General features: G+C 72.1%; 43 protein-coding genes, 5 pseudogenes and 1 riboswitch (2 of these 49 cut by a window edge). Of the genes and pseudogenes, 25 read left to right on the top strand and 23 right to left on the bottom strand.

Features of this window, described 5'->3' with window-relative positions; translation table 11 throughout:
• Positions 1-959: the 3' portion of a hypothetical protein gene (locus ACWGR4_RS03645; protein ID WP_452128145.1), read on the top strand. The gene continues 3,016 nt to the left of window position 1, outside the view; the window shows 959 of its 3,975 coding nt (coding positions 3,017-3,975); the start codon falls outside the window, past its left edge; it ends in the stop codon at positions 957-959.
• Positions 952-2,808, top strand: a complete 1,857-nt coding sequence (locus tag ACWGR4_RS03640) for a hypothetical protein (RefSeq protein ID WP_452128146.1) — start codon at positions 952-954, stop codon at positions 2,806-2,808. Before ACWGR4_RS03645 ends, ACWGR4_RS03640 begins: the two co-directional genes overlap by 8 nt.
• 58 nt (positions 2,809-2,866) lie before the next feature.
• Here the strand turns inward: ACWGR4_RS03640 and ACWGR4_RS03635 are convergent.
• Positions 2,867-3,043, bottom strand: a pseudogene (locus ACWGR4_RS03635) (IS481 family transposase); the annotation flags it as partial.
• Between the two features lie 408 nt (positions 3,044-3,451).
• Between ACWGR4_RS03635 and ACWGR4_RS03630 the strand changes: the two are divergent.
• Positions 3,452-3,844: a hypothetical protein gene (locus ACWGR4_RS03630; RefSeq protein ID WP_452128147.1), complete on the top strand. Its 393-nt coding sequence runs from the start codon at positions 3,452-3,454 to the stop codon at positions 3,842-3,844.
• Between the two features lie 285 nt (positions 3,845-4,129).
• On the opposite strand, the gene ACWGR4_RS03625 is transcribed toward ACWGR4_RS03630, so the two are convergent.
• On the bottom strand, positions 4,130-4,756 hold the full coding sequence (locus tag ACWGR4_RS03625; protein ID WP_452128148.1) for a TetR/AcrR family transcriptional regulator: 627 nt from the start codon (positions 4,754-4,756) through the stop codon (positions 4,130-4,132).
• Positions 4,757-4,903: 147 nt separating this feature from the next.
• On the opposite strand from ACWGR4_RS03625, the gene ACWGR4_RS03620 reads away from it, so the two are divergent.
• Positions 4,904-5,998: a Gfo/Idh/MocA family protein gene (locus tag ACWGR4_RS03620; protein WP_452128149.1), complete on the top strand. Its 1,095-nt coding sequence runs from the start codon at positions 4,904-4,906 to the stop codon at positions 5,996-5,998.
• A gap of 353 nt (positions 5,999-6,351) precedes the next feature.
• Here the strand turns inward: ACWGR4_RS03620 and ACWGR4_RS03615 are convergent, their stop codons facing one another.
• The 5 genes from ACWGR4_RS03615 to ACWGR4_RS03595 form a co-directional block, all read right to left on the bottom strand.
• Positions 6,352-6,429 carry a hypothetical protein gene (locus tag ACWGR4_RS03615; RefSeq protein ID WP_452128219.1) on the bottom strand — a complete coding sequence of 26 codons (78 nt, stop codon included), beginning with the start codon at positions 6,427-6,429 and terminating at the stop codon, positions 6,352-6,354.
• Between the two features lie 30 nt (positions 6,430-6,459).
• Positions 6,460-6,702, bottom strand: coding sequence for a hypothetical protein (locus ACWGR4_RS03610; protein ID WP_452128150.1), 243 nt, complete (start codon positions 6,700-6,702; stop codon positions 6,460-6,462).
• Between the two features lie 38 nt (positions 6,703-6,740).
• Positions 6,741-8,375, bottom strand: a complete 1,635-nt coding sequence (locus ACWGR4_RS03605; RefSeq protein ID WP_452128151.1) for a S41 family peptidase — start codon at positions 8,373-8,375, stop codon at positions 6,741-6,743.
• A gap of 97 nt (positions 8,376-8,472) precedes the next feature.
• On the bottom strand, positions 8,473-9,744 hold the full coding sequence (locus tag ACWGR4_RS03600) for a sensor histidine kinase (RefSeq protein WP_452128152.1): 1,272 nt from the start codon (positions 9,742-9,744) through the stop codon (positions 8,473-8,475).
• Between the two features lie 77 nt (positions 9,745-9,821).
• Entirely contained in the window at positions 9,822-10,499 is a 678-nt protein-coding gene (locus ACWGR4_RS03595) for a response regulator transcription factor (RefSeq protein WP_452128153.1), read from the bottom strand.
• A gap of 100 nt (positions 10,500-10,599) precedes the next feature.
• Here ACWGR4_RS03595 and ACWGR4_RS03590 point away from each other — a divergent pair.
• From ACWGR4_RS03590 to ACWGR4_RS03580, 3 genes and pseudogenes are all read left to right on the top strand, one after another.
• A pseudogene (locus tag ACWGR4_RS03590) lies at positions 10,600-10,719 on the top strand (transposase); the annotation flags it as partial.
• Positions 10,720-10,825: 106 nt separating this feature from the next.
• Positions 10,826-11,028: pseudogene (locus ACWGR4_RS03585) on the top strand (CGNR zinc finger domain-containing protein); the annotation flags it as partial.
• 16 nt (positions 11,029-11,044) lie between these two features.
• Complete coding sequence (locus ACWGR4_RS03580; protein WP_452128223.1) at positions 11,045-11,299, top strand: hypothetical protein; 255 nt, start codon at positions 11,045-11,047, stop codon at positions 11,297-11,299.
• Positions 11,300-11,458: 159 nt separating this feature from the next.
• On the opposite strand, the gene ACWGR4_RS03575 is transcribed toward ACWGR4_RS03580, so the two are convergent.
• Positions 11,459-12,448, bottom strand: a complete 990-nt coding sequence (locus tag ACWGR4_RS03575) for a helix-turn-helix transcriptional regulator (RefSeq protein ID WP_452128154.1) — start codon at positions 12,446-12,448, stop codon at positions 11,459-11,461.
• Between the two features lie 113 nt (positions 12,449-12,561).
• On the opposite strand from ACWGR4_RS03575, the gene ACWGR4_RS03570 reads away from it, so the two are divergent.
• The 6 genes from ACWGR4_RS03570 (at position 12,562) to ACWGR4_RS03545 (ending at position 19,212) form a co-directional block, all read left to right on the top strand.
• On the top strand, positions 12,562-13,029 hold the full coding sequence (locus ACWGR4_RS03570) for a VOC family protein (protein WP_452128155.1): 468 nt from the start codon (positions 12,562-12,564) through the stop codon (positions 13,027-13,029).
• A gap of 58 nt (positions 13,030-13,087) precedes the next feature.
• Positions 13,088-14,140, top strand: a complete 1,053-nt coding sequence (locus tag ACWGR4_RS03565; protein WP_452128156.1) for an aldo/keto reductase — start codon at positions 13,088-13,090, stop codon at positions 14,138-14,140.
• Between the two features lie 417 nt (positions 14,141-14,557).
• The gene (locus tag ACWGR4_RS03560) at positions 14,558-15,319 is read left to right on the top strand and encodes a serine/threonine protein kinase (protein WP_380006837.1); all 762 of its coding nucleotides are present in this window, start codon (positions 14,558-14,560) and stop codon (positions 15,317-15,319) included.
• Between the two features lie 69 nt (positions 15,320-15,388).
• Entirely contained in the window at positions 15,389-16,984 is a 1,596-nt protein-coding gene (locus ACWGR4_RS03555; protein ID WP_452128157.1) for a protein kinase domain-containing protein, read from the top strand.
• 291 nt (positions 16,985-17,275) lie between these two features.
• Positions 17,276-18,013, top strand: a complete 738-nt coding sequence (locus tag ACWGR4_RS03550) for a hypothetical protein (RefSeq protein ID WP_452128158.1) — start codon at positions 17,276-17,278, stop codon at positions 18,011-18,013.
• A gap of 77 nt (positions 18,014-18,090) precedes the next feature.
• Positions 18,091-19,212: a hypothetical protein gene (locus ACWGR4_RS03545; protein WP_452134177.1), complete on the top strand. Its 1,122-nt coding sequence runs from the start codon at positions 18,091-18,093 to the stop codon at positions 19,210-19,212.
• Between the two features lie 445 nt (positions 19,213-19,657).
• On the opposite strand, the gene ACWGR4_RS03540 is transcribed toward ACWGR4_RS03545, so the two are convergent.
• Positions 19,658-19,960: a helix-turn-helix domain-containing protein gene (locus tag ACWGR4_RS03540; protein WP_452128160.1), complete on the bottom strand. Its 303-nt coding sequence runs from the start codon at positions 19,958-19,960 to the stop codon at positions 19,658-19,660.
• Positions 19,961-20,438: 478 nt separating this feature from the next.
• Between ACWGR4_RS03540 and ACWGR4_RS03535 the strand changes: the two genes are divergently transcribed.
• The gene (locus tag ACWGR4_RS03535; protein ID WP_452128161.1) at positions 20,439-20,744 is read left to right on the top strand and encodes a cupin domain-containing protein; all 306 of its coding nucleotides are present in this window, start codon (positions 20,439-20,441) and stop codon (positions 20,742-20,744) included.
• Positions 20,745-20,793: 49 nt separating this feature from the next.
• Here ACWGR4_RS03535 and ACWGR4_RS03530 read toward each other — a convergent pair whose 3' ends face one another.
• Both ACWGR4_RS03530 and ACWGR4_RS03525 read right to left on the bottom strand, forming a co-directional pair.
• Positions 20,794-21,003: a DUF1737 domain-containing protein gene (locus ACWGR4_RS03530; protein ID WP_380006819.1), complete on the bottom strand. Its 210-nt coding sequence runs from the start codon at positions 21,001-21,003 to the stop codon at positions 20,794-20,796.
• A 1,084-nt stretch (positions 21,004-22,087) separates the two neighbouring features.
• Positions 22,088-23,014, bottom strand: a complete 927-nt coding sequence (locus ACWGR4_RS03525) for an endonuclease/exonuclease/phosphatase family protein (RefSeq protein WP_452128162.1) — start codon at positions 23,012-23,014, stop codon at positions 22,088-22,090.
• Positions 23,015-23,608: 594 nt separating this feature from the next.
• Here ACWGR4_RS03525 and ACWGR4_RS03520 point away from each other — a divergent pair.
• Positions 23,609-24,406, top strand: coding sequence for an SIR2 family NAD-dependent protein deacylase (locus ACWGR4_RS03520; protein ID WP_452128163.1), 798 nt, complete (start codon positions 23,609-23,611; stop codon positions 24,404-24,406).
• Between the two features lie 140 nt (positions 24,407-24,546).
• Here the strand turns inward: ACWGR4_RS03520 and ACWGR4_RS03515 are convergent, their stop codons facing one another.
• Positions 24,547-24,963: a hypothetical protein gene (locus ACWGR4_RS03515; protein ID WP_452128164.1), complete on the bottom strand. Its 417-nt coding sequence runs from the start codon at positions 24,961-24,963 to the stop codon at positions 24,547-24,549.
• A 173-nt stretch (positions 24,964-25,136) separates the two neighbouring features.
• On the opposite strand from ACWGR4_RS03515, the gene ACWGR4_RS03510 reads away from it, so the two are divergent.
• Positions 25,137-25,892 carry a hypothetical protein gene (locus ACWGR4_RS03510; RefSeq protein WP_452128165.1) on the top strand — a complete coding sequence of 252 codons (756 nt, stop codon included), beginning with the start codon at positions 25,137-25,139 and terminating at the stop codon, positions 25,890-25,892.
• Positions 25,801-26,118 (top strand): annotated as a pseudogene (locus tag ACWGR4_RS03505) (MmcQ/YjbR family DNA-binding protein); the annotation flags it as partial. The gene ACWGR4_RS03510 and the pseudogene ACWGR4_RS03505, both read left to right, overlap by 92 nt.
• A gap of 118 nt (positions 26,119-26,236) precedes the next feature.
• Here ACWGR4_RS03505 and ACWGR4_RS03500 read toward each other — a convergent pair.
• Positions 26,237-26,407, bottom strand: a pseudogene (locus ACWGR4_RS03500) (dihydrofolate reductase family protein); the annotation flags it as partial.
• Between the two features lie 69 nt (positions 26,408-26,476).
• Between ACWGR4_RS03500 and ACWGR4_RS03495 the strand changes: the two are divergent.
• The 3 genes from ACWGR4_RS03495 (at position 26,477) to ACWGR4_RS03485 (ending at position 28,589) form a co-directional block, all read left to right on the top strand.
• Positions 26,477-27,124, top strand: coding sequence for a TetR/AcrR family transcriptional regulator (locus tag ACWGR4_RS03495; protein ID WP_452128166.1), 648 nt, complete (start codon positions 26,477-26,479; stop codon positions 27,122-27,124).
• The gene (locus tag ACWGR4_RS03490; RefSeq protein ID WP_380006794.1) at positions 27,121-27,534 is read left to right on the top strand and encodes a Dabb family protein; all 414 of its coding nucleotides are present in this window, start codon (positions 27,121-27,123) and stop codon (positions 27,532-27,534) included. The genes ACWGR4_RS03495 and ACWGR4_RS03490 overlap by 4 nt, the downstream gene beginning before the upstream one ends.
• Before the next feature lie 143 nt (positions 27,535-27,677).
• Positions 27,678-28,589, top strand: a complete 912-nt coding sequence (locus ACWGR4_RS03485) for a phenylalanine 4-monooxygenase (RefSeq protein ID WP_452128167.1) — start codon at positions 27,678-27,680, stop codon at positions 28,587-28,589.
• Between the two features lie 188 nt (positions 28,590-28,777).
• On the opposite strand, the gene ACWGR4_RS03480 is transcribed toward ACWGR4_RS03485, so the two are convergent.
• The 6 genes from ACWGR4_RS03480 to ACWGR4_RS03455 form a co-directional block, all read right to left on the bottom strand.
• Positions 28,778-29,242, bottom strand: a complete 465-nt coding sequence (locus tag ACWGR4_RS03480) for a GNAT family N-acetyltransferase (RefSeq protein ID WP_380006788.1) — start codon at positions 29,240-29,242, stop codon at positions 28,778-28,780.
• A gap of 349 nt (positions 29,243-29,591) precedes the next feature.
• The gene (locus tag ACWGR4_RS03475) at positions 29,592-30,161 is read right to left on the bottom strand and encodes a GNAT family N-acetyltransferase (protein ID WP_452128168.1); all 570 of its coding nucleotides are present in this window, start codon (positions 30,159-30,161) and stop codon (positions 29,592-29,594) included.
• 172 nt (positions 30,162-30,333) lie between these two features.
• Positions 30,334-31,086 (bottom strand): (2Fe-2S) ferredoxin domain-containing protein, encoded by a 753-nt coding sequence (locus ACWGR4_RS03470; RefSeq protein WP_452128169.1) that lies wholly within the window; start codon positions 31,084-31,086, stop codon positions 30,334-30,336.
• On the bottom strand, positions 31,083-31,898 hold the full coding sequence (locus tag ACWGR4_RS03465; protein WP_452128170.1) for an ABC transporter ATP-binding protein: 816 nt from the start codon (positions 31,896-31,898) through the stop codon (positions 31,083-31,085). Before ACWGR4_RS03465 ends, ACWGR4_RS03470 begins: the two co-directional genes overlap by 4 nt.
• Positions 31,895-32,980 carry a FecCD family ABC transporter permease gene (locus ACWGR4_RS03460; protein WP_452128171.1) on the bottom strand — a complete coding sequence of 362 codons (1,086 nt, stop codon included), beginning with the start codon at positions 32,978-32,980 and terminating at the stop codon, positions 31,895-31,897. Before ACWGR4_RS03460 ends, ACWGR4_RS03465 begins: the two co-directional genes overlap by 4 nt.
• Positions 32,977-34,047 (bottom strand): ABC transporter substrate-binding protein, encoded by a 1,071-nt coding sequence (locus tag ACWGR4_RS03455; RefSeq protein ID WP_452128172.1) that lies wholly within the window; start codon positions 34,045-34,047, stop codon positions 32,977-32,979. Before ACWGR4_RS03455 ends, ACWGR4_RS03460 begins: the two co-directional genes overlap by 4 nt.
• 18 nt (positions 34,048-34,065) lie before the next feature.
• Positions 34,066-34,269: riboswitch (cobalamin riboswitch) on the bottom strand.
• Between the two features lie 132 nt (positions 34,270-34,401).
• Here ACWGR4_RS03455 and ACWGR4_RS03450 point away from each other — a divergent pair.
• Together ACWGR4_RS03450 and ACWGR4_RS03445 are read left to right on the top strand one after the other, a co-directional pair.
• The gene (locus ACWGR4_RS03450; protein WP_452128173.1) at positions 34,402-36,996 is read left to right on the top strand and encodes a hypothetical protein; all 2,595 of its coding nucleotides are present in this window, start codon (positions 34,402-34,404) and stop codon (positions 36,994-36,996) included.
• Positions 36,997-37,114: 118 nt separating this feature from the next.
• Positions 37,115-38,764, top strand: a complete 1,650-nt coding sequence (locus ACWGR4_RS03445) for an alpha/beta hydrolase (protein WP_452128174.1) — start codon at positions 37,115-37,117, stop codon at positions 38,762-38,764.
• Positions 38,765-38,888: 124 nt separating this feature from the next.
• Here ACWGR4_RS03445 and ACWGR4_RS03440 read toward each other — a convergent pair whose 3' ends face one another.
• Together ACWGR4_RS03440 and ACWGR4_RS03435 are read right to left on the bottom strand one after the other, a co-directional pair.
• Positions 38,889-39,116 carry an MbtH family protein gene (locus ACWGR4_RS03440; RefSeq protein ID WP_380006767.1) on the bottom strand — a complete coding sequence of 76 codons (228 nt, stop codon included), beginning with the start codon at positions 39,114-39,116 and terminating at the stop codon, positions 38,889-38,891.
• Complete coding sequence (locus ACWGR4_RS03435) at positions 39,113-49,528, bottom strand: amino acid adenylation domain-containing protein (protein WP_452128175.1); 10,416 nt, start codon at positions 49,526-49,528, stop codon at positions 39,113-39,115. The genes ACWGR4_RS03440 and ACWGR4_RS03435 overlap by 4 nt, the downstream gene beginning before the upstream one ends.
• A 736-nt stretch (positions 49,529-50,264) precedes the next feature.
• On the opposite strand from ACWGR4_RS03435, the gene ACWGR4_RS03430 reads away from it, so the two are divergent.
• The 3 genes from ACWGR4_RS03430 to ACWGR4_RS03420 all read left to right on the top strand — a co-directional run bounded on the left by ACWGR4_RS03430 (position 50,265) and on the right by ACWGR4_RS03420 (position 54,342).
• A complete protein-coding gene (locus ACWGR4_RS03430) occupies positions 50,265-52,568 on the top strand; it encodes a LuxR C-terminal-related transcriptional regulator (RefSeq protein WP_452128176.1) in 2,304 nt (767 codons plus the stop codon).
• A 117-nt stretch (positions 52,569-52,685) separates the two neighbouring features.
• Positions 52,686-53,195 (top strand): hypothetical protein, encoded by a 510-nt coding sequence (locus tag ACWGR4_RS03425; protein ID WP_380006755.1) that lies wholly within the window; start codon positions 52,686-52,688, stop codon positions 53,193-53,195.
• Between the two features lie 94 nt (positions 53,196-53,289).
• On the top strand, positions 53,290-54,342 hold the full coding sequence (locus ACWGR4_RS03420; RefSeq protein ID WP_452128177.1) for an AraC family transcriptional regulator ligand-binding domain-containing protein: 1,053 nt from the start codon (positions 53,290-53,292) through the stop codon (positions 54,340-54,342).
• Positions 54,343-54,360: 18 nt separating this feature from the next.
• Here the strand turns inward: ACWGR4_RS03420 and ACWGR4_RS03415 are convergent, their stop codons facing one another.
• Together ACWGR4_RS03415 and ACWGR4_RS03410 are read right to left on the bottom strand one after the other, a co-directional pair.
• Entirely contained in the window at positions 54,361-55,209 is an 849-nt protein-coding gene (locus tag ACWGR4_RS03415) for an MBL fold metallo-hydrolase (RefSeq protein WP_452128178.1), read from the bottom strand.
• Positions 55,210-55,457: 248 nt separating this feature from the next.
• A protein-coding gene (locus ACWGR4_RS03410; RefSeq protein WP_452128179.1) for an amino acid adenylation domain-containing protein crosses the window boundary here: on the bottom strand, positions 55,458-57,671 show its final stretch. 10,749 nt of this gene lie beyond the right edge of the window; only the last 2,214 of its 12,963 coding nucleotides appear in the window; its start codon lies beyond the right edge, outside the window; it ends in the stop codon at positions 55,458-55,460.

Here is a 57,671-nt window from a genome sequence, read left to right as displayed (position 1 = left end):
CGCTGAGCGCCTTCGACGCGGTCGGGCTGGACCTGACGCCGCTGGAGGACCGCATCGTCACGCTGGGGCGGGATCTGCTCGGCCGGGCCCAGGCGTTGCAGGTCGACGTCACCGGCCGGCTCACCGCCGGCGACAAGGCGCTCGCCGCGTACGACCAGGCCGCGACCGACCCGGATCGGGTCCGGGCCGCGACCGAGGCGCTGGTGGCGATGCTCGGCGAGGACGTCCTGGTGGTACCCGAGTTCACCCCTTCGGACCAGTTGGCCCAGGACTGGAAGAAGGCCCGCACCGACAGCACCGCTCTGGTCCGGCACCTCGTCGACGACTTCGGCCGGGACTTCCCCGTCGACGACTGGGTGCACGGCGTCGCCCGGGTGCGGGACAAGCCCCGCCTGTGGGAGAAGGCCGTCGCGCTCGGGGACGCGCTGCGCGGACCGGGCGGGCTGCTGAGCAACGTGGTGGGTTGGCAGGAACCGCAGTTGACCCCGATCCAGTTCCCCTATCGCGCCGGTGACCACTGGCTGGCGATGGAGTTCAAGGCGGGTACCACGATCGTCGAGGATCGCCTGCTGTTCACCGCGCAGTACATGCCCGAGCCCCTGCTCGCCGGCCCTCGACGCTGCGGCCTGCTGTTCGACGAGTGGACCGAGGTGATCCCCGCCGAGCGGGAGACCACCGGGATCGCCGTGCACTTCGACGCGCCGGACTCCGAGCCCCCGCAGGCGATGCTCCTGGTCGTACCGCCCGTCGCGACCGACCCCTTGGCCTGGGAGGACCTGGTCGCCGCCGTCGAGGAGACGTTCGAGCTGGCCCGGATCCGCGCGGTGGAGCCGCAACACCTGGACGACACCGCCTACGCGCAACTGCTCCCGGCCACGGTCATGTCGGCGACTCGACAACCGATCACGATCAGCACCGATCTCGCGATCGCCAACCTGCGCTGGAAGGCCCGTGACTGAGCTCCGTATCGAAAACCTCCGCGAGGCACTGGAACAGCGCTCCGCACCCACGGTCGGCCTGTGGAACCGTCTCGAGGGACGACCCCGCACCACCGACTTCGATCGCGCGCTGCGCGCGGAGGTGCGCGATCCGCTGTGGATGCTCACCCGGCAGTGGCAGATGGGCGAGTTCCGCGGCGCGGACGCCGGCTCGCCGGTGACCGCCACGTATTCGGTCGTCGCCTCACCCCCCACCCGGTTCCGACCCACCGACGGCGCGGTGGAGCCGCTGCCCGCCGACCGCCCACTGGAGACGATCGCCGAACGGCGCGCGCTGCCGTTCGCGTTCGGCGCGGACCGGATCTCCTTCGACCTGAGGTTGGCCATCGGCCGCCGGTGGATGAAGCTCGTCGGACGCAACCTGCTGCTCAACCTGATCAGCCTCAACGTGCGGCAGAAGTACATCGCGCGCTACCCGATCGCGCTGCCCGATCCCGCCGTCGACGCCGACACCCCCCGGGTGGCGCATCCCGAGGTCTGGTCCACGATGCAGGCGATCGCCGGGCGCCGGATGGACGGGTACGAGTTCTACCTGGACCTCAAGCGGGGTCGCCCCGCCTACGAGGGCATCTCCGGGCTGTTGGGTCTGCATCGGGACGAACTCACCAAGCTGGGCCGGCGGTTGGTGGACTGGTTCGACACCCTGATCGATCAGCCGACCGAGAACCCCACCACCCACACCGGCAACACCACCTGGGACCCGGCACGCCTCGAACACCGATTCTCGGTGGCCGCCGGCACCCCCGGCGGCGCGGAGAAGGTACTCACCGCGCGGGAGTATCCGGGCGGCACCCTCGACTGGCACGCGTTCTCCGTCGATCCGACCGGTCCGCTCGGCGGGACCGCCACGCCGCCGGCGGCGCTCAACCGCACCGTCTTCCCCGCGCCGGTGCGGTTCTCCGGCATGCCGCTGCCGCGCTGGTGGGCCGTCGAGGACGGTCGTACCAACTTCGCCGCCGTGCGACCGGACAGCACGGACCTGGCGCGGCTGATCTTCCTGGAGTTCGCGCTCGTCTACAGCAACGACTGGTTCCGGCTGCCGTGCGATCTGCCCGTCGGCACGCTGGCCTCGATCCGCGGCCTCGCGGTGACCGACGTCTTCGGCCGGAAGTTGTGGATCACGCCGGCGGGTTCGGGTGACGACGCCGACTGGCAGCGCTGGTCGATGTTCACCCTGGACACCATCGGCGACGCTTCCGTCGCGGCGGACACCGACCTGCTGCTGCCGCCGAGCGTGCCCAAGATCGCCGAGGGGCCGGTCCTGGAGGAGGTGGCACTGGTTCGCGACGAGAGCGCGAACATGGTGTGGGGCGTCGAGCAGACCGTGCGCCTGGCGACCGGCGAGCCCCGGCGCGGCAGCGAGGTGGCGGCGGAGATCCTCGCGCACCGGCTGCGCCTGCACCCGCCCGCCGACCCGCCGCCGGCCGTCGCGCCGGTGGCCTACGAGGCGATGAACTCGGTGCCGGAGAACTGGATTCCGTTCATTCCGGTACACGTGCCCGGCCAGAACCGGAAGATCCGGCTGCAACGCGCGGCCATGCCCGGGGTGGTCGACGGTCTGCCGGTGCGCGCTCGTACGTCGTTGCTGCGAGAGGGGTTCGACCAGGGCCGGCCGTACTTCGTCCACGAGGAGGAGGTCTCGCAGACGGGCACCGGGGTGACGGTGGCCTACAACCGCACGCGTTGGCGCAACGGCCGGGTCTCGGTCTGGCTCGCCGCGCACCGCACCCCCGGCCGCGGCGAGGCTTCCAGCGGGCTGGCCTTCGACTTCCTCACCGACACCGCACCGCCGTCCGGCGGAGGCGGGTAGGCGCGAGCGCGATCGCGCCGACAACTCCGTTGCCTCGCGCTCGGCTTGCGTCCTCGGTGTATCCACCCGTGCGATCGGTGACGCGGCCGGCGGGTGGGTGGCCGCCGAGCGCGGTGTGTCCGTGGTGGTGATCGTAGGTGTGGAGCCACGCGGGGAAGGCTTCGCGCCGCTCCGTGTCGGCTCCACAGGGCTTGGCGTAGGCCCATTTGGCGTGCAGGCTCTGCCGGTGGTCTCGTCCCGGGTGGGCCGGGGACGTGAACGGCAGATCGTCCAGGCACGTGGTGAACCGAACACGGCCGATCTCGACCTGTTGGCTGTGGCCCCTGCGGAAACCGCTGCGGCGTAGCGGCAGGAGCACGGTGAGGACGCGCTCTCGGGCCCGGGGGTGGCCGACCCTTCCCAGAACACTGCGGCGGCCGGGGCCGGCAAGTGGTTCACCCGGCCGCCTTTTCGGTGCCCGTCGCGTGGCCGTGGTGTCAGTTCGCCGGGACGAACCGTGTTCCGAGTTGGTCGTCGAGGCGGTGGATGAGGTATTCGAGTTGGCAAGGATCCCCGTCTGGTTCAGGCCCTGGCCGTCGGCGGGCAGGAGGGGCTCGTCACCCAATTCCTCGCGGGCGCGCCCGCGTTGCTCCGACGCTACGAGATGGCGGGGGACGGTGCCCGGGCGGTGATCGAGGCCGCGATGGACGCCCGACGCCTCGGCCACGGACCCGCGCTGCGGGAGGCGTTCCTCGAGGACGCCGCCGATGCCTATCTCACCGACGCGCAGCACAATGCCCTGGACGACGACTGGTTCGCTCGGGCCCTCGCCTACGTCACCACGCGTGTCCACGGCGCGAACGCGCCCCTGACCCGCATGCGACCCCGCCGACGACACCTCGATCCGAGCGAGGGACCGACGTACCACCTCGCCGACTTTGTTCCGGGCGCGAGAGCGTCGGGGGTCTCGTGGGCCGCATGGGCGCGGGTGGCGGTGTCGGTGGCGTTCGGTTCGCGGCCCGGGCATCGGCGGGGGCGTACGCGGGCGTTCGTGTGAGGTCCGTGGGCATCTGTCCGGGTGGGGGGTCGCTCCCCGGCGGGCGGCTGACGTGGTCGCGGCGTGCGCTCACGAGAACGGTTTCCGGTCGACCGCCGGTAGTGTCACGGGGGTTGATGTTCCTCGGTTTCGAGACGGTGGCCCAAGGGTGTGCATGTGACCGTGTGGGACGACCGGGAGCGGGTGGTGGGCGGTTCGGCCGCGGTGGCTTCGGTCCTGCCGGTGACGCCGGCGGTCACCGCGCCCGCCCTGTTCGGGGCGACCGACGCCCCGGGCGACGGTCACTTACCCCGTGCCGCGGGGCTCGGCGTCGGTCGGTGCGCGCAGGCCGGTCAGGATGATGCGCAGGTTTCGGCGCCATTGGTCGGCGCTCGGTTCGAGGCCGATGGTGTGATCGGTGGGGATGGCCGTGGCGAGTACGAAGGGGACGTCGCGCCAGTCGATGTCGTCGCGGATGACGCGGGTTCGTTGGCCCCGTCGGACCAGGTGACGGACCGCCGCTCCGAGGCGGGCGATGTGCGGCTCCAGGTCCAGGCGGTCCTCGCCGCGGCCGGACAACACGTCGTGCAGGCCGCAGCTCGACGTGCGTAGTCGTACGTACGCCTCGGCGAACTCGACGAACCCCTGCCACGCGTCGGGGGCGTCGAGCGCGGTCCGGGCCCGTTCGGTCATCTCGTCGATGGTGTCGGTGAGGATGGCGGCGAGCAGGGCGTCCAATGACGGGATCCGGCGATACAGCGTGCCCAGGCCCACGCCCGCGCGTTGCGCGATGTCGCGGGTGGTGATGGCGAGTCCCTGTTCGTCCAAGGCCAGGCGGGTCGCGGCGACAAGGCGCTCGACATTGCGTCGTGCGTCCGCGCGCGGGCGGGTCTCGCCCTCTGCGAGCAGCGCGGTGACTGCGGATTCGTGCACGACCGCAGCTTAGGCCGTATGCCGTGGATCGGTCCGATCCGATTCGGTCCGATCCGGCTCGGGCGAGGCAGGCAAGCGGGTCATCATGTTCCGGTTCTGCTATCGTGAGTAAACGGAACATCATGACCCGGTTATGGAGGTACGAGCATGCGCGAGCCGATCGGCGTCGGAATCCTCGGCGCGAACCCGGATCGAGGGTGGGCCGCCCGCGCGCACATCCCCGCGATCACCGCGTCGGCGCACTTCACACTCGCGGCCGTCGCCACCACCCGCGAGGACAGCGCGGAGGCCGCGCGCGTGCGATTCGGCGCCCGCCACGCGTTCACCGACGCGCGCCGGCTCGCCGCGCATCCCGACGTCGACCTCGTGGTGGTCGCGGTGAAGGTGCCGGCACACGTCGAGCTGGTCACCGCCGCGCTCGACGCCGGCAAACACGTGTACTGCGAATGGCCCCTGGCCACCACGGCCGACGAGGCCGCCACCCTCGCCGCCGCCGCGCGGCGGGCGGGCGTCCACGCCACCGTCGGCCTGCAGGCCCGGTTCTCGCCGGCCGCACTCAGGGCGCGGGCGACGATCGCCGAAGGCCGGCTCGGCACCGTGCAGTCGGCGACCGTGTACAGCTCCCGCGCCAAGGGCAACACGCGCGACGTCCCCGACTGGACGGCCTACACCTACGACCACCGCAACGGCGCCGGTCTGGTCGAGGTCCTCGGCGGACACGCCCTCGATCTCGTGCGGTTCCTGCTCGGACCGATCCGCGACCCGTCGATGCGTACGGCCATACGTACCGAAGGGCATCGTGTCGCCGAAACCGGCGCGCCGATCACCGTCACCGCGCCCGACCAGTTCCTCGCCCACGCCGAAGTCGACGGCGGCGCGGTCGTGTCCGTCCACCTGCGGGACGGCGCCACGGCCATTCCGGGGACGCGTGTCGAGATCGCCGGCACCGCGTCGAACCTTCTCCTGACCTCCGCGCCCGAGCGCGACCCGTGGGCCGCGCAGATCCAGATCGGCCGACTCGACCTGTACGAATCCCGAGCCGAACGGCCGGAGTGGACGCCCGTCGCGCTCGACCCGGACCCCGCCGACGCGTTGCCGATCGAGGCGGCCAACGTCGCACGGGTGTACGAGCGGCTCGCCGCCGACCTTCGCGAAGGCACGCACACCACACCCGACTTCCACGCCGCCCGGGAACTGCACACGCTCCTCGAGCAGGCACCCCGACCCCGCCTCCGGGCCTGATCCCGGCCGCTGATTCCGCCCCCGGATTCGGTTCGGCCGCCACCCGCTCGACGCCCCCTCGATGCTCGAAGGCGTGTCCCGGTCGAGGGCCCGACAACGGCGAACCCTCCGCACCGAGGCATCCCGGGATCGGCCACGCGGCACCCCGGCTGCGATGGGGCCGGGCCCTGTTCGGCCACGCGCGCGGCGGCCGGCGTTGTCGAGTGTGTGCGGCCCGTCTCGCGGACGCCGTGTGGTGCGGGCTTCGGCTGGCCGGCACCTGACCCTGTACAAACGGTGCCAACAACGGACAACCCACACATCACGCCACGGCCCGCCCCGACGGACTCGGCACCGGCGCGGGCACGGGTCGCTCACGCCGACAGGGCCGGCGCGATGTCGCCGATCATGTCCTCCCGGCCGCCGACCGGACCTCGCCGGCCGCATTCCATGAGGAGGTCGCGCACACCCCCGGGCCCAGGTCACGCGGTGGCCTCGCGCGCCTCGGTGAGGACGGCGAGGAGTTCCGCACGGGCGGCCTGCCAGGCGGGGCCGTGGCGTTGCAGGGTTTGCAGGGTTTGTTCGGCCGTGTGGCGGCGGGTGAGGAGGTCGGGGCGGCGTTCGACTTCCACCTCGCCTGCCCATACCGTCAGCCGGCCCTGGATCAGGCCCAACTGGGCGGTCTGGGCGGCGAGTCGGAAGGCTTCGTTCGTTGGGCGTTCCATCTCGGGCAGGCGGTGGGGGCTACGCGCGGCCCAGGTGACTAGTGTTTGAGGAGCGCTATCGCCTGGGCGAGGGCCGGGTCCTTGCCGGTGGAGCGGTCCGCGGCGGTCAGCGGCGCGTAGATGTCGGGGGGTACGCCGATGCCGTCGACGATCTCGCCGTTGGCGCCGATGGCGCGCTGCGAGGGGAAGCGGATCGCGCTCGTGTTGTCGGCGAGCGCGTACAACCGGGCGGGACCGGAGTTCACGCCCGCGGTGCGGGTGCCGATCAGGGTGCCCAGGCGCAGGTCCTTGACGCCGGTCGCGAACGCCTCGCAGGCGGAGGCGCAGCCGTCGTCGGTGAGGGTGACCATCGGCAGGTGCAGCAGCGGGGTGTTGTCGTCGACGCGCTGGGCGTCGCAGCGGCCGTTGGCGTCGCAGAAGGAGAGGACCGTCGCGTCGTGGATGAAGGCACCCAGCAGTATGTTGCCTTCGTCGGCGACGCCGCCGCGGTTGCCGCGTACGTCGAAGATCACGCCGGTGAGCGTCGTCGTCGCCCGGAGGTCGGCGATGGTCTTGAGGATCTCTTGGGCGACGCCCGGGTAGAAGGCGTCGAAGCGGATCCGAGCTATGCCGCCGTCCAACACCGCGGCGTCCACGCGCGGTTGCGGTGGTGGGGGCAACTCGCCAGGGGTGACCGTCAGTTGCCGCGTCTCGCCGGTCGCGGGACGGCTTATTGCCGGCGTCACCGGGGTGCGTTGCGGAGCGGGCGGGCGCAGCAGGTCCAAGACTCCCGGGTTGAGTTTGCCGCTGGTGAAGGCCGGGACGCCGTTCACCGACTCGATGATGTCGCCGGGCGCGAGTCCGGCCACGGCGGCGGGGCTGCCCGCGGCGACCGCGGTGGCGAACAGCGGTCCGGTGAAGTCCGGCGCGGTCTCGGCGCGTGGCAGTGCGTAGTTCAGGCTGACGCCGAGGCCCCATCGGGGAACGCCCGGGCCCGGGACGGCGCCGGACGCCTGGTAACCCGCGTGATTGTCGTGGAGGGCGGCGAGCATGCCCTGGATCGCGACGACGGCGAGGGACGAGCGCAGCGCCTGGTCGTTCGGCACCGCGTCCAGTATCTCTTGGAGGCGCTTGCCGAAGCGCGCCCAGTCCTTGTCGCGGTGACCGGTCAGGGCGGGCAGCACGGCGTTCGGCTGGTCCCAACCGCGCTTGCGTAGTTCGCGGACGACGGCCTGGAAGGCGTACTGGAGCAGTATGCGGTCGTCGAGTCGCGAGCCGCCGTAGTAGTTGTCGAACAGGCAGTAGTACGCCTGCTGCACGGTAGCGACGGACGTCGGGATCGGTGCCTGCGCGGGCGGTTGGGGTCGGGTCGGATCCTGTGCGACGCAGGCGGCGGGCCGGCCCGCCGAGTCGGCCGAGGCGGTGAAGTCCGGAACGAGAATGCCCCCGGCGACCAGGCCGGCGGCCAGTACGGTCACGCCCGTGGCTGCCGGCAGGCGCCGCTTTCGGGTCAGCGCCCGGCGCCGGTCCCCGCGCCCTCGGCCGACCGGCCCGGCGTCGGGCGCCGGGTCCTGGCGGCGCCCGCCCTCGGCTTCCGCGGGTGCACATTCGTCGACCCCGGTCGGCGCTGCCGGAGCGGATTCGGCCGCAACGGCTCGGGCGGTTGTGTCGATGGTGGGCATGTCGTTGCTCATCTGGGCTGCTCCCGAACTCGCGTCAGTCCTGCGGACGCGGCGGCACCGCTGTCGGTGCGCCTGCCGCGCTGACGGAAGTTCTACCGAGCGGCCGGTTTCACGGCGGTTTCGTCGCCGCCGCGGGGAAGGCGATGGTGACCGCCAAGCCGCCGTCGGGGCGCGCGGCGGCGGTGAACGCGGCGTCGTGGGCGGACGCGATTGCCGCGACGATGGACAAGCCCAGGCCGAGGCCCGCGGCGTCGGCGGTGCGCACGTTGCGGGCCGGGCGGGTCGCGTCGAGGCGTTGGAACGGCCGGATGATCCGTTCGACGGCGTCCGCGGGTACGACAGGCCCGGTGTTGGCGACGGTGACCACGGCGCGGCCGTTCTCCGTGGCGGTGCCGATGTCGACGTGTCCGCCGGGCGTGTTGTAACGGATCGCGTTGTCGAGCAGATTGGCGACCAGCCGTTCGACGAGCGCCCGATGACCTGCGGTGACGGCCACGTCGAGCGACGGGCGCAGCGTGACGAGCCGGGCCGCGGCGTCCGTGCCGCATCCGACCACGCTCTCGGCGACGAGCCGGGCCAGGTCGACCGGGCGGCGAACGTCGACGCCCGCTTGGCCGCGGGCGAGGGTGAGCAGCGCTTCGATGAGCCGCTCCTGCTGCTCCCCCGCAACGAGTATGCGCTCGTGGGCGGTACGCAGCGACGCGATGCTCGGCTCGGGGTCGGCCAGCGCGACCTGGCCCAGCGCACGCTGCCGGGCCAGCGGCGTACGCAGCTCGTGGGAGGCGTTGGCGACGAACTGCCGCTGCGCCTGGAATGATCCCTCGAGCCGGGCCAGCAACGCGTCGAACGTGTCGCCCAGCTCCCGGAGTTCGTCCCGCGGTCCGTCCAGGGCAAGACGCCGTTGCAGGCTGGTGGCGGAGATGTCCCGCGCGGTGGAGGTGATGGTCCGCAGCGGTCGCAAAATGCGACCGGCCACCACCCATCCCAGCAGCACGGATGTCACCACCATCAGCCCCAGTGCGAATCCGGACTGGACGATCAGGGTGTGCAGCATGGCCGACTTTTGGTGGTCGACGGTCCGCCGGACCTCCTGCTGAAGGGAGTCCGCGGCGGCCGGGTCACCGGGCCCTGCGTTCGGCCGCGCTCCGTCGCCGGGCGCCGGGATGTCCGCGCCGGGAGCCGCAGCGTTGACAGTCGGAGCGCCGACAGTCGGAGCGCCGACACTCACCTCACGCTTGACCACCGCGGGCGGACGTTCCAGGGCGCCGGCCACCAGCGCGTAGGTGATCGCCAACAGCGCCGCACCGCAAACCAGGAACAGCCCGCCGTACAGGGCGGTCAACCGCAACCGCACGGTACCGCGGGGCCGACCGGAGCGCACGATCCCGACGGTGAGGCGACCGGGCCCACGGAGGAACGTCCGCGGGATCGGCCGGCCGGCCCGGCCCGCCATCCCGCTCAGGCGACTTCTCCCAGCATCCGATAGCCCCGGCCGGCGACCGTTTCGATGACCGGCGGCGCCCCGAGCTTGGCCCGCAACCGGCTCACGGTGATCTTCACCGCGCTGGTGAAGGGGTCGGCCGTCTCATCCCAGACACGCTCGAGCAGTTCCTCGGCGGAGACCGCGCGACCCCTTGCGGCCAGGAGCAGTTCGAGCACGCCGAACTCCTTCGGCGTAAGCACCAGCGGCCGACCGCCCCGGACGGCGGTGCGCCGGCCGGTGTCGACGACCAGATCGCCGCACCGGACCACAGGCGGCACGGCCGGATGGGAGCGGCGCGCCAACGCGGCGATCCGGGCGACGAGCACCGGAAAATCGAAGGGCTTCGGCAGGTAGTCATCGGCCCCGAGCCCCAACCCGTCCACAATGTCGTCCGCCGTGGCCGCGGCCGTCAGCATCAGCACGCGACTGCGGCCACCGGCGGCGATCAGCGCCGCACAGACGTCGTCGCCGTGCGTGCCGGGCAAGTCCCGGTCCAAGAACACCACATCGTACGCGTCGCGATCGGGCCCCAACACCCGCTCCAACGCCGCCTCGCCGTCGTACGCGAGATCGACGGCCATCTGCGCACGCCGCAGACCCACCGCCACGACCTGCGCCATCTCCTCGTCATCCTCGACCACAAGCACCCGCAACGCCCCGCCTCCACCCACACTCGGCGACCCAGCGTCCCGCAGCCTAACCCGGGCCATCGGGTCGACCGGGCCGATCACGGAGCCCTCCTGCTCGCACCAACTGCCGGTGCGGCGGCGGATCGCCGAGCGGCTGCTCCCCCTGGTGCGTCCGTACGCGTGGGCAATGGACGACGTGCCCTTTCCCAAGGACGGTCGCATGTTCGCGGGCGTGGCTCCACAGGGCAGAGAGGGTGTACACGGCGCTGCCGTCGGCCTGGAGGCGGATCACGGGACGGTCCGGGCGGGACGATCGCGGCGCCCGTGGCCGACGGCAGTCCCAGGTCGAGACGCTGCCGCATGTCCGGCCGGCCGTCGAGGCGGTTCTCGCCTGGGCCGCCACCAAGCGCAACTGCCCGGCCGGCTACGCCCCTGCGCCAACGACGAGTGCCGGCTGTTCCCGCTCGACCGCAGCCGCGCCCACCGCGCCCGCTGGTGCTCGATGGCCGTCTGCGGCAACCACCCAAAGGCACGCCGCCATCGCCGTACTCGGACTCCACGACGACGCGTTGCGCGCCCGGCTCGCCAAACCGAACGCCTGGACGGTCCGCGCGTTCGCCGACACCCTCCAGGGCGACGCCGCTTCGGACGAACATCCACTGCCGGATCCCGAACGCCTGCGCTTCATTGGCGAGTTCGTCTACGCGGCCGTCGACGGCATCGAGCTCCACCACGCACTCGGCGACTGCACGTACCCCCTGCCGGACCTGCTCGCCGTCCTCGACGACGTGGTTACCCGGCTGCTCGCCCAGGACAGCCCCTGACCTGCGCAAACACCTGAGGCGCGGCGACGGGTGGGGGCGGCGTGAGGCGGCGGGAGGAGAGAGGAAGGCCGACCCGTCTCCGGGGTCGTGGTCCGGCCGAACGTCCCGAGGCCGGCCGTCCTCGCGGCCGTGGAGTGCGCCGGCATGTGGGCTGCCGCGCTATCCGGTCCCTGCGGCGCGGCCGGCGCGACGGGACAACTCCGCGAACGCCGCGCGCAGTTCCGGTGGGGCAACCACCTCGATCTCGGTGTCGAAGCGGGCCAACGCCGCCGCGAGAGCGGCCCAGGACCAGGATCCCGTCGTCAGCCTGGTCCGGCCGGCGCCGAGTTCCTCGACGACACCGTCGCCGGCGAACGGGGCCACCTCCGCCACCGGCAGGCCGAGGATCACCTCGCCACGGCACGGCCAGGCGTCCGCGCTCTCGGAACCCTTGAACCGGGCCGACAGGAAGGCGATCACGTCGCCGCCCGGCACTTCACGGGGAACGAACCGCGGCCCATTCGGAACCCGCGGTGTCATCCGATCGACCCGGAAGGTCCGCCAGTCGCCGCGGTCGGGGTCCCAGCCGACGACGTACCAGCGGCCGGCCCGCGCCACCAGGTGATGCGGCTGCACCCGGCGAGGCGGGCGCGGCTCGGCATCCTCGGTGCGCCCCGGTGAGCGGTAGTCGAACCGCAGCTCCTCCCCCGCGCGGACCGCGGCACTCAGCGTCAGCAGGATCCCGGTATCGACCTGCGCATCGACACCGTGCCCGGTCGCGCTGATCTCGAGGGCGTCGACTCGCTGCCGCAACCGCGACGGCAACACCTGTCGCACGCCGGCCAGCGCCCGCGCGGCCGCCTCCTCGATGCCCGCGCCCGTCCCGACGGCGATCCGCAACGCCACGGCCAGCGCAACCGCCTGCTCCTCGTCGAACAGCAGCGGCGGCACCTGGCTGCCCGCTGCGAGCCGGTAGCCGCCGTCGGGGCCCTTGACCGCCTGCACGCGGTACCCCAGCTCGCGCAGCCGGTCGACGTCGCGGCGCACGGTTCGCTCGCTGACGCCCAGCCGCTCGGCGAGCACGCCGCCCGGCCAGTCGCGGCGGGCCTGAAGCATGGACAGCAGCGCCAGCAGCCGGCTGGAGGTCGTCGTCGAGGAGGCGATCGGCATGTTTGCACCATGCCACAAGTAGCGGACGTTCTCTGACCTGTACTGCTGCCATCGTCGGTTCTGTCGCCGGAAACCTCCGGCACCGGAAATCACTCGTGAAGGACCGGAACACCATGTCGCTCAACGCTGTCGCGCATCTGAACTTCCACGGCCAGGCCCGCGAGGCCCTGGAGTTCTACCAGTCGGTCTTCGGCGGCCGGCTCACCGTCGCCACCTACGCCGACTTCGGGATGCCCGCCGAACTGCCCGGCGCGACGAACGTCGTGTTCGGCCAGGTCGTCGCCGACAACGGCTTCCGGGTCATGGCCTACGACGTGCCCGGCGAGCACACGCCGACCGACCCCGGCGCGCCCACCACGCGTCGGGAGAACGGCACCACGATCACCCGGGAACCGTTCTTCCTGTCCGTCCGCGGCGACAGCATCGACGAGGTCACCCCCGTGTGGGACGGCCTCGCCAAGGACGCGACCGTGATCGAGGCGTTCGGTCCCGCCCAGTGGGCGCCCGCGTTCGGGATGCTGGCCGACCGCTTCGGCGTCACCTGGATCGTCGACGTCGCGGCCGCGTACACCCGGGACTGACCGTTGCGCGAGGTGTGCGGCCGGTCCGGCCGCACACTTCCTCCCCGAGGAGAACCCCATGCGAACCCGCCCCCTCGGCCGGACCGGCATCCAGGTCAGCACCTACACCCTGGGCACGATGATGTTCGGCCCGTACGGCAACCCCGACCCCGACGACTGCGTCCGCATCGTCCACCGCGCCCTCGACGCCGGCATCAACGTCATCGACACCGCCGACGTCTACGGCGGCGACGGCGAAGCCGAGAAGATCGTCGGAAAGGCCCTGCGGGGCCGCCGCGACGACGTCGTCCTGGCCACGAAATTCAACGGCCCGATGGGGTCCGACCCCAACCGGCGCGGCAGCTCCCGCCGGTGGATCGTTTCCGCGGTCGAAGGGTCGCTGCGCCGCCTGGGTGTCGACCACATCGACCTCTACCAGGCCCACCACCCCGAGCCCGGCACCGACATCGAGGAAACCCTCGGTGCGCTGACCGACCTGATGCGCGCGGGCAAGATCCGTGCGATCGGCCACTCCAACCTGCCCGCCTCGGACATCGTCCAAGCCCAGTGGGTGGCCGAACAGCGCGGGCTCGCCCGCTTCCGCTCCGAACAGCCGCACTACTCGATCCTCAACCGCGGGATCGAGCGCGAGATCCTGCCGGTCTGCGAGCGCCACGGGCTGGGTGTTCTGGTGTGGAGCCCGCTGGCGATGGGCCTGCTCGCCGGTCGCCTCCGCAGGGGCAGCGGGGAAACGGCGTCGGCCGGGCGCCTGCACTGGGCACGGCGGCACATGACCGACGAACGTAAGCTCGACGCCGTCGAAGCTCTTGCCCGAATCGCCGAGCAGGCCGGATTGTCGCTGCCCCACCTCGCTCTGGCGTTCGTAACCGCCCACCCCGCGGTCACCTCGGCGATCGTCGGCCCACGCACACCCGATCAGCTCGACGACCTGCTCGCGGGAGCGGACACGCTCCTCGACGACGACCTGCTCGACCGCATCGACGAGATCGTGCCGCCGGGAACCGACGTCGGACCCATCGACGTCGCCCACGTCCCGCCGGCGCTCGCACAGCCGGAACTCCGCCGACGCACCCGCGAAACCCGGGCAGCGCGCCGACAGTCGCCACCGTGACGACGGCTCCGGCACCGGAACCGACCCACCCACCGACAACACCCCGACCCTGGGGCGCACCGGGGTCGAGTGCACGCGGGATGCGCCGAACCGGCACGTGCGTGGCGACCGGCGCGGACGCCGGGCGTACGGGTGCCCTCGGTCCGCGTTCGATGGCCCAAGACGCGGCCGTCGCAGCGGGTTGCACATGCGGAGTGGGGACCACGGGTCCGGCGCCGCGACGCCACCACGGGACCGCCGGTGCGGGGGGCGTCGATTTCCCCACCGCGCTGCAATCGGACCACTGCTCCGCTCCCCGGTGACCCATGCCGCACACGAACCCGATCGCGCTGCCCGAGTGGCGATGTTCCGTGTTCCGTCACCGAGCGTCGACCGGCGTTATCATGCTCGCATGTTGCGGGGGTACGGGGGTACGTGGTGGATACGGTCATCGTGCAGTTGCCGGAGCCGGAGCCGGGAAACGAAGGGGATGTGCCGGGCACGCCCGCGGTGTTGCGCCTGGGGCCGGGGCAGAGTGCCGACTTCGGGCGTGGAGTGCCCGATGCGCCCGTGTCGATCGTGTTACCCGATCCCGGGGTGTCGCGGCGGGCCGGGGAACTGGTCGCCGCCGAGGACTATTGGCGATTGTCCAACTTCAGCCGCACCGCGACCTACGTCGTGGAAAACCTGGAAGGTGCCGGGGAATACCTCAAGGTCGCGCCCGGTCGGCTCGGCGCTCCGGTACCGTTCGAGTTCTCCCGGCTGGTGCTCCCGGTTGCCGACGGCGACGTGTCGTTCAAGGTGTTCGCCCCCCAACACGCCTATCTGGACCGGGATTCGCAACCTCGCGGCGGCGAACTGACGACCAGTCCGTTCGCGCTCGATCCCACGTCCAAGTATTTCCTGGTCCTGCTCGCGCTGTGCGAACCACGCCTGCGCGGCGCACTCGACGCGGCGACGCCCGGCGCCGGCGAGGTGTTGGAACGCCTGCGCCCGCTCGCCGGGCACGCGGATCTGACCCGTTCGGCGATCAACTACCACATCGACTACCTCGCCTCCACCAAACTGCGCCTGCGGGAGGCCACCGGGGACGAGGCCGGGCGCACCGGACACAAGCGTGAGCGCCTGGTGACCCTGGCGCTGCGCTTCGACCTCGTGCGGGAGGAACACCTGGCGCTGTTGCCGCCACGCGGCAGGTGATCCGTCGCGAAGTCGGTCCGGCCACAGCGGGGCCGGAGTTCGTCGAGGAAACGAAGAGTGATGCCGAGGATGGACCAGCCCGCACCGCCCCCGCTCGATGTACCCACCGGCCTGGTGGTCGCCGACTGGCGGGTGACCGAACCGATCGGGTCCGGCAGTTGGGGCAGCGTGTACGCCGCGGAACGGACGAGCGACGGGACACCCGTCGCGATCAAGTTCCTGCGTACCGACCTGCTCACCCCGGGCCAGCGCAGCTCCATGGACGAACTCGTGTACCGCGAGGTGCACTTCAGCCGGACCGCGGACCACCCGAACCTGGTCCGCACGCACGCCGTGGTCACCGTCGACGATCCCGACCACCCCGAACTGCGCTCCGTGGTCGGCCTGGTCATGGATCGGGCCGCGCGCAGCCTGCGCGACGTGTTGGACAGCGCCGAATCCGGGCTCGAAGTACCGGGCGCCGGCCGGATCCTGCGCGGCGTGGCCGCCGGATTGGCACACATGCACGAACACGGCCTCGTACACGGCGACTTGAAGCCGGCCAACACCCTGCTCTCCGCGACCGGCGACGTCTGGCTCGCCGACTTCGGACTCACCGCCGAACTCGACGGCACGCACGCCTACATCCCACCCCTCGGCTCGCTCGACCACGTGCCGCCCGAGTGGTGGTCGGAACGCACCGGCGAGCGCGGCACGGTGATCCGCCCCACGGCCGACGTCTGGGCGTTCGGCGTACTCGCCCACCAAGTCCTGACCGGCGGACTGCACCCGTTCGTCGGCAGCAACGCCCGGGCCCGCGCGCTCGCCGCCCAGGCCTACGCCCGCGGGGTCGATCCGCTGCGCCTGGACGACCGGGTGCCCCAGGAGTGGCGGCGGCTGATCACCGAATGCCTCGCCCCCGACCACGAATCCCGCTCCCGACTCGACGCGGCGGAGATCGACGAGCGGGTGCGGGCACTGTCCGGCGCCACCAGACCCCGACGCCGACGCCTGGTGGCGGCCCTGGTGGTGGCCGCCGTGGCCCTCGCCGGGGTGGGCGTGGGCCTCGGACTGCGCGGCGACGGCGACCACGACACGCGGGCCAAGGCGGCCTCGTCCGCCGCCGCGAGCGGGCCGGCCGGCTCCGCCGGTGCTCCCGCCCCCACGGCGGAGCCGCGCCGGATCGCCGGGGACATCCCCGCCGGATCCGACGTGCCCGCGCAATTGCGGCCGATGATCGCCAACGCGGCCCAGCGCTGCACCGAGGCCGAGGTCACCCCGGCACTGCTCGCCGCGATGCTCAAGGCGGAGAGCGGCTTCGACGCCCGCGCGGCGCGACCCGAGAGCGACGAGTACGGGATCGCCATGTGGACGCCCCGGGTATTCAACGCGTGGGCGGTGGACGGCGATCGGGACGGTCGCAAGGACTACATGTCGCCACCCGACGCGATCGCGACCATGGGCATCTACGTCTGCTGGCTGGCCCAACACATCAAGCAGGAAGGGCTGCGCGAGGACGTACCCGCACTGACCGTGGCCGCCTATCGCACCAGCGACCGCACGGTCCGGGAGGCCAGGAGCGTGCCGCCGCGCACGCGCGCACACGTGGACCTCGTGCTGCGCTACCTCGCGGAGTACACCGGCACGCCGTCACCTGCCTCCGCGCCGACTGCCCCGTCCGGCTGAAACCGCCGGCCGGCCGGCGACCCTGACATCCGTCAGGGACCGTTCGCCCCGCGCCCCGCCTATCGTTTTCAACCAGCGAAGGGGCCGGCGGGAACGGGGGCACGGACATGGCGGATCGCAGGCGACACGTGGCCGCGCCGATCTGCGCGGCCGTGGTGGCGACGATCACCGGCTGCGGGTCGGACGGGATGTCGGCCGCCGGGTCTGCGCCCGCGCCCCGCGCCCCGCGACCTCACCGAGGCGAAGCGGGGAACGCTCGCCCGGGCCGAGAAGGTCCCGACCCGCGACTGCATGCGTGCGGCCGGGTTCGAGTCCCGGGTGACCGACGAGCCGCCCGAAGCGGTGGACACCCGCTTCCCGTACGTCATCGACGACCCGGCACGGGCCACGTCGAACGGCTATGGCCGGGCGATCCGCACCCGACGCAACGCGATCGCGGACGACGACCCCGACCAGCGCTGCTTCCGCGCGTTGGCGGAGCCGCGCCGGTCGGCGGCCCTGCGGGCGTTCCACGGCGACGGCAATCAGCGCCTGGAGGCCCGTGTCCCGGGATCGGGGACGATCCGGCACAGCGACAAGGGCTGCGCGGCAAACGCCCGGCGCGGACTCTACGGCGATCTGCCGAGCTGGTTTCGGGCCCGCAAGGTCACCGAGGCGCTGCCCCGTCTCGTGCGCTCGGCGGTGGTACGGGACGCGCGCCACACGCGTTGTCCACCGAACTCGGCGCCACCGCCCGCGACTGAGTCGACGTCAACACCGTTCGAATCGAAGGGAATTCAGCTCATGAAGAAGCGAGTCGACACGCTCGTCGCGAGTGCGGCGGCGTTGATCTCGGTCGCGACGCCCGTGCCCGTCGGCCAGGCGGCGCAGAACGGACCCGCGGCGTTCGGGTGCAGGGGCCTTCGCCGACGGCGGGATCCACGCCTGGTCCGATCCGAACCAGCGGGGCGACCACCGCGCTACAGACAGTTGCCGACCGGGCGCCCCCCGTCCGTGGCCTCCGCCCCCGCGCGCCGGGAGTTGCGCTGACCCCGGCGTGCGGTGACCTCGCCGCCTCGGCGGCGGGGTTGCCGACCCGGTTGGTGGGCCGACTGCTCGCGGTGCCGGTGCTGTGTACCGCGATCTTGGCCGGGGTCTGGAACGGGAGCCCGGCCGCGGGCCGACCGGCGGCTTCGTCCGGCACGGCGGCGAGGCCGAGCGCGATCCAGGTGCCCGCCGGAGTGACCGCCGGAGTCGCCGTGTTCGACCGGCGCACCGGTACGTTCACCGCACAACTCGACGCGAACCGGCGGTTCCGCTCGGCATCGGTGGTCAAACTGCTCATCGCCCTCGACTACCTGTGGAATCGCGGGCCCACATATGCGATTCCGGCCGTCGATCGACCGGCCTTCGACCGCATGTTGCGCGGCAGCGACGACGCCGCGGCCGGGGACTTTTGGGCGCGGGCCGGATACGGGGCGATCGTCGAGCGCATGGTGACCCGACTGCACCTGGTCGACACCGCGCCGCCGGACGACCCGAACTTCTGGGGCTACACCGCTCTGTCGGCCGCCGACGTGGTCCGGATCTACCGCTACCTGCTCGACACCGCGCCGGCTCCGGTGCGCGACGTGGTGATGGGGGTTCTGCGCCAGTCCACCCGGTGTGCGGTCGACAGCTTCGACCAGCACTTCGGGATCCCGTCCGCCTTCGACCGTCCGTGGGCGGTCAAGCAGGGCTGGTCGGGCTTCGACTCGGGTGGTTGCGGGCCGACCGCCGCCGCGCCCTCGGCTGCTCCCGTCCGTACGGCGACCACGATCGGCGGGGTCGACCTGACCAGTCCGGCACTGCACACCACCGGCACGGTCGGGGCCGGGGACCGGTCGATCGTGGCGGTCCTGACGCTCCATCCGGCGGGCACGTCGTACGGAAAGGCCTACACCGACGTGGGCCGGCTGACGCGCTCGCTGAACGTATCCGGCGCGGTGCGACCGACCGGATCCCGGTTCGGCACGTGGAGCACGGGGGTGCACGTGCGGAAGGGATCGAACACCGGATCGTCGGTGGTGACGACCCTCCCCGCGGGGGTGGAGGTCCTGGTCGACTGCCAGGTCGAAGGGGAGGAGATCACGGTCCCGCCGTACACCAACCGGTGGTGGGCTCATCTGCCGCAGTACGGGGGCTACATGACCAACATCTACGTCGGTTCACCCGACGACCGACTACCCGACGTGCCGCTGTGTCCGTAATGCAGGCGCGGACGCCCAGCACGCACAGAGGGTGAAGTCCGGCGGTGTGTAACGGGGTTCGCACTACGGTCCACCCATCGTGGTGACGGACGAGGAACAACCGGGACGGCTCGCCGGACGGCGAAGGGCGATGCCGTGGGTCAACCACGGCATCGCCTTTTCGCGTCGGGAGCCCGTGGCGGTTGGGCAGATCCCTGGTCGGCGTCGGCCCATCACGACGCGGCGGGCATGCGGGTCGACGAGGCGGCCCTCGCGACTGGAGAAGGCCGCCGACCGGCCGAAGCGGGTCACCTCGGACCTGCGCAAACTGCTGTCCGCGACGACGGCGCGAGCCGACCTGGTCCTGGTTCCTGGTTCCGGTCCTGGTGCGTTCTGGTGCCGGCGACTGTGGCCTCTGGAACACCAGTGAGGCCCTCCGCCGGCCGGGAAAGGTTTCTCGCGGGGGTCAGCCGGCGAAGGTGCGGCGGTATCTCGACGGGCTGGTTCGGGTCATCGCGGTGAAGTGGATGCGCAGCGACTCCGCGGAGCCGAAGCCGCATCGGTGCGCGATCTCGTCGACGCCGAGACGTGTGGTTTCGAGGAGTTCACGGGCGCGGGAAACGCGTTGCGCGGCCACCCGGTTCATGACGCTCGTTCCGGTCACGGCCCGGAATCTGCGGCGCAGGGCCCGGGGGCTCATGTGGCTGTGCCGGCCGATCGTTTCCAGGGTGAGGGGCTCACCGAGGTGTGCCAGGATCCACGTGATCACGTCGGTGATCTCCGAGTCGCCGGTGGTTCGATGAACTGGGCCTGTCCTCCTTCGCGATGCGGTGGGCTGACCAGGAATCGGGCCATCGTGTTCGCCGCCGCCCGGCCGTGGTCGAGGCGCAGGAGGTGCAGGCACAGGCACACGGTGCCGAGGTGGCGCGATGGTGGGATCGACGCAGGCTCGACAGCGCCGGGTCGCCGCGTCGAGGACGCGTCCGCGTCCGTAGTGTCGGCAGCGGCCTGGGCCGGTTGTCCGGCGGATCGACGTCGGGGTGCCGCGCGCACTGGTGGTGGGCCGACCGGGTGGGGTCGATGGTCGTCATGGGTCGCCATGGGTCGTCGGCGGGAGGGCGTGCCGTGAGGCTTTGCCGAACGGTCGACCAACGACCGTCCGCGCTCGGATACCTTCCGGACATCCACCGAAGACGACGAACGGGCTGCCTGCGCCGTGGCGCGGACAGCCCGCCGGGAGGTATGTGATGGATTCCATCGACATCGTGGAGACGGCAGCCGCGCCGGCGACCGCCTGGAGTTCCCGCTCCGTGGGGAACGTGGGCACGGCCCGTGTCAACATCCTGCGTATGGACGGCAATCCGGTTCGGGAGGAGGCTCACGGGCGCGACGAAATACTCCTGGTGCTCGACGGGCGACTGGAACTGCTGGTGGAGGGCGCCGAGGTCACCGTCGGGGCAGGCGGGATGTACCGGGTGCCGGCAGGCGCGCGACATGCTGTGCGCCCCGGCAACCGCGGCACGTTGGTGATCCTGGAGGAATCCGGGGTGTGACGAGGACCGCCGAGGTGGGGCCCGTTTCCATGTCGCCTGCCGATTGGGATCATTGCGGGGCTTTTCCGGGGTTCGTCGTCCGTGTCGGCCAGAGCAGTGCCTGGGCGACGACGACGTTCTCGCCGTCGAAGGTGACGGCGGGGCCTTCGTGCAACTCGTAGCCCAGGATGATGGCCTCGCTCACCCGCCGGCAGAACCCGATGTCGTCCGGCCCGGTGATGACGCGATAGATCGGCAATCCGTCGGGTGGCGTGCTCATGAGGAGGAACCTTCCCGGCGCGCCCGCCCACCGATCCGGTGGGACGGTTCGCTCCGATGTCGTGGCTTCCCGGGGCGCTGGGCTGCCGCCACGGCAGGCTCGGGGGCGGTCGCGCAAATGCGTGAAGTGCGATGGCCGAGGCTCATGGTGGAGGGGTCTCGCTTTCTCTCGGTCGAACGAGAAGGGTCGAGCGGGGCGGGCGCGGCTTCGGGGCGGATTCCCGTTGTTCGCCGTGTGGGACGGGCCGGGTGGCGGGCCGGTCACGGTGGCGGGGACACCCCTCGGGCAAGGGGCCTGAAGGAAGGTCGAGCGTGAAGTCGTTGCGCCATGCGAGGAGGCTACGAACGCCACCCGGCACGCGGCCAGTGGCACTCGTGCCATGTATCGCCGGCATCGTGCCACATCCGCTGATCGGCCGGGCGGTATCGGGGCGTGACGGGCACAGGCGTCGAGGCGGCGTGGCCGTGGGCAGCCCTGGAACGTCTCGCCCGCGCTGGTGGGTTGGTGTCGAGGGAAGGGGGGTATGGGCTCGCCGCCCGCGGCGGCCACGTGTTCGCGACGGCCGTCCCTCGCGTCGGGGGAGGCGTTGCGCCGCGGCGGGTGTACCGGGGGTCAGTGGCGCGAGGTGCACCTCCAGCCGACCGATCGGCGGGTGAGGACTCGGCGCGGCCGAGAAGGTCGCCGACGTCGTCGAGTTGTGCCTCTACGTTCCCGGCGACGCGCGGCCGTCCAACCGGGGTTTTCGGCTCGGCTGCGGCGCCGGGGCTTCGGGGCGCGCGTCCGGTCCGGCGCGACGGCACGTTGCCGTCGGTAGGGTTGCCCGGGAAGCGGCACATTGGCCCAGGGCATGCGCGTATGCCTCCAGACCGAGGAAGGCCACACCGCGTATGGGAGTGACCCCCGCAGGCCCGCCACGGTCACCGTCCATCCGCCGGCGGCGCAAGCGCCTACCGACCTGCGACTACGCGATCGCGGAGGGCGCGTACGGGAAGGACGACCGCACACGCGCGGTCCGGTGGATCGTGTGTCCATGGCGTCGTGGTGGAGGTTGCCGGGCCGGGACGCGCTGGTTGTCGGCCATCCATCACGTCGATGTCGGGGCCCAGGTGGCCTGGCCACGCAAGGCGTCGTGATCCGTGATTGTGGGGTCGTGGCCGGTGACGGTGCCGGCGCGGTCGACGAAGTGCGCGGCGCTGACGAACACGTAGTCGAGTTTGATCGGTGTCGCTTTCGCGGTGGCGAACGTGGGCGCGCCGCTGCGGCATTGCGCGGCGGAGGGCGGGCAGTTCGGGGTGTAGTACGCCTTGTTGGTGTCGTCGACCTCCACGAATCGTCCGTGGCCGCCGGTGTGGGAGTACATGCCGTCCAGGCCCGGATGCTCGGGCGTGAGGTTGAGATCCCCGCCGACGATCACCGGTGTGCCCGAGCGCACGACGGCGTCGACGATTGCGGCAAGCCTTCGATTCTGTTCCACGCCGACGTCCTCGGGGCTGGGATGTCCGCTGCACACGTGGACGCGACGATCTCGCAGCGCGGTGTCGGTGCACAGCAGGCCGAACTGTTCGCGCGTGGTGCCGGGGGTCGTCAGGTTGTGGAACGTGCCCGGGCCGACCGGGCCCTTGACGAGGACCGCGATGCCTTCGTGGGTCCCGCCTCGGTTGTCGGGCCGGCAGCCGGAGCCCGTGTCCAGTTGGCTGTGGAAGACGCCGGTATAGCCGCGTGGACGGAGCTCGGCCAGGAGTGTCTCGAACTGCACACCGCACACCTCGCTCAGGAACACCGCGTCGCTGTTCCAGCTGGTGATCTCTTGTTCGACCTTCGCGACTCGGCGGGTGACCTCTCCCGCTATCGAGGGATCCTCGGTACAACCGCTCCAACCACCACAGATGTTGTACTGAAGAAAGTGCAAGGCAGGTCCACCGCCCGTGGTGGGGCTCTGTGCGGCGGTCGCGGAGAACCCGGGTACCAGGCAGAGCGCCAAGACGGCGAGCAGGAGCAGTCTGGCGCGCACGGACATCCCTTCATGGCGCACGTCGCCGGCAACCGGCGCTCGGACACACGGAGTTCGCGACACGGTCGGTTGTCTCGACGTCGCCGGCGAGGACATCGACCCATCGACTTCCCTCGATGATCACACGAACATTTCCGGATTCCGCGCAGGCGCGACCGACAACCACGCGACCGATGGCCGCCGCCGCCATTGCTCGCCACGCGCCACATGCCGCGGTCCGGTGCGCCGGTCTGCGGTGAACTCTGGCCGGCCGGGAACGGCATGACGGCACCCAACGGGTCGAAGCGGCGCCGGCCTCCAGGCGCATCGAACCGGCCCTTCACGGCCATCGCGCGCCCGTCACTCGATGGGAGGCTTCGGCGGGGCATGTCGGCGTCGACGCACCGCCCGACCGGAATTTCGGATGCGCCGTCACCGCTTGATGAGCAGACTCGGGCGGGCACCGCGCAATCGACCGTCCTGGGCGAACACATCGCCGTACCGCAACACGTGAGGTACCCACCGACACCGTTCGCGCGGCGGGTCCGGCAATTTCCGATTTCCATGCGGCCCACGCCTCCTCGTCGACCGCCCCACCAGGGAGAGTTCGCACCTGTGAATACGATCGCAACCGAGTCCGACGGGGCCGAACTCGGCGGCCGGGTGGCCGAGGTGGGGCGACGCGGGGTGCGCCGGCTCGCCTTGCTGACCGGGGCGGGCATCTCCACCGCCTCCGGTCTCCCCGACTTTCGCGGTCCGCACGGTGTGTGGACCCGTGATCCGGCGCGGGAACAGGACACCCACCGCAAGCGGTACGCCGCCGACCCGGGTGTGCGGGCACGCGTGTGGCGTGACCTGGCCGCAACCGGGGTGGCCCACGCCCGACCGGGCGCGGCGCACCGGGCGCTCGCTCGGCTTCGAGCGATCATCGCCACGCAGAACGTCGACGGACTGCATCGGAGTGCGGGCAGCCCCGTCGAGTGCGTGCTCGAACTGCACGGAAGCCTGGCTCGGGCCCGCTGTGTGCGATGCCGGTGCCGGGTGCCGATGGCGAACGCGCTGCGCGCGGTCCGGGCCGGAACGGGCGAGCCCGCGTGCCCGGCATGCGGGAAGGGAACGTTGCGGCCGGATGTGGTTCTGTTCGGCGAACACCCGGACCGCGACCTCCTCGGGCGTGCGGCGAACGCCGTGCGCGCGGCCGAGGTGTTGCTCGTGATCGGAACGTCGTTGCGGGTGCGGCCCGCCGCCGACCTGTGTACCACCGCGATCGAGAGCGGTGTCGAGCTGGTGATCGTCAACGCCGAATGCACGCCGTACGACGACGCCGCAAGCACCGTGTTGCGGGGCGACATCGAGGTGCTCGTGCCGCGACTGGTGACCGCGCTCGTGGCCGGCGGAACGCCCACCCGATGAGCCGTCCACGTCCACCGGACCCGGCCACGCGCCGTGGGGCGTTCGGCTCAGGCACAACCGGTATCGCCCGGGCCTTGTCGATGGCGTGACGGGCCGGCGGAGACCGACCCCGTCAGGATCGACCGAGCCACCCACCGGGCTCACTCGTCCTCGTAGTACCTGTCGTAGCCGGCCGACAACTCCTCCACCGAGAAACCCTCGAACGCGCCCTCCGATTCGAGCTCGCGCAGACGGTTCAGCACCACCGGCGCAGACCGCGAGGGGTGGGCCGAGAGGTAGGTCTTCGTCGGCTCGATTCCGTGGCCGAGAAGAAGCTCGATGTCGATCGAGCACGCCGCGTCGAAGCCGGCTTCCTTCGCGCTCCAGACGAGCAGAACGTCGTCGAGCTCGCCGCTGTTGAACAGTTGAACGCAGCAGAGCTTCATCAGTTCCGTGTCGCCCTCGCCCTGAGCACGGCGCTCGCGTTCCGTATGCTCGCCGAGCAGTTCACGGATCTCGTCGAGGTGCGCGCGACCGGGGCGGAGCCCGAAGCGGCGCAGACTTTCCTCTTCGTCCATCGGTGGTATCCCCCTGGTCGTCCGGCACCGTCCGTACCCCATCGTCCCTCGACACGCACCCGAGCCTGATGCCAAGGCCGGGAAGGTCCAGGTGCCCGATCCCGTGTGGAGTGGTCGACATCCGCACCGCGCTCCGACTGTGCGAGCGACGCCGCACGCCGTAGATTCACCCCGTGCCCACGACGCGGCAGTGGGCGGGAGGGCTGGAGACAGCTTTGCGGGACGGCTTTTCCGACGGATTCTTTACCCGGGCGGCACACGAGACACATCCGGTGGACCTGATGTGTCTGTATCTGCTCCATGGCTCGCTCGATCGTATCCCCGGTCTGTTGGTCGATCGCGAAACGCTGTCGTTCGAGCACCTGAGTCGGCGCGTCCGTGCGGTGAGCCGGTCCAGCCATGACGACGCGGACATGTTCTCGCTCTGGGTTCGGAGGAAGGTCCAAGGGCGGATGTACGGTTTGGAGTTCCGAATCTATTTCAACGCCGGTGAGCCCTGTGCCGACGCGGTGATTCCGTTCGGGGCACCTATCGAATTGCCTAGGTTCCTGCACCACCTTCGCGGTTGCTGCGGCTCGGGGGCGGCTTCGGGCGACTGGGACTTCGACGTGTACACCGATGTGCGTCATCTCCGGGAGAGTGTCGTGCTGTTCGGCAACCGGCGCGAGGTCTGGTTCCAGGTCAACCGCGGCCCGGTCGTAGCCGGCCGGTCCAGGTTGACCCCTTGGCACCGGGGGCGGCTGGTGACCGGCCGCCTGCACGGCAACCGGTTCGGGACGAATACCCAACTGCACGCGGGAAGCGTGATGTTCCCCGACCGCCTCGCCGCCGTCGTGGGTGAATCGGCCGAGGCGCGGGCCTATCGGCGGTACGTGGCCAGGCTGCGCGATCCTCTCCCCTCACGCCCGGGACGGTCGGTCCGGCCCTGACGGCCCGCCTCGGAGCGGTCCGCGCCACCCCGGCCGCGGGGAACTCGTCACCGACGACCCGGACGAGCAGATCGTCACCGTCAAGTGCGAACCCGAGCACGCCCGCTCCCACGTGCGCGCCCACGCCTCGATCACCCCGGGCCGCCACCTCGACAAACGGCACTGGATCTCACTCGGGCCGGGACCCGGCATCACCCGGCGACTGGTCACCGACGCGGTCGAGGATTCCTACGACCTGGTCTCCGACATCGGCGGTGCGCAGCATGGACATCGCAGGAGTCGAGTGTGCGTCCGGCCCCACGGCGGTGGTGGCTCTTCGACGCGACCCGGACCGGGCGTGATCACTCGACGGCGTCGTCGCGGACGAGTGTGGAGTCGGCCCACGTCAGTGGCTCCTCGAGGGAGGAGGAGAACACCACCTTGGACGCCTGCGTGCGTTCGTCGACGGACGCCTCTTCCTCGGGCCTGAACTCGTCTTGGCCATCGGGGACCTCGCCTGCGACGAAGCCCGACACTCTTTGACAGGACCGGAATTGCGAGAGATGCTAACGACGTTAGATTATCTAACGCCGTTAGGAGTTGGGATGGGAAGGCGGGAGGACGTTCGTCGGCGGACGTTCGCCGAGATCCTGGACGCCGCCGGCCGCATGGCGGAGGCCGAGGGCTGGCAGGCCGTGACGATCCGGCGGATCGCCGCCGAGATCGGCTACAGCGCGCCGGTGATCTACCAGCATTTCGCGAGCAAGGAGGCCGTGCTTCGAACGTTGTTGGAGCGGGCCAACGCGGACCTGCTGGAGCGGATGCGGTCCGCGGTGGTCGGCGAGCCGGCGTCACGAGGGCCGCACCTGGCCGCGGCCGCGTATCTGGAGTTCGCCCGATCGCAGCCCGGCCCGTACCAACTCGTGTCGGGCGGAGCCGGCACGGGCGTCGACGCCGCCACCCGCCGCGCGGCCGCCGCCGAAGTGCTCGCCTTCACCCGCCGGGTCGTCCACGCGTGGGCGGCCGACACCGGGGCCGGGCCGGTCGACCTCGACGACGCCTGCGACCTGCTGTGGGGCACGCTGCACGGTCTCGCCGGCATCGGGTCGATCGAGGACGTCGGATTCGACCGCGCCCTGCACCTGGCCGAACAGGCGGTGTCGGCCCTGCTCGGCTACTGGACCGCCCCACCCACCGACCCCGACACGCACCACCCGCGCGCCCACCGTCCGAACGTCAGGGGAGAGAAATGATCTACCACCACAACCGTTTCGCCTTCAAGGAGACCGTCACCGCCGAGCAGCGCGAGGAGGCCCTGGCGAGCCTGCGCAACCAGGGCGAGTCGATCGACGCGGTCGTGCGGTACATCGTCGGCAGGGACGTCGGCGGCGACTTCGAGTACGGCGCCGTGTTCGTGCTCGAAGACCTCGACGGGTACTGGGAGTACCTGATGGCACCCTCGCATGCCCACACCGACCGGATCGGCCTGCCGCTCCTCGAAACCTTCGTCTCGTACGACACCACCGACAGCGACGACCCCGACATCGCCCGCAGGATCGCCGAACTCCACGAACGCCGCTACGCGGGCGACCCGGCCCTCACCAAGCTCGTGGCCGACCTGCCCTCCTACAGCGGCAGCGGGGCACCCACGCCCAACGCCTGACCAATCGTCCAACGCTGCCCGGCCGGGTCGGGAGCCCCGCGGCGACTCGACGTGGCCGCGGCTCCGGGAGTCGGCCGGGTGCCGTCGCCCGTGTGGGCGAGGCGCAGGTGTGGTCGGCTCCGGTCCGGTCCACGATCTGGTTCATGATCGATTGCACGCGTCCGACTCCGCTGGACCCGGGCGGGGTCACGATGGGCCCGGCCGAGGCACATCCCGCTTTCGCGGATCCGGGCTACGTCCGCCGCAGGAACCTGATCGCCGACCGGGCCCGCGGTCACCGGGTGGGCGAGCCGTCTCCCCCGGTGCGCTACACCGAGGCCGAACACGCCACCTGGCGGAAGGTGCACCGCGCGTTGTTGCGGGCGCAGGACGGCCGTATCTGCCCGGAGCTTCTGCGCGCGCGGGAGGCGGCGCCGATTCCCGCCGACGGCGTCCCCCAGCACGAGGAGGTCTCCGACGCGCTCCAGGCCCTGACCGGGTTCCGATTCACCCTGGCGGGCGGAATCGTGCCGAACAAGCGTTTCCTCGGCGCGATGGCCGAGGGGTACTTCCACGCCGTGCAGTACGTGCGGCATCCCGCGATGGCGCTCTACACCCCCGAACCGGACGTCCTGCACGACGTGTTCGGGCACGGTATCCACCTCGCCGACCCGGCCCTCGCCGACCTGTACCGTACGGTGGGCCGGGCCGCGGCCCGCGTGGACAGCGCCGACGCGCTCGACCTGATCAGCCGCGTGTACTGGTTCACCCTCGAATACGGCACCGTCCTCGACCGCGGCATACCCACGGCGTACGGAGCGGCCCTACTGTCGTCGTTCGGCGAACTCGCCCGCTTCGCCCGGGCCGAACTGCGCCCGTTCGACCTCGCCGACATGGCCCGCATGCCCTACCAGGTCGCCGGCTATCAACCGGTCCTGTTCACCGTCGACTCCCTGACCCACCTCGCCGACCTCCTCCATGCCTTCCTCGACGACTTCGACGAGAACACCCGCGACCGTCACCGCCTCCCCGCCCTCACCGAACGGGGCTTCCCGACGCACCCGCCCCGGCCATGAGGCCGAGCGCGCGCCTCGATCGGGGTCGGCGTACGGGCCTTGTCGGAGGTCGTCGCCCATCGCGGGCAAGCGGCGGGGCGGTGGGTCGGCGCGTTCTTTCGATGCGGCCGACCCACCGGCTCGGGGTGCTACGACAGGATTTGGACGCTCGTGCCGCCGGTGTCCTGCCGGGCGGTCGGGAACACGGCTCAGCAGGCCCCACGCTCGTCGGAGAGGCGTAGGTCCAAGATCTCCTCGTCTCCGAAGATCTGTCCCGTGGGGACGAATCCGGCGGAGATGTACAGCGCCCTGGCCGCGACGTTGTCCGCACGTACACCGAGCCGGAGCAGGGGTGCCGAGAACATCTCCCCCACATGTGTGACGACTTCCCGCAGCGCGGCGCGTCCCAGCCCCCGCGCCTGGTGGGCCTCGTCGATCATCAAGCGGTAGAGCCAGATTTCCCCGTCGTCGGGATCGGGTCCGTACATCGCGAAACCCACCGCACGCCCGTCGTGCAGCACCGCCCTGGTCACGAAGCCGGGGAGAAAACGACTCTCCGCGATCGAGTACACGTTCGGTGCGATGAAGTCGCGTTGTTCCCGGGAGACCGTCAGGTCGACCACCTCCTCCCAGTTCGCATGGTCCAAGTCGGCAAGCTGTACACGAATCGACATGGGGTATTCATACAAGCCTCCGGGTGGATGGGCATCCCTATTTGGGCCGGTGACCAGCGCAAACGTCACCATCGGGACAGCCCTGGCGGTGGATGCCACCCGCACCGGGCTCACGCCGCCCGCGCGGCGCGGCAGGCGGATCGTGTCCGTCGCGGTCGTGGCGCCGGCTGCGAGCAGCGAGCGCGCGAAGCGCCCGCCCCGAGAGCATCGGGCGGCTCGGTCGGGCTTGTGGTGACCGCGGGCCGCGGGCCGCGGGCCGCGGGTGGGGCTACTGCGATACCGAGATGTAGGGCAAGGCGTCGAGGAGCCGTGCGGAGCCGCGGGTGTCGGGGGCTCGGAGTGGGATCGGTCAGGTTCCCAGGATGTGGTCGGCCGGGACCTCGTGGATGATTCCGAGGCCGTCCTTCTCGTCGATGTCCTCGCCCGTCTCGACGAAGCCGAAGCCCCGGATGGTCGCGAGCGACGCGACGTTGTCGGGAGCGATGGTGACCCGGACCACGCGCACGCCGGGCTCCTCGGCCGCGCGGACCAGGAGCGAGCGCAGCATCGCCCTGGCGTAGCCGCGACGGCGGGCCTCCGGTACCACCGTGTAGCCGATCTCGACCATGCCGTCCTCGTTCGGCGGGCCGTGGTAGCCGGCGTAGCCGACCACCGCGCCGTCCGGTTCGGAGACCGCGGCCCGGGCCACCCACGGGGCGCTCGCCGGGTCGGCGGTCACCTGGTCGAAACGCTCTCGCCACAGGCCAAGCGCTCGTTCGGACACGAAGAACTCGGGCAGGTCCAGACCGGTATGCGCGCGGGCCCCGACCAGATCGCCGGCCACCAGGCAGGTCAGCGGTCGGCCCGCCAACAAGACCCAGCGGACCTGCCGCTCGGGGGTGACGAACACGGGTCGGATGGCGTCGTCGGGGTTGGTCACCAACGGATCATCGGCGACAACCGCGCGCCCGTCCACCGCATTTCGCCGCCTCCGACGACGACCACCCACCCCCGCGTCGCCGAACGCACCGAGACGAATGCGACCCGGGCGGGATACGGCGGGGAGACCGCGCGCTGCGCCGGTCACCGGTCGCCGCTCGTTACGCGGCGCGTCAGATTTCCGGGTGGGTTCTCGGCTCCTTTCGGTGGCGTGGGAGGCGGTGTGTCGTGAGTGGGCGGTCGTTGACGAGGTGCTCGGTCACGATCGCGGTCATCGTCGGCGGGTCCACGTGGCCGTACCAGACGTCGTCGGGCTGCACGGTGACCAATGGGGCCTGGTTGCAGGGGAATTGGCATCCCGTCTGGGTCACGAGGACGTCGTCGTCCCCGAGGCCGTGTTCCATGAGCCGCCGCGCCAGTGAGCGCAGGTTGTCGTCCGCGCCCTTGGCCGTGCAGCGAGGCCCGCGGCATACCAGGACCTGGTGTCGGTGGCCGGGGGCCTCCTCCCAGGCCGGGGAGGTCAGGCCGGGTTCCTCGCCGGTGATCGCCTTGACGGCCGCCGCGGCGGCGGTCACGGCGGCCGCGGAGTCGGCGAACCGCGTGGCGACGAGCACCTCGGGGCGATGGCCGGTGCGCTCCCGCCACCAATACGCCGCGATCCGCCGCAGCCAGGAGTGTCCCGGGCCGGTCGGCCCGAGGCGGACCCCGATCAGGACGACGGTCTCGATGCCCGCGTCGGCCAGTCTGGTCAACTCGGCCGACAGGGACGGCTCGCCCTGTTGCAGGAACGCCGTCGTGGCGCTCGACGGCGCGGCGGCCGCGAGCAGTTCGGTCCGGCGGTCGGCCTCCGTGACGGACATGCCGACCAGGACCGTCGCCCGACCCGAAGCGGGCTCCGCGGGGGCGCCGGCGCGGTCTTGGTTCATGACTCGATCCCCTCGGGAAGCAGGCCGTTCCATCGGATGTGCGGGCGGTGGTGCAGGGGGTGTCGCTCCACGGTCGCGTCGACGCCGTACACGTGCGCGATCGTGGCGGAGGTGAGTACCTCGGCGACGGGCCCGTGGGCCACCAGGCGGCCGTCGAGCAGCACCGCGACGTCGTGGCAGTAGGCGGCGGCCAGTTCGAGGTCGTGCAGGGCGGCGACGGTGGTGATGCCGAGTCCGCGCACGGTTTCGAGGAAGCCGAGTTGGTGACGCAGGTCGAGGTGGTTGGTGGGTTCGTCCAGCAGGAGTACTCCGGGTTCCTGCACCAGGGCGCGCGCGAGTTGCACACGTTGGCGCTCGCCGCCGGAGAGGGAGGACCAGGTCCGGTCGAGCAGTGCGTCGACGTCGGTGGCGGCGACGGCCTCGGCGAGCACGGACTGCTCGTGGGTGGTCGCCGGGCCGGGCAGTACCGGCCATCGACCGCGGTGCGGCGTGCGCCCCAGGTCGATGACCTGGCGGGCCGTCAGCGGCAGCGCGGTGTCGGCCTGCTGTTCCATGAAGGCCACCCGTCGCGCGCGGCGGCGGGCGGTGAGGGCGTACAGGTCGTCGCCGTCGAGCAGGACTCGGCCGGTCTGTGACCGGCGCAGTCCGGCCAGGGTCCGCAGCAGCGTCGTCTTGCCGGCGCCGTTGGGCCCGAGCAGGCCGGTCGTCCTGCCGGGGGCGAAGTCGAGCGTGACTTCCGTCAGCAGTGTGGCGGCGCCGACACGCGCACCGACGTTCTCGGCCCGCAGCCGCACCGGGTTCGCGACGATCACGGCCGGTCCCCCGCCACGCGCCCGGCTGCCTGGCGCCACAGCAGCCAGGCGAAGAACGGCGCTCCCAGTCCGGCGGTGACGACGCCGACGGGGATCTCCTGGTCCGGGAGCACCGAGCGCGCCACGATGTCGCTGCCCACGAGCAGCGACGCACCCACGAGTGCGGACATGGGCAGCAGCAGGGCATGGCGCGGGCCGCACACCAGGCGGACGACGTGGGGTACGACCAGACCGACGAATCCGATGACGCCGGTGTTGGCGACCAGGCACGCGGTCACCAGCGCGGCCGCGGCGACCAGGGCCCAGCGGGTGCGTTCGACGTGGACACCGACGGAACGGGCCGCGGTCTCGCCGAACGCGAACGCGTCGAGGTCCCGGGCGGCGGCGACCATGACCACCGTGCCGACGACGGCCACCGCGGTCAGGAAGACGGCGGTGTCCCACCGCACTCCGGCCACCGAACCCAGCGTCCACTCCATGACGCCGCGGGCGGCGTTGCGGTCGCCGAGGACGAGCACGACGAACGAGGTGTACGCGCCGCACAGCTGCCCGACCGCGATGCCGGCCAGCACGGTCCGCGAGGCCGGCAGAGTCCGGCTGTGTGCCCCGGCGAGGGTCAGTACGACGAGGACGGCGAGCAGGGCGCCGACGAAGGCCGCCGCCGGGAGTGCGCCGACGACCGCGGTGCCGGAGGCTCCGACGCCGAGGACGATCACGGTGACCGCGCCGACGGCGGCGCCGTTGGAGATGCCGAGCAGGTAGGGGTCGGCCAGGTCGTTGCCGGTCAGGGTCTGCAGCACCGCGCCGCACACCGCGAGTCCCGCGCCCGTCGCGGCGGCCCCCAGGACGCGCGGCAGCCGCAGCTGCCAGACGATCCGGTCGTCGAGCGGTGTGACGTCGGCGCCGCCGAGACCGAGCCGGCGCAGGACCACCTCCGCCACGACGTGCGGCGGTTCGTGGACGGATCCCACGGCGAGGCCGAGCAGGACGGTGAGCAGCAGCAGGACCACGGCGGCGGCCAGGGCCACCGCCGCACGACCGGCTCCCGCGTGTCGGGCGACGGGGCGATCGGTCACGGTCACGGACGCGGTGCCAGGCCGCTCAGGGCGGCCGAAACCCGGACGGCCCCGTCGGCGAGCTGCACGCCGGGGGTCGACTCGGAGAACGGCACGACCACGAACGCCCGATTTCGGACGGCCTTGAGCTTGCTCAGCACGGGGTCGTGTTCGAGGTAGTCGATCTTGGACTGTGCGGTGTCCCACCCGGCGTCCGCGACCACGATGGCGTCGGGGTCCGCCGCGACCACCTGCTCCCAACTCGCGTTCTTCCAGCCGCCGGGCAGCGTGTCGAAGACGTTGCGGGCGCCGACGGCGTCGAGCACGAGCTGGGGTCCGCCGTGGCCCGCGCCGACGTACGGGGTCTTCGTACCCGAGTCGTACCAGAGCACGTTCAGGCCCTTGCCCGCCGACTTGGCCGTGACGTCGGCAAGTTGCCGCTGCTGCGTGTCCCGGATGGCGGCGGCGCGCGGTGCGACACCGAACACCTGGGCAACGTCGCCCAGTTCGTCCCACACCGCCTGGAAGGACACCGCCGCCGGCTGCTTGCCGTCGGCGCAACCCAGCGGCGACAGGTAGGTGCCGATGCCCTGGGAGCCCAGTTCGTCCCGCGTGCCCGCCACCTTGTCGGTGAACGCGCTGGAGTAGGAGGCGTAGAGGAAATCCGGGCGCGCCGCGAGGAGTTTCTCCTTGGACGGGTACTTCTCGGAGAGCACCGGGACGGTGTCGTAGGCCGCCTTCCATTTGGCCGGGACCACGTCGTCGAGGTACGCCGTGCCGGCCATCCGGGTTTGCAGGTCGAGCGCCAGGGCGACTTCGGTGGCGCCCTGGTTGAGGGTGACCAGCCGGGCCGGCGGCGCGGTCACGGTGGTGGTGACGCCGCACCTGCTCACGCTCACCGGCGTCGGGTGGCCGCTCCCGGCCGCCGCGGCGGGCTTGTCGGGCTCGGGCGCACCCGTACACGCGCCGAGCGCGCCGACGAGCAGGAGCGCCACGGCGGCGAGGCCGGAGCGTGTGGAGCGCCCGGCACGCGGGGCGTGCGGGGGACGGATGAAACGTTCGGCGCGAAACGGGCGCGCGGAAGCGCGGAACACGTGTTCTCCAACCCTCGTGGAACATGTCGCGCCGTGGCCGGTCTCCTGGCTTCCGCATCGACGCTCCGCGGCCGGCCTTCCCGGTTGGCTCGTTCCCGATCCATCCAGTGACCCCGACCGCTTTGGGGCGGTCGGCGAGGGCCGCGGGGCTCCGCGGCTACAGTGGCGAGGGCCGCGCCGGCTTGAACCGGCTTCCCGTGCACCACGGCGGCCACAGGCTACCAAACCGCTCGTCGCGCCTGGTCGGCCCGCTCCGCCGCGCGGGTTCGGGGCGCCGTCCGAGCGACCTCCTACGCTGAGCGCTGCCGCGCCGCATCGGGTGAACGCGGCCGTCCCGGTGAGGAGTTGCGGTTCGTGATGTCGTGGGAGAGTTCGGCCGGGCTGCGTTCGGCGTTGTACGCCGCGTCTCGTCTCGTGCCCATCGCGGCGGGTGTCGCGTTGACGACGCGGCTGAGGACCGAGGTGTCGGAGGCGCTCGCCGCCGACCATGTGGCCCCGCCGGCACAGCTGATCGAGGCCGTGCTCGCGTCGGGTGACCACGCCCTGATGGCGCGACTCGCGGGCAACCGGCACCTGGACGAGGACACGGCCGTGCGGATGGCCGGCTACGGGGACCCGGACGTGGGCCTCGCGCTGTTGAGCCGGCGCTCGGACACGCGCGTGCACGAAGCGGTCTGGGCCGCGGCGGACCCCGCGTCGGCGGACTGGCACACGCGCCTCGTGGTGCCGCTCCTGAAGCACAACGGGACCCGGTTGTTGCGGTCGATGCTGCGCTCGCCCTTCCCCGACGCGGTCCGACACGCGATCTCGCGGCTCGCCCCGTATCTGCCCCCGTGGGTCGTCGTGGAGCGTGTCGTGGGCATCTGTGCCACGCACACCCGGCTCGCCGACACGCATACGGAACTTCGCGGGTTCGCGGAACTGTTCCACGACGAGGGCATGCACCACCCGGACCTGGCCGTGGTCTTCGGGGATGCCGCCCGGGCCGAGGACCCGACCGCCGTGTTGGCCGCCGCCCGAACGCGGCTCGACGGCCGGGACCGGCCGCGCGCGGACCACGACGCCTGGCTGGTCGGGCTCCGGCTCGACGATCGGGCCGACGCGCCGGCCGGCGGCGTCGACTGGGCGGCGATCCTGCGCGAGGACGACCGACTGCCCTACGACGCCGATGCCCGGATCGAGCTGACACGGCACGACGGCTGCCCCGAACGGCTCGTCTTCGCGACCGTTCGCGCCGGTGTCGCGTCGACGTTCGGCACGCGCACGCACTTCGAACAGCGCGTGGGCCCGGTACCGTTCGCCGCCCTACTGGCCCCGGAAACCCCCGACAACGACCATCACCTGGCCTACCTGCTCGCCTGGGGGATCGAGAACGATCGGTTCCCCTTCGACGAGGTTCTTCGCGCCGTCACCCCCGCGGGCGCGGTCGTGGCCGCGCTCGGCAACCTGTGTCCCCGCCGCGCGGACTCCGCCGTCGGCGACCCATCGGACCACACCGACGTCGATGATGACGACGACGACCGCGCCTTTGTCCGCAGCTATCGCGGCCCGGTACCCGACGCGCTGGCCCCGTCCGTCGCCCGGCTGATCGAACCGCTCGGCGACGACCCCGAGGCGTGGATCTCGCTGCACAAGCTGCTTCCCCGATTCCGCGGCACCTGCCACGAACTCGTCTCCGCCGCGGTGGCCCACGCCGCCGGCGAGCGCGCGAAGGGCACCCCGGTCACGTGGACCCGCGGCCTGGCCGCGCGCTTCCCCGCCGAGGCGCCCGAGGGCGCGCGCAAGCACCTCTACACCCTCCTCGCCGCCGCGCCCGACCACGTGCAGTGCGCCGTGATCCCCGCACTCGACCTGCGTGCCATCCAACACCTGAGCGTCTTCCACCCGCTCTCCGCGGCGGTCCGCGCGCACGTGTACGCCGTACGCGGCGTCGAAGCCGCCGTCGCGTGCGCCTCACGCTGGGACATGCCGGCCGACGTGGTGGAAGGGCTGCTCGATCTCGACGACCCGGAAGTCAATGCGAACCTCTACGACTTCGGCGGCATCGCACGACATGAACGCGTTCGCATCTGCGCGGGGCGACCGCGCGCCGGCGGGCACCGGCGCATCCCGATCAGCCCGGCCCTGGGGGACCTGCTCGCCCGCACCAGCCCATCCACTCGCCGCCACTGGCTGCTCGCCGCCATCGACTCGGGCGATCCGGTGCTCGTCCGGGTGATGCTGGGCCGCATGCGCCTGCACACCGAAGTGGGCCGGCTGCGGGTCGCGGTCGCGTTGTGGGAACGCCATGGCCCCGACGCGGTGTCCGCCTTGCTCGCCGAGACCCATTTTCCCGGCCGCCGCCCCGCCGCCAAGCACCCCTTTCCGGCGACGACACACCACCTGCTCCGTACCGCACTCGCGGCGCCCGAGGCCGGATCGGCGTCCATCCGCGAGACCCTTGCCGCCGCCCGGACTCCGGACGCCGCCGCCGAACACCTCCTGCGCGGCGGCAGGATCCAGGAGCGGCTGGAGCACTTCGAGGACGAGTACGACGTGGCCGTCCCCTGGGCCCGACTGATCGTCGCCGACGAGAAACAGCCGCTCTCGAAGGAGTCGTTGGCCGCCTTGGCCGCGCACCCCGACTGTCCGCCGCACCTCCTGACGGCCTACCTGGTCCGGTTCGGCATCGCGGACGGCGCGCGCGACCTCGACCGGTGGCCGGCCGACCTGGCGGCAGGCCACCTGCTCCCGGCCGATCTCCTCACCGCGAACGCCCCCGCCTCCCACGTCCTGGCCTTCGTCGGGGACACGCTCTCGGCGTTCACCGAGGAGTTCGCGCGCCTGGTCGACGAGGCCGGCCTCGACACCGCCGACCCCGGGCACTGGGCGGTGGTGCTCCGACTGGTCCCCGAGTTCACCGGCGCCCTTCCGGAACTCCTCGCCACCGCGGCCGCCGTCCTCCGCTGACGGGACATGCGTCGGCCGGCGGGTACGGTGCGTGGAATATCCGGTCTGGGTGGTGCCGTTGCCGGTGGCGGGGATAGTGGTGTGCCGTGCGGGATCGGCGACTGATAGTCCTTGGCGCGTGATCACTCCTTTTCAGGCGGCGTCCTTCCGTCGTTCCATACCCGTGACCGTGGCGCTGTTGTTGGCCGCCGGGTGTACCGGGGGCTCCGGTGACAGCGCGTCGAACGCCGCCGCCGGCAAGCCGGTTCCCACGCAGGTGACGACCGGAACGGCCGCGGCCACCCCGCCGCCGAAGCCCAAGGGAGCGGCCGACCCGGCGCTGCGCGCCTTCTACGAACAGAAGATTTCGTGGAAGGCGTGCACGGACGACCCGAAGACGAAGAAGAAGGACGAGAGGGAATTCCGGTGCGGGACCTTCAAGGTGCCGCTGGATTACACCGCTCCCGGCGGCAGGTCGCTGGACATCGCCGTCATGCAACACCCGGCCGCCAAGCCCGATCGGCGGATCGGCTCCCTCGTGTTGAATCCCGGCGGACCCGGGGGCTCGGGCCAGGACTTCGTCAAGTACGGGTTCGCCGACTTCGACGGCCCTCTGCACGACCGCTACGACATCCTCGGCTTCGACCCGCGCGGTGTGGCCGACAGCGCGCCCGTACGGTGCCTGGGCGACAAGGCCCGGGACGAGCGCAACGCCCGGGACTCGCCCCGCGATCCGGTCGAACGCAAGGCGGACGGCGAGCGCAGCGGCAAGGAGTTCTCCGCCGCGTGCCAGGCCGAGTCCGGCGAGTTGTTGCCGTTCGTGGGCACGCGCAACGCGGCTCGGGACATGGACGTCCTGCGCGCCGCGGTCGGTGACGACAAACTCGACTACCTGGGCGTGTCGTACGGCACCTACCTCGGGACCATGTATCTGGACGAGTTCCCCGACCGCGCCGGCCACATGGTCCTGGACGCGGTGGTGGACCCCGCGGCCGACAAGCTCGACGCGAGCATCGACCAGACCATCGGCTTCGAGCGCTCGTTCCGTGCGTTCGCCGCCGACTGCGCCGCCCGGGCGGGCTGTCCGCTCGGCGGCGACCCGGCCAAGGCCGCCGAGATCGGCGCGACCTTCCTCGACGCGTTGCAGGACAAGCCGCTGCGCACCGCCTACGACGGCCGCAAGCTGACCTCCTCCCTCGGCTGGACCGGCACCAACAGTCTGCTGTACGGCGACAAGGAAACCGCGTGGAAGTACCTGCGGGAAGCTCTCGCCCTGGCGATGAACAACAAGGACGGCAGCCACCTGCTGTTCTACGCGGACAACTACCTCGGCCGGGACGAGAAGGGCCACTACGACAACAGCTCGGACTCGCGCTCGGCGATACGCTGCGCCGACGGCGCCGCCCCGGCGCCCTCTCCCGAACGGATCCAACAGGTCCTGGCGAAGCTCAAGGCGGATGCCCCGTTGCTGTCCAAGGACGCCGTCGCATCGGACATCGAGGGCCCCGGCTGCGAGTTCTGGCCGTACAAGACTCCCGAGCAACCGCACGTGATCCGGGCCGAAGGCGCCGCGCCCGTCCTGGTGGTGGGCACGACCGGTGACCCGGCCACGCCGTACGCGGCATCCGAGAAGCTGGCCAAGGACCTCGCGCACGCGAGCCTGCTGACCCTCCAGGGCGAGGGTCACGGCGCGTTCGGCCGCAGCAAGTGCGTCGATGCGGCGGTGGCCGCCTACATCATCGAGGGCAGGCTGCCGGCCGCCGGCACGCGGTGCACCGACGGCAAGTAGCCGCCGACCGTTGCCCGTGGGCACACGACGCCGCCGACCCGGTGGGCGAGGATCCCCGAACGACCTTTGGAGCCGGTTCGAATCGCTACCGAAATCCTCGCCCCGAGGTCGTGTGTGCCGCCGGTTATCGCTCCCGGGCGTTCATGGCGTCGATCAGGGTCCGTGGGCGCATGTCGGTCCAGGTGTGTTCGACGTGGTCGAGACAGGTTTGCCGGTCGGCCTCGGGGTGGGTCACCGTCCAGCCGGCGGGTACGTCGAGGGTCGCGGGCCACAGGGAGTGCTGGTTCTCGTCGTTGACCAGGACCAGGTAGGTGGCGTCGTTGTCCTCGAAGGGGTTGGTCGGGTGGCTCATGTCGGCTCCCTGAGGAGGGTCGGCGGTCCGGCCGGACCGGCTGCGGGGTGAGGGGTGCCGGGGCCCTTTGTCGAGTCGGACGCGCTGATCCGGTCGAGGTGGGCCGCGAGGGTGGGGCCGATCCGGGCGAGAGCGTCCGGATGCGTCAGGGCGTTGTGTCGCGCCGGGATCTCGTGAACCTCGATGCGGCCGCCGACGTGCGGGTCCCAGGACGCGGGTTCGGGCGTGTGTGGGTCGCGGTCGGCGCACGCCTTGAACAGCAGCATGTCGCCGTCGAAGACGCCGGGGGTGAACGCGTGGGCCGCCGCCGCATTGTGATCCAGTACGGCCGCGACCGTCGCGAGTTGACGCGGTCGCAGGGCGGCCAGGATGTGTTCTCGTTCGCGCAGCGCCCGGGCGAGCGCGTCGTAGGTGATCCGGTGTGGGGCGAAGGCGTCCGGGTCGCAGTCGAGCACGAGGGCCAGGTGCTCCGCTCCCCCGCGCCGGGTCGACGGGTGGGGGGAGATCGTGTGCAGGGGGTAGGCGTCGAGCACGGCCAGCAGCGCCGTGTGTTCGCCGTGCGCGGCCAGTTCGGTGGCCATGGCGTGCGCGATCAGTCCGCCGGCGGACCAGCCGAGCAGCCGGTAGGGGCCCCGCGGCTGGATCCTGCGGATCTCCTCCAGGTAGTCGGCGGCCATCTCCTCGATCGAAGCGGGCGCCGGTGCGGACCGGCTCAGGGCGCGGGCCTGGAGGGCGTACACGGGTTGATGCGGGGGCAGGTGGCGCAACAGCCCGCCGTAGGACCAGCCGATACCGCCCGCGGGATGCACGCACCACAGCGGGGGCCGGGTTCCGTGCGGGCGCAGCGGCAGTACCACCTCCAGGGCGCCGCCGGGTCGATCCGTCCCCGATCGTGCGGCCAGGCCGGCGGGGGTGGGTGTCTCGAAGAGGGAGCCGAGTGCGATGTCGATGCCCAGGACGTCGCGGATCCGGGAGATGAGGCGGGTGGCGAGGAGGGAGTGGCCGCCGAGGTCGAAGAAGGAGTCGTCGGCCCCGACGGCGGGCAGGTCCAACACCTCGGCGAACAGTTCGGTGAGGACACGTTCGTGCGGGGTGCGTGGGGTCGTGTGGCTGTCGTCCCCGGTGTTCGGTCGATGTTCGGGGTCGGGTAGCGCGGTGCGGTCGGGTTTGCCGTTGGGGGTCAGCGGCATGCTCTCGAGGAGGACGAACGCCGAGGGGACCATGTAGTCGGGCAGGTGTTGTCGGCTGTACGCGCGCAGTTGCGCGGGAGTCGCGGCGGGCTCGCCGGGGGTGGGGACGAGGTGGGCGGTGAGGTGTTTGTCGCCGTGGCGCCTCTCGCGGACGACGACCGCGGCCTGGGCCACTGCCGGGTGCGCGGTGAGGACGGCTTCGATCTCGCCGGGCTCGATGCGGAAACCGCGGATCTTGACCTGCTGGTCGACCCGACCGGCGAACTCCAGGCCCGTGCCGTCGGCGCGCAGGCGGGCGAGGTCGCCGGTGCGGTACATCCGTTCCCCGGGCGGGCCGAACGGGCACGCCACGAACCGCTCGGCGGTCGTGGCCGGCCGGTTGAGGTAGCCGCGGGCGACACCTGGGCCGGCCAGGTACAACTCGCCCGTCGTGCCGGGCGGCAACGGGTCGAGCGCGGGGCCCAGGACCCAGGCCCGCATCCCCGGCATGGGCCGGCCCAGCGGCAGCGGACGATCGGTGGCGACCGCGGGGCCGACCCGGTGGTGGGTGGCGAACGTCGTCGTCTCGGTGGGGCCGTAGACGTGCACCACCTCCGTGCCGGGACATGCCTGCCGCACCCGGGCGACCGCGGAGGGGGAGACCACGTCGCCCCCGGTCCACACCTCGCGCACACCTGCCAGGCAGTGCGGTTGTTGCTCCGCGATCAGGTGGAAGAGTCCGCAGGTGAGGAACACGGCGGTCACCGCGTGGCGATCCAGGACGCGGTGGAGCGCGTCGGGATCGAGGGGGCCGGGTGGGGCCGGGACGACGGCGCCGCCGTTGAGCAGGGGTGTCCACAGTTCGTAGGTGGAGGCGTCGAACGCGGTGGGCGAGTGGGCCAGGACGCGCTCGTGGGCGCCGCCGCGCCACGTGGGGGCCAGTGCCAGCGCGGCCACGTCGTGGTGGGTCACGGCGATGCCCTTGGGTTCACCGGTCGACCCGGAGGTGAACATCACGTAGGCGAGTTGGCGGGGGTGGCAGACGATGTCCGGGGCGGCGGCGCCGTGGTGGTGTCGGTCGAGCGTGGCCAGCGTTTCGGGGGTCAGCAGCAGCGACGCGTCGGTGTGGCGCATGATCAGGTCGATGCGGGAGGAGGGGAACCGCGGGTCCAGCGGCACGTACGCGGCCCCGGCCTTGACGATCGCCAGCAGGGCCGCGACCAGGTCGAGGGAGCGTTCCAGCAGGACCGCCACCGTGTGCTCGGGTCGTACGCCCCGGTCGACGAGGGCGTGTGCGAGCCGGTTCGCGCGCTCGTCCAGTTCGCGGTATGTCACGGTCGTGGCGTCGGCGATCACGGCCGGCGCGTCCGGGGCGGCCCGCACCCGCTCGGCGAACAGTTCGGGCAGCGCGGCCCACGGCACGGGAGCGTCGAGCGTCTCGGGCCGGTCGGTGCCGGAGCGCAGCGTGCGCCGTTCGATCGGGGAGAGCAGGTCGATGCGGCCGACGGGTGTGTCGGGGTGGGTGGCGGCGGCCCGCAACAGGCGGATCCATCGTGTGGTCAGTACCTCGATCGTGGACCGGTCGAAGAGGTCGGTGGCGTACTCGATCAGGCCGCTCACCCCGGCGGGGCCGGCGTGCGGGCTGTACCGCTCCTCCAGCACGAACGCGAGGTCGACCCGGGCGGTTTCGGTGCCCAGGGGCACGGCGGTGGTGTGCAGTCCCGGGAGCGCGAGGTCCTGCGCCGGGGCGGGGTGGAGGCCGAGCATCACCTGGAACAGCGGGTGCCGGGACAACGACCGGGCGGGGTTGAGTTCTTCCACCAGTTGTTCGAACGGCAGGTCCTGGTGGGCGTAGGCGGCCAGGGCGTTGTCGCGGACGCGGACCAGGAGTTCGGCGAAGGTGGGATCGCCGGAGGTGTCGGCGCGCAGGACGAGGGTGTTGACGAAGAACCCGACGAGGTCGTCGAGGGCCTGGTCGGTGCGTCCGGCGATGGGACTGCCGATCGGGATGTCGGTGCCCGCGCCCAGCCGGGTGAACAGGGCGGCGAGCCCGGCGTGCAGGACCATGAACAGGCTCGCGCCGTGGCGTCTGCCCAACTCGGTCAGGGCCGCGTGCAGCTCGGCGTCGAGCGCGACGGCGAGGTGCTCGCCCCTGTGGGTGGCGGTCGCGGGGCGGGGGCGGTCGCACGGTAGTGGCAGCTGATCGGGCAGGCCGTGCAGGGCGTGTTTCCAGTGGGCGAGTTGGCGGGCGGCGAGACTGCCGGGGCGGGTCGGGTCGCCGAGCAGGTCGCGTTGCCACAGGGTGTAGTCGGCGTATTGGACCGGCAGCGGGTCCCATGCGGGTTCATCGTCGCGGGCCCGCGCGGTGTAGGCGTGGGTGAGGTCGCGCGCGAGCGGGCCCGTCGACCAGCCGTCGCCCGCGATGTGGTGTACGAGCAGCAACAGCACATGCTCATCCGGTCCGACGATGAACAGCTCCGCGCGCAGCGGCGGTTCGACGGCGAGGTCGAAGGAGTATCGGGCGGCGGCGACGAGCCGCTCGCGCAGTTCGCTCTCGTCGAGTCGGGTGACGGGCAGGCGCAGGGATCGGCGGATGCACGCCGGGTCCAGCACCTGCTGGTGGGGCTGCCCGTCTCCCGACGCGGGAAAGATCGTACGCAGGCTCTCGTGTCGGACCGCGACGTCGGCGAGCGCGGCGTGCAGGGCCGGTCGGTCCAGGCGGCCGGTCAGGCGCACCGCGAAGGGGATGTTGTAGGTGGGGCTGGGGCCTTCGAGACGGTAGAGGAACCACAACCGGCGCTGGGCGAAGGACAGCGGCAGGTTCCGGGGGCGTTCCCGGCGGCCCAGGGCGGGACGCCGGACGGGGCTTGCACCGTGCAGTCGCCCCGCCAGGTCGGCCGGGGTGGGGGCCTCGAAGAGTGTGCGCAGTTCCACGTCGGTGTCGAGGGCGGCGCGGATGCGGGAGGTGAGTCGGGTCGCCAGGAGGGAGTGGCCGCCGAGGTCGAAGAAGTTGTCGTCGGGGGACACGTGCGCGAGGTCGAGGGTTTCGGCGAACAGTTCGCACAGCAGGCGTTCCTGCGGGGTGCGGGGCGCTCGCGGGTGTTCGTCGGCGGGGCGGGGTTCGGGGGCGGGGAGCGCACGGCGGTCGAGGGTGCCGTGCGCGGTGAGGGGCAGGGCGTCCACGCTCGTGAACGTCGAGGGGATCACACCTTCGGCCAGGTGTTGTCGTGCGTACGCCGTCAACTCTGCGGCGGAGGCGGTGCGGCCGGTGGCGGGGATCAGGTACGCGACCAGGTGCGCGCCGCCGTGCCGATCGTCGCGGATGACGACGGCGGCCCGATCCACGTCCGGGTGGGCCGCCAGGACGGTTTCGATCCTGCCCGGGTCGATCGGGACACCGCGGAACTCGACCCGGTCGTCGGCGCGACCGCGAAAGTCCAGCCCGTCCTCGTCCGAGCGCCATGTCGCGAGGTCGCCGGTGCGGTACATACGTTCGCCCGGCGGGCCCCACGGGCAGGCAACGAACCGTTCGGCGGTGGCGCCGGGCAGGCCCCGATAGCCGCGAGCCAGTCCCGCTCCGGCGAGGTACAACTCCCCCGTCACGCCCGGCGGTACCGGCCGCAGGGCGTCGTCCAGCACGTAGGCCCGCATGCCCGCCACGGGCCGGCCGAGGCCGATCGGCGCCACCGGCCCGGTGGGGGCGAGCGGGGCACTCATCGTCGCCCACGCGGTGGTCTCGGGCGCACCGTAGGCGTGGATCACGCGCCGCCCGGGCGCCCACCGGTCCCCCGGGCGTGCCTCGCCGGCGACGACCAGCCGGGCCACGGGGCCGTCGATCGCGGACGGCGGCACGGTGGTGTGCGTCGGCCGCGACGGCGGTTCGGCCGGCGTGTCCGGCGGGTCGGCGACGGCGCATGACGATTCGGCGAGCGCCGACGGCGCATCGGCCTCCGGGTCGATCACCAGCGCGGCACCGGCCGCCAGGGCCGCGCACACGTCCCGGACCAGCACGTCGACGGCGCGGGAGAGCACCACGCGGCTGCCCGTGCCGAGCCCGAGCGTTTCGGCCTGGACGGCGGCCATGTGGGCGATGCCGGCGTGCGTGACGGTCACTCCCCCGGGGCGGCCGGGGTCGCCGAAGGCGTGCAGGACGCAGGCGCCGTGCCGGGGGTCGACGGCGATGCCCGGGTCGGTGTCCGGGCGTTCCTCCCCCGGGGCCGGGACCTGGTCCGGGTCGTCGAGGACGAGAGCGGGGCAGGCGCCGTCGAGCATCGCCCGGACCTCGGCGGTCGGGCGGTCGGGATCGACGGGCAGGAAGGCCGCGCCCGCCTTGAGCGTGCCCAGGATCGCGACCACGAGGTCGATCGAGCGGGGCAGCACGAGGGCGACGACGTCCTCGGGGCCGATGCCGCGGGCGATCAGGGCGTGTGCGAGCCGGTTCGCCCGGGCGTTCAGCTCCCGATGGCTCGGCCGGCTTTCGCCGGCGATCAGCGCGACCGCGTCCGGTGTCCGTGCCACCCGTGCCGCGAACAGCTCCGGCACCGACCGCCACGGAGTCGCGGGGGCGGCCCGGTCGAACTCCGGGAGCACTCGTCGGCGTTCGTGCGTCGACATGATCTCCGCCCGGCCGATCGGCCGGTCCGGGTCGGCCGCCACCGACGCCAGCAGGCGGGTCCACCGGTTTGTCAGCGTCTCGATGCCGGCGCCGTCGAACACGTCGGTGGCGTATTCGGCGGTGCCCACGATCCCGTTCGGGGCGCCGTCGGGGGTGTGTCGTTCGGTGAGGTCGAGGGTCAGGTCCACACGCGCGGTGCCGGTGGGTGTCGGTTGCCCGCTCACCCGCAGGCCGGGCAACTCGATCGTGGCGTCGGGGGTGTTCTGCAGGGCGAGCATCACCTGGAACAGGGGGTGGTGCGCGAGTGAGCGGGTCGGGCTCAGCTCTTCCACCAGGCGTTCGAAGGGCAGATCCTGGTGTGCGTAGGCGGCCAGGTTGGTGTCGCGGACACGGGTGAGGAGTTCGGCGAAGGACGGGTCGCCGCCGGTGTCGGTGCGCAGGACCAGCGTGTTGACGAAGAATCCGACGAGGTCGTCGAGGGCCTCGTCGGTGCGGCCGGCGATCGGGGTGCCGATGGGGATGTCGTGTCCGGCGCCGAGGCGGGTGAACAGGGCGGCGAGACCCGCCTGCAGGACCATGTGCAGACTGGCTCCGCGGGCCCGGGCGAGATCGAGCAGGGCGGCGTGGAGGTCGGCGCCCAGCGTGAGGTCGACGGTGGCGCCGCGGTGGGTGGCCACCGCGGGCCGGGGTCGGTCGGTGGGCAGCGCGAGTTGCTCGGGCAGGCCGGCCAGCGCCCCTCTCCAGTAGGCGAGTTGGCGCGCGGCCGGGCTTTCGGGATCCGCCGGATCCCCCAGGAGGTCGCGCTGCCACAGGGTGTAGTCGGCGTACTGCACCGGCAGCGGTGTCCAGCCGGGCGCCTCGCCGCCGCACCGTGCGCGGTAGGCCGTCGACAGGTCCCGTGCCAGCGGGCCGATCGACCAGCCGTCGCCGGCGATGTGGTGTACCACCAGCGACAGCACGTGCTCGTCGGGGGCCAGGGCGAACAGTTCGGCACGCACCGGGGGTTCGATCGTCAGGTCGAAACCGCGACGCGCCGCCGACGCCGACCGGTCGGCGAGTTCCCGTTCGTCGACCACCGTCACGGGCAGGGCCAGGTGCCGACGGATTTGCGTCTCGTCCAAAACCCGCTGACAGGGCAGTCCGTCCTCGAACACGGGGAAGACGGTGCGCAGGCTCTCCTGCCGCAGGGCCACATCCACCAGGGCCTGTTCCAGTGCCGCCGCGTCGAGTTCCCCGGACAGATGCAGTGCGAGGGCCATGTTGTAGGTGGCCGTGGGGCCGTGCATGCGGTGGAGGAACCACAGCCGGCGCTGGGCGTGGGACAGCGGCAACGGCGTCGGACGGTGCCGTGGGCGCAGCACGGGCCGGGTGCGTCCCGCGGGGTCGAGCCGGGCGGCCAGAGCGGCCGGGGTGGGTGCCTCGAACAGGGTGCGGATCCCCACCTCGATGCCCAGCACCGCGCGCAGGCGGGAGATGAGGCGGGTGGCGAGCAGGGAGTGTCCGCCGAGGTCGAAGAAGGAATCGTCGGCGCCGACCCGGGGCAGGTCGAGGATCTCGGCGAACAACTCGCCTAGGACCTGTTCGTGGGGGGTACGCGCGGCCCGGCCCGCCTCGCCGGAGGGCTGCTCGGGAGCCGGGAGCGCGGCCGTGTCCAGCTTGCCGTTCACCGTCAGGGGAAGCGCGTCCAGCGTCACGAACACCGACGGGACCATGTGGTCGGGCAGGTGCCGCCGCGCGTGCTCGCGCAGTTCCGCGGCCGTCGCGCCACTGGGGCCGGGAACGATGTAGGCGACCAGGCGCCGGTCCCCGGGCCGGTCTCCCCGCGCGGCGACCGCGACCCGGGCCACCGACGGATGGCCCGCCAGGACGGTTTCCACCTCGCCGGGTTCGATCCGGAAGCCGCGGATCTTGATCTGCCGGTCGGCGCGGCCGAGGTAGACCAGCGCGCCGTCGGCACGCCGGCGCACCAGGTCCCCGGTGCGGTACATCCGCTCGCCCGGGGTCGTGTACGGGCAGGCGACGAAACGTTCGGCGGTGAGGCCGGGCCGGTTCAGGTAGCCGCGGGCCAGTCCCTCGCCGGCGAGGTACAACTCGCCGGGCACCCCCGGGGGTACCGGCCGCAGGGCGGTGTCGAGGACGAAGGCGCGCACGTCGGGCAGGACGGTGCCGATCACGCTGGCTCCCGCCGCTGCGGCGGTGGCCCGGTCGAACGCGGCGTGGGTGACGTACATCGTGGTCTCGGTGGGGCCGTACAGGTTGAGCACCGCCGCCCCGTCGCCGTGGCGGCCGTACCAGTCCTCCAGACGGGCGGGATCCAGCGCCTCGCCGACGAGGGTCACCGTGCGCAGCGAGAGCGCCTGCCCGAGCTGCGGCGCTTCGCGGTCGGCGTGCATCAGGGGATGGAACGCGGACGGGGTCTGGCACAGCACCGTCACGCGCTCGTCGACCAGCAGGCGCAGGAACTTCTCCGGGGAGCGGGTGGTGTCGTGGGGGACGACGACCAGACGCCCGCCGTGCAGCAGCGCGCCGAAGATCTCCCAGACCGAGACGTCGAAGGTATAGGAGTGGAACATCGTCCACACGTCGTCGGCCCCGCACGCCAAGTGGCCCCGGGTCATGGCGAACAGCCGCACCATGTTGCGGTGCGAGACCACCACGCCCTTGGGCCGGCCGGTCGAACCCGACGTGTGGATGACATAGGCCGGATGCCGGGGATCGATGGTGACGAGCGGGTCCGAATTGGGGAGATCGCGCAGCAGCGCCACGGTCGAGGGGGCGTCCAGGAGCAGCGAATCCGTGCCGGGAGCGGGGTCGATCGCGGCGTGGATCGCGCGGTGGGTGAGCAGCAGGGCCGCGCCGGTGTCGGCGAGCGTGTCGCTCAGTCGTGCGGCGGGGCAGCCGGGTTCGATGGGCAGATACGCGGCACCGGCCTTGAGGACCGCGAGGATCGTGGTCACCGTCTCGACGCCGCGCGGCAGTACGAGGGCGACGATGTCCTCGGGGCCGATGCCGCGGGCGATCAGGGCGTGCGCGAGGCGGTTTGCCTCGGCGTTCAGCTGCCCGTAGGTCAGTATTTCTTCCCCGCACACCACGGCGACGGCCTGCGGGGCGGTGCGGGCGTGTACTTCGAACAGCTCGGGCACGACGGTTCGCACGGCGTCGGTAGGCGCCGGCTCGCGGCGGGCCGTCGACTCGTGACGCTCCTCGTCGGACAGCAGTTCGAGATCGCCGACGCGCCGTTCGGGATCGGCCGCGGCCATGTCGTCGAGCAGGCGCAGCAGCCGTGTCTGGTGGTCCACCAGGTCCGCGTCGCCATACCGGTCCGCAGGGGCGTGCAGTTCGCATCGCATGCCGGCGCCGTCGCGTTGTTCCAGGACCACCAGTGTCGGGCCGGCGACGCCTCCCCGGGAGAGGTTGTGCATCGTGGAGCGGTGTCCGGCGAACGTGAGGGAGGCACCGAACGTCATGACGTTGACGGTCATGGTGAACCGGGAGCCGACGGGGTCGGGTAGGCCGAGATCGCGGGTGATGTCCTCGCCGCGGTAGCGCTCGTGCGCCACCGCCTGCTCCACCGCGGCATCGACGCTCGCGAGCAACTCCGCGAGTGACATGGCCGGATGCACCCGCAGGCGCAGCGGCACGATGTTGGCCAGTGCGCCCGGGATGTTGAGCAGGTCGCGCCGCATGCGCCCGGAGACGACGAAGCCGAGGAGCACGTCGCGCGCGCCGGTCAGCCGGTGCGCGTACGCCGCCGCGGCGGCGACGGCGTAGCGCGAGCGCTGTGTCCCGCTCCGCTCGCTCGCCGCGCGCAACGCTTCCGGGGATGCCATCGGGCGCGCCCGGGTCCGGCGACCGGCACCGGGAAACCACTGGCCGTCCTCCGCGCCGTCGTCGGTGTGCGCGAGGTCCGGTCGGGCGGGCAGCGGGGCGGGGTCGGGCAGGTCGGCGAGCACGTTCGTCCAGTACGCGCGGTCGGCGTCGAACTGCTCGGAGGTCCGGTAGTCCAGGTCGGCTCGCACCAGATGCGCCGGCGACCCGAACGGGGAGGCCCCGGGGGCTTTTCCGGCGACCAGGGCCGTGTACACCCGCGCGACCCGGCGCGCGACGAGGGCGAAGCCGAAGCCGTCCGTCATCAGGTGGTGACCGCTGCCGTACCACCACCAGCGGTCCGTTCCCAGCCGGAACAACGCGAACCGGAACAGCGGGCCACGGGAGAGGTCCATGGGGGTGTCCATGTCCGCCGCCACCCACGCCCGTACCGCCGCCTCCGGGCAGGCTTCACCGCCGACGTCCACGTGCGGAAGCGACCACTGCCGGTCCGTGTCCACGACCTGCATCGGGCCGTCGCCGCCTTCGACGACGCGCACGCCCAGGGCCTCGGCCTCCGACACGGCTTGGCGCAGCGCGGCCTCGAACAGCGCGGCGTCTACCGGGCCGTGGATCTCCACGCACTCCGCGACGCGGTAGGCCGCGCCCTTACCCGGGCAACGCTGCTCCGCGAGCCAGAACTCCCGTTGCGCGGACGTCAGCGGCAGCGTGCGCGAGGCGTCCTCCGCGCGGCCCTCGTCAGGGCTCGAACCAGGCGCCGGGTCGGGACTGGAGGCGGTCGTGGCGCCGGGACTGGACAACGGAAACCTCCGGGAGGGGATGGTTCGGGCGGCGGATGAGGGACCACGGACACCGGGTCGGCCGGTACGGCACCGCCCGGGCGGTCACTTCCGAAGGGGCGTGGGCGGGCACCGGAACAGCGGTCGCCGGGTTCGCTGTTCGCGTGGCGGGGCCCGGCCCGGGGCCGCCGAGCATGCCTTCGCGTCGATCGCCGACTCGACGCGGCATTTCTCCGAACATACGAAAAATCAACCATTCGGTTAGTCGAATGGGCAAGAACAAAACACCACACAACACGAAAGAGTGAACGCCACTGGACCGCTCGGCGGGCTGCGAAAACGTCCCGGCAGACCCCGGCTGGAGGGAGGTCCGCACGGTCCTCGGATCGGTGTCGTCGGGGACCCGACCGATCGTCGCCAGGGACAAGCATCGGGGCCGAAGCGCGAACTCGTCACACCGGCCGACAACTGCACCCCCACGGGGCGGCTTCGTCGGGTGAACCGCGGTCGGCCTTGCCAAGAGGCCGTTCCAGGATCCGAACGGCGAGTTCCGAACCGACCGAACTGCACGTGGACATCGCGATCTACAGCACACCGTGCCTGTTCGCCGCGCACAGTGTGTCGGACCCATCCGGTGAAGCTCCGGACACGCTCGAACGGCGGCGTCAGGCTCCAGCGCCGCGAGGACGTGGACCGGGCCGGCGTGATCCGGACCACGCAAACGAGCGCACGTCATCCGAGCGGCTAGCGTGGGGTCATGGATCATGTTGCGGGCGCGCGTGCCGGGTCGGGCGTCGGCCTGCCGCCCATCGCGGCGAAGCTCCGGGTTCCGCGTCCGCTCGGGGTCCATGTGCCCAGGCCGCGGATACGGGCGCTGGTGGAGGCGGCGGTCGCCCGGTCGCTGGTCGTCGTGGTACTGGGTCCCGGCGGGACCGGCAAGACCTCGGCGTTGGCGGAGTGGGCCGAACAACGCGCGGCCCGGCCCGGCGGCGGCGCGGCGGTCGCCTGGTACTCGCTCGACGGGCGTGACAACGACCCGGCGCGGTTTTGGGCGCATGCCGGAGCGGCGCTCGCCCGCGCGGCCGGATGCGTCGACCCGGGTCACGGCGTCTTCCCGCTCGGCAGCGACGGATGGACGGCCGCGCTCGCCGACCGGATCGCCGAGGCCGGGTGCGACGTCGCCCTGGTCCTCGACGAGTTCGAGCACATCGTCAATCCGCAACTGGCCGAGCAGCTGGATCTGTTGCTCCGCACCGCCGCCGGCGCGGTGACGGTGATACCGGTCACCCGCGCTCGGCCGCCGGCCGTCCTGGAGCGCTACCGGTTGTCCGGGCGGCTGGACGAGGTGACCTGGCACGAACTGCGGTTCACCCCGGACGAGGCGCGCGACCTCCTCGGCGCCTTCTCCGGTACGACGCCGCGCGCGGCCGAGGCGAGCGCACTGGCCGAGGCCACCGACGGCTGGGCCGGGGCGCTCGCCCTCGCCGGGCTGCGTCTCGGCAGCGGTGCGGATCCGGCCCTGCCGGCCGCCGAGTTGACGCGCGGCGACCGTACCGTGTCCGACTACCTGCTGGACCACATGTGGAGCGAACTCGACGTCGAGCTGCGTGATTTCCTCCTCGACACGGCAATCCTCGATCCGGTGGTCCCGGCCGTGGCGGACGCGATACGCGGCCGGGGGGCCGGCCGGACGAGCCCGACTCCGGACTCCCCGCCCGGCTCCGACGCCGCGGAACACCTGGACCGGCTGCGCCGCGACGGCCTGTTCGTCACGCCCGCGTCGCCCGACCCCGCCGGCGGCTTCCGCTACCAGCGCCTGTTCCGCCAGGCGCTCCTCGGCCGGCTCGCCGCGCTGGGCGGCGCCCGGGCCCGCGGTCTGCACACCGCCGCCGCGCACTGGTACGCCGCGCACGGCGCGCCGGAGACCGCGATCGAACACGCGCTCGGCGCCGCGGACTGGCCGCTCGTGCTCGACCTGGTCACCGAGGTCTACGACGAACTCATCGCCGCCGACCGCCTGTTCACCCTCGAACGGTGGCTCTCCGCGCTGCCCGACGACGTGGTGCGCGGTGCCCTGCGGCTGGGCGATCGCGCGATGCATCTGTGGTGCACGCTCGGCCGCTTCGACGAACGTGACCGGTGGGCGCGCGTGCAGGGGCGGGCGCCGGGCGGGCGAATCCGTGGTCTGGACGAGGCGTGGCGACTGTGCCTGACGCGCGAGCGTGGTGACCTGGTGGCGTCGGTGCGCGAGGCCCGCGCGTTCGTCGGCCGCGGCGCCGAGCAGATGACCACGATCGGCGCGATGGCGCGCATCAGCCTGTCCCGCTCCCTGCTGCTCGCGGGCGAACTCGCCTCCTGTCGAGCCGAGATCACCGGCGTGCTGACCGCGGCCGAGTCGGCGCGGCCCGCACTGCCCGCTCATCTTCGCTGCGTCGCGCACGGACTAGCCGGTATGGCCGCGCTGTTGCAGGCGGATCGGAAGGCCGCCGAGCGGCACGCCCACGACGCGGAGCGCCTGCTCCCGGAGTGCGCCTCGCAGCCGGTGGCGCGCAGCCGTCCCGAGTGCGTCATTCTCGCGGCGCTGCTCGAATATCCGCTCGACGGACCGGCGTTCGCGCGCTTGACGGCGTTCCTGGACGACTCGCCCGGCGTCGGGAACGACCATTCCATGGCGGCGTTCGCCGCACTGACGCTCGCGGGTGCCCACGTGGAACACGGCGAGGTTCGGGCGGCGGCGGCGCGGCTGGCGTACGCGGACGCCCGGCTCGCGCGCTGCCCGAACCCGCTGGGGCTCACCGACCTGCGCGAGCGGGTCGCCGGCGCGTTGGCGAACACCGCGGACGGAAGCGAGGCGGCGGTCGCGGCCACCGGGCATCCCGTCGAACGCCTCAGCGAGCGCGAGACGCTCGTCCTGCGCTACCTGCGCAGCGAGTTGACGCTCCGGGAGATCGCCGCCGATCTGTACATCTCGGTGAACACCGTCAAGACGCACGCTCGCCACGTCTACCGAAAGCTGGGTGTCACGGGTCGCGCCGACCTGACCACGCGCGCCCGGAACTGACCCGGGCGCGCGGGCGTGGCGGCGTCCGACCGGGTCGCCGCCGCGCCGCCCGGCGCCGGCCGGGTCGATTCGCGCGGAGCAGGGGGTATCGCCTGCGGTGCGAGGCACACTGGTGCCGTGTCCGACATCGCAGGCCGCCTCGATCGGCTCCTCGCTTCGCTGACCCACTCGCGCGGGGTGTTCGCCTCGTCGGGGGCATTCGCGCGACCGGGCCCCGACATGCCGGAGTTCGTCGACGAGATTCGCGCATTCCTCGAACGAGTCGTGGACGTGGAAGCCGTCGACCTGTTCGCCTACTACACCCAGGGACGACCCGTCCTGTCGATGGGGCATCTGCAGATGATCGACCGGTCGATCTTTCCCCTCGAAACCCCCGAGGAAGCGGTGGAGTTGCTGACCGAGGCCGCCTCGGTGAGCCTCGCGTGGTCCCCGAAGACCATCATGAACCCCGACATCGCACGCGAGACGGCCACCGAGATCGTCGCCACGCTCGGACCCGAGGCCATCTGGTGGTCGAACCGCGAACAAACCTGGCGCAACGGCCTGACCCCGATCACCTTCGATCTGCTGGTCGCCGGCATGAACGGCACACACTTCGCGCTGCTCCTGCAAGTCGAGGACGATTGATCGCCGAGCCACTGCCGAGACCGATGCCGGCTGGGCACAAATTCGGTCATGTTTTCGCAGCGGGGGGCGGAAACCGCATCTAGGATTGCCGATCGTGCACGAATGGACGGTTTCGGCGCACTGCGCGCGGTTCTTCCGCGCGCTCGTGCGCGACTCAGGCGGGGATTCCGCCCGGTTCGACGAACTTCCGGGGCTTTCGTCGGAGGACCTCGGCGATGATCTGATACGCGTTCCGACCGCGTCGGCGGTCGCGTTGTGGGAGCAGTTGGTGGTGGCCGGATCCGGTCCCTTCGTCGCGCTGCGCCTCACCGACGCGGCCGACATCGGCACGTTCGGCATATGGGACTACCTGAGCACCTGCGGCCCCGATCTGCGTACGGCGTTCGCCACCGCCGCGGAGTACCTGAGGGTGGTCGGCGACGCGGACACCCGGATCGAGGGCATCGAGGATGGTTCGCTCTACACGCTGCGGCAGTCCGTCGGGGTCGACGTCCCCGATGTGGCCGAGGCGTTCGACCTGATGACGCTGGCCGTGTTTTTGCGCCGGGCGGGCGAGGCCACCAAGACGCCGCTCGTCCCGCTGAAGGTGACCCTCGCGCATCGTGCCCCGGCCGGGGTTCGCCGGCACGCCGAGCATTTCGGTACGCGAAACATCGAGTTCGAGGCGGCGGCCAACTCCGTGACGTTCCGGCTCGACGACGTCCGGCGTCCGCTGCCCGGCTTCCAACCCGGCCTGGACCAGTTCCTGCGCGGTTGCGCGGATCGGATCATGGCGACGTCCCGGGCCACGCCGACCTGGCAGGAGCGCTTCCGCGCGGCCCTGGACGCCGCGTTCCGAGGCGACGCGGTCGCCCTCGACCAGGTCGCCGCCCGCATGCACATCAGCGGCCGCAGCCTCCAGCGCAGATTGTCCGCGCACGGTACGACCTGGCGCGGCGAGGTCGCGGCCGCCCGCGAGGAACGTGCACTGAGGCTGCTGCGCGAGACCGACCTGCCGCAGCAGGCCATCGCCGCCCGCGTGGGCTACACGGACGCCCGTACCCTTCGCCGGGCGATGCGCCGATGGCGGGGCGAGACCCCCGAGGCGCAGCGGGCGGGCCGGCCCGACCCGACCGGGCCGGGCATCGCGCAGCCCCTGTTGGGCTGAAACGTCCCGAACCTGCCCTCAGGACGCGGCGAGTTCGGCCGCGACGGCGTCGGCGCCGAGGGCGATCATCCAGGACAGCGGGGCGTCCGGCGCGTACTCCCGCATGACGCGGTCGAGTTCTTCCTTGGCCTCGTCGGTGAGGGACGCCTGCCCGTCGGCCAGGCGGGCGACCTCGGCGCGGTAGCAGAGCAGGTAGTCGCGCTGTGCGGCGAGGACCTCGACGCCGGTCGGTGCGCCGTGGCCGGGCAGGAGTACGGCGGCGTCGGCGAGTTCGGTGGCGAGGGTGTCCAGGGTCCCCAGCCACCGGGCGCCGTGGCCGTCGGCGGTGTAGGGGTGGGTGCCGTGGAAGGCCAGGTCGCCGATGAACGCCACATCCTGCTCGGCGTTGTCGGCGCGGGCGAGGAAGACGCTGTCCGCGTGGCTTTCGGCGGGGCCGAGGTCGCGGGCGGTGTAGCGGACCCCGTCGAGGGTGACGGGGTCGCCGTCCTTCAACTGCACGGTGGGGAAGGCGGTGACGGCGGGCCATTCGTCGCCGTAGACGGGTCCCCATTGGGCGCGTTTGGCGTCGGAGATGTCGCGGATGACGCGGTCGACGGCTTCGGTGGCGTAGACGGGGACGTCGCGGCCGTCGACGAGGGCGTGCACGCCGTTGAAGTGGTCGGGGTGTGCGTGGGTGACGAAGACGCCCAGGAGCGGCTTGCCGAGTGCGTCGACCTTGGCGACGAGTGCGGCGATCTCGGAGTTGAGGAGGTTGGTGTCGACGACCACGACGCCTTCGTCGGTTTCCACCAGGTAGGAGTTGACGAGCAGGCCGGCTTCCGAGGCCGTATGCGTGTGGATGGTCAGGCCGTGGGTGTCACGGGACATGGTGGATCTCCAGAGGACGACGCGTCGGGACGAAGGGCGTTTCGCAGCACGGCCGTTGCGCGGGCCTTCCGGGTGTGCCGGGATGTTCCGCGTTCGCCGCTCGGACGGGACGTCGACGGGGATCGAGATCACGTTCCCCGGCTGCGGAACGAACCTAACTCCGTACGGACCGGGCATTCCTGGACCCGATGCGCCGCCCGGCGGACGGAACACGCCAACCGGTCGGGGAAGTCGCGGCCCGTGGCTGCTCACTCGCCGCTGATCACGCGGGCCACCTCCTTCGCGCGATCCTTGACGAAGTAGTGGCCCGCGCCGTCGATCACATGCAACGTCACGTCGTGGGCGTAGCGCTCCCAGGCGCGGTAACGCGTCGCGTGGCCGTCGGTGAGCGGGTCGTCGGTGCCCATCACGGCCCGGACCGGCGTGCGCAGCCGCTCCCCGTCGGTGGCGCCCTCGCGGTGGAACCGCATGGCCTCGGCCATGTCGTGGCGTACGACGGTCAGGACACGGTGGCGATCCGTGTCGTCCAGGGCTCCCGAGAAGCCGCCCAGCGCGTGCAGTGTGCCGTAGAGCTGGTCGTCCGCCACGTCCGCCGGCAGGTCGTCGGCCGCGTCGCCCGGTGGGATCGCGGCTCCCAGGACGATCGCCGAGGGCGCGGCGCCGCGGTCCTCGAGGTGGCGGGCCACGCGGACGGCGAGGAGCGTGCCCGCGCAGTGCCCGTAGAGCGTGTACGGGCCGCGCACCGTCCGTACGACCTCCTTCGCCAGCAGCTCGGCGGTCTCGGCCCAGGGCCGCAGTGGCTCGTCGGGGCGCACCGGGTCGTGTCCGGGCAGCTCGACGGCCCACACATCGGCGCTTTCGCGAAGCTCCCGGGCGAGGGCCCGGTAGGCGGTGGCGTTGCCGCCGCCGTACGGGATGCAGACGACGGTGTGCTCGGGGGCCGTCCCGTCCTCGCGCTCGGGGGTCAGGCGGTGCAACAGCCCGGATGCGTCCGTCGTCGAGACCAGGCGTGCGGCCAGTCGACGGGGAGTGGGGTTCTTGAAGACCTCGACCACGGGCAGCCCCCGGCCGATCGCACGGGCCAGCGCGACCGCCTTGAACGAGTCTCCCCCGGCGTCGAAGAAGTCGTCGTCGATGCCCACGCCGTCCTGGTCGAGGTCCAGGACGCGGCTCCATGCCCGGACGACGTGTAGTTCCAGCGCCCCGGAGGGCCCGGCGGCGGCAGGCCCCGACAGGATGCGCGTGGGCGCGGGCAGCGCCGCGTGGTCGAGTTTGCCGTTGCCGGTCAGCGGGATGGAATCCAGCGACACGAAGGCGGCGGGGACCATGTGGTCGGGCAGTACCCTGCGCAACTCGGCGCGCAGCACGGCCGGTTCGGGCAGGGCATCGGAGCCGACCCGCACCACGTAGGCGATCAGCGCCTTGTCCCCCGCCGCGTCGACGCGCACGGCGACCCGTGCCTCGGCCACGTCGGCACGCGCGAGGAGCGCCGCCTCGACCTCGCCGGGTTCGATCCGGAACCCGCGCAGCTTGATCTGGTCGTCGCCGCGCCCGACGTACTCCAGCCGTCCCGACCGCGTCCAGCGGGCCAGGTCGCCGGAGCGGTAGAGGCGGTTGCCGCGCGGCCCGTACGGGTCGGCGACGAACCGTGCCGCCGTCAGTCCCGGACGGTTCACATAGCCGCGGGAGAGCTGGTCTCCGCCGATGTACAGCTCCCCCACGACCCCCGCGGGTACGGCACGCAGTGCCCCGTCGAGCAGGCGCACGTCCAGTCCGGGCAGGCCGATGCCGATCACGCTGCCCGCGCCGCCGGGCGCGAGCGCGGGGTCGAGCGGGCCGTGGGTGACGTGCACGGTGGTCTCCGTGATGCCGTACATGTTCACCAACCGTGGGGCGTCGGCGGGGTGCCGCTCGTACCATTCGACCAGACGCGCCGGATCCAATGCCTCGCCCCCGAACACCACCGTGCGCAGGGCCGATCGGCGACCGGGCTCGGGATTCTCCCGGTCCGCGCGGATGAGCTGATGGAACGCCGACGGCGTCTGATTGAGCACCGTCACCCCCTCGCGCACGAGCAGCGCGAGGAAGTCCTCCGGCGACCGGACGATGTCCTCCGGGACCGTCACGAGGCGCCCGCCGTGGAGCAGCGGCCCCCACAGTTCCCATACCGAGAAGTCGAAGGCGGGCGAGTGGAACATCGTCCACACGTCGTCGGCGCCGAAGTCGAACAGGTCCCGGGTGCGGGTCATCAGGGCGAGTACGTTGCGGTGGGTGACCAGGACGCCCTTGGGGCGGCCCGTGGAGCCCGAAGTGTAGATGACGTAGGCCGCGTCGTCGGGGCGGTGGGTGCCGCGCTCGTCCGCGTCGAGGTCGTGGCCCGGCAACGCGGCGAGCGCCGCGTCGGAGCCGGGGCCGCCGACGACCACGCAGGGCGGCCCGGTCGGCAATCGTTCGGCGAACGA

This window comes from Embleya sp. NPDC055664 (assembly GCF_053618075.1).
The sequence above is the reverse complement of the archived record's forward strand: the minus strand, read 5'-3'. Positions and strand labels throughout refer to the sequence as shown.

Bases quoted from the DNA above. Each gene is read 5' to 3' on its own strand.
- ACWGR4_RS03570 (WP_452128155.1), top strand. From the start codon at position 12,562: ATGTCGCTCAACGCTGTCGCGCATCTGAACTTCCACGGCCAGGCCCGC.
- ACWGR4_RS03555 (WP_452128157.1), top strand. From the start codon at position 15,389: ATGGACCAGCCCGCACCGCCCCCGCTCGATGTACCCACCGGCCTGGTG.
- ACWGR4_RS03615 (WP_452128219.1), bottom strand. From the start codon at position 6,429: ATGGAATGCGGCCGGCGAGGTCCGGTCGGCGGCCGGGAGGACATGATC.
- ACWGR4_RS03480 (WP_380006788.1), bottom strand. From the start codon at position 29,242: ATGTCGATTCGTGTACAGCTTGCCGACTTGGACCATGCGAACTGGGAG.
- ACWGR4_RS03415 (WP_452128178.1), bottom strand. From the start codon at position 55,209: ATGTCCCGTGACACCCACGGCCTGACCATCCACACGCATACGGCCTCG.
- ACWGR4_RS03430 (WP_452128176.1), top strand. From the start codon at position 50,265: ATGGATCATGTTGCGGGCGCGCGTGCCGGGTCGGGCGTCGGCCTGCCG.
- ACWGR4_RS03535 (WP_452128161.1), top strand. From the start codon at position 20,439: ATGGATTCCATCGACATCGTGGAGACGGCAGCCGCGCCGGCGACCGCC.
- ACWGR4_RS03530 (WP_380006819.1), bottom strand. From the start codon at position 21,003: ATGAGCACGCCACCCGACGGATTGCCGATCTATCGCGTCATCACCGGG.
- ACWGR4_RS03470 (WP_452128169.1), bottom strand. From the start codon at position 31,086: ATGAACCAAGACCGCGCCGGCGCCCCCGCGGAGCCCGCTTCGGGTCGG.
- ACWGR4_RS03440 (WP_380006767.1), bottom strand. From the start codon at position 39,116: ATGAGCCACCCGACCAACCCCTTCGAGGACAACGACGCCACCTACCTG.
- ACWGR4_RS03620 (WP_452128149.1), top strand. From the start codon at position 4,904: ATGCGCGAGCCGATCGGCGTCGGAATCCTCGGCGCGAACCCGGATCGA.
- ACWGR4_RS03575 (WP_452128154.1), bottom strand. From the start codon at position 12,448: ATGCCGATCGCCTCCTCGACGACGACCTCCAGCCGGCTGCTGGCGCTG.
- ACWGR4_RS03630 (WP_452128147.1), top strand. From the start codon at position 3,452: ATGGCGGGGGACGGTGCCCGGGCGGTGATCGAGGCCGCGATGGACGCC.
- ACWGR4_RS03490 (WP_380006794.1), top strand. From the start codon at position 27,121: ATGATCTACCACCACAACCGTTTCGCCTTCAAGGAGACCGTCACCGCC.
- ACWGR4_RS03495 (WP_452128166.1), top strand. From the start codon at position 26,477: ATGGGAAGGCGGGAGGACGTTCGTCGGCGGACGTTCGCCGAGATCCTG.
- ACWGR4_RS03515 (WP_452128164.1), bottom strand. From the start codon at position 24,963: ATGGACGAAGAGGAAAGTCTGCGCCGCTTCGGGCTCCGCCCCGGTCGC.
- ACWGR4_RS03610 (WP_452128150.1), bottom strand. From the start codon at position 6,702: ATGGAACGCCCAACGAACGAAGCCTTCCGACTCGCCGCCCAGACCGCC.
- ACWGR4_RS03550 (WP_452128158.1), top strand. From the start codon at position 17,276: ATGCGTGCGGCCGGGTTCGAGTCCCGGGTGACCGACGAGCCGCCCGAA.
- ACWGR4_RS03565 (WP_452128156.1), top strand. From the start codon at position 13,088: ATGCGAACCCGCCCCCTCGGCCGGACCGGCATCCAGGTCAGCACCTAC.
- ACWGR4_RS03485 (WP_452128167.1), top strand. From the start codon at position 27,678: ATGATCGATTGCACGCGTCCGACTCCGCTGGACCCGGGCGGGGTCACG.
- ACWGR4_RS03605 (WP_452128151.1), bottom strand. From the start codon at position 8,375: ATGAGCAACGACATGCCCACCATCGACACAACCGCCCGAGCCGTTGCG.